This is a genomic window from Nonomuraea sp. H19 (genome assembly GCF_052068215.1).
Taxonomy (GTDB): Bacteria; Actinomycetota; Actinomycetes; order Streptosporangiales; family Streptosporangiaceae; genus Nonomuraea.
Genome location: NZ_JBQHCV010000003.1, coordinates 509,882 through 555,197 on the forward strand (window position 1 = coordinate 509,882; position 45,316 = coordinate 555,197).

Sequence of the window (45,316 nt, forward strand, 5' to 3'; positions counted from 1 at the left end):
AGTCGGGAACATCCGGAGCGTCCCCGGATAGCACTCATCCCCCTCGACCTGATCGAGCCTGAAGATCATCTCGCCATCGGCCCGCCCGAGCCGCCCGGAACAGTGCAGATCCGCTCCCCAGCGCATCCCCCCGCCCTCGGATCCCAGGCGAAGCTCGACCGGGAACACCCGGTTGGCGCTGAGGTGCTCGGCCGACCCCGTCCACGTCCCCTCCAGCCCAGGACTCTGCGCCCCGCGCAGCCAGAACACGAAGCCGGCCACCCCCATGACCAGCCCGAGCACCGCCACCACGACCTGCCACGCCCGCACCCGCCGCCGCTCGGCGGGCGCGGTCCGGGTGACGGTGGGAAAGCTCGTCGTCGGATCGGGGTCCGTGATGACCAGCGCGGAACCCTTGGCAGCGGGCCGTCCGATGGCGGCCATCGCGCCGGACGACAGCACGTCGTCGCCCACCGCGTCCTGCCCCAGCAGCCGGCGCAGCACCTCCTCGGCATCCGGCCGCTCCCCCGGCTCCGGCGCCAGGCACGCCTCCACGATCTCCCGCAGCCGCCCGCTCAGCCCGCCCAGGTCGGGCTTCGCGTACAGGATCCTGGCCAGGACCTCCTGATAGGTGTCCGCCGTGTACGAGTGCCGCCCCGTGGCGGTGTACGCGACCGTCAGCCCCCACGCCCACAGGTCGGCGGGCGGCCCGGCGGTTTCGCCCTTGATGCGCTCGGGTGACAGGTAGGCCGGGGTCCCGACGGGCATCTGGCCGGTGGTGACGGTGGCGGTGTTCACCAGCCGGGACACCCCGAAGTCGATCACTCGTGGCCCGTCGAGCCCGAGCAGCACGTTGCCCGGCTTGAAGTCCCGGTGCACGACCCCGGCCCGGTGGATGGCGCCCAGCGCGGTGGCGGTGCCGATGGCCAGGCGCTCGAGCGAACCGCCCAGCCGCGGCCCCTTGGCGATGACGTGCTCACGCAGCGACGGGCCCTCGACGTACTCGCTCACCAGGTAGGGCCGGTCGCCTTCGAGGTCGGCGTCGAGCAACTGGGCCGTGCAGAACGCCGCGACCCTGCGTACCGCCTCGACCTCTCCTAGGAACCTGCGCCGCACGGCGGGGTCGCTGGACAGGGTGGCGTGCAGGAGCTTGATCGCGACCTGCGCCCCCTGCGGGGAGTGGCCGAGGTAGACGACGCCCTGGCCGCCCGCGCCGAGCCTGCGCGTCACCCGGTAGGCCCCCAACTGGCGCGGGTCATCGACACGTAGCTCGGACATATCCCGGCATTATGCCGTTCCTTAGATCAGCGCGGCGTAATCATCGAGGATCGGCAGCACGACGTCGGCCGGGCCGCTGGGCAGGGTGGCCACCGCCTCCTCGATGCCGAGGCCGCCGAAGTAGTCGAGCTTCTCCCTGGTCGGCCGGGTGCCGAACGGGATGACGCGGGCCATCGGCCGCCCCGCCTTCTCGCACGCCTCGCGCAACGCCGGGAGCGCCGCCTTGATGCCGGCGCCGCCGATCGGCATCCAGCCGTCGGCGTATTCGGCGACGTGGGCGAACAGCTTGGGCCCCGCGGCCCCGCCCATGTACACGGGCAGCGCGTGCCGCGGCTTCGGCCACGACCAGGACGGCTCGAACCCGTCGAAGGCGGCGACCTCGTCCCGCCAGAGCGCCTGCATGGCCAGCACGTTGCGCCGGGCGATGTCGCGGCGGCGGGCGTACGGGACGCCGTGGTTCTCGATCTCCTCGACGTTCCAGCCGAAGCCGACGCCGACCACGACGCGCCCGCCCGAGAGGTGGTCGAGCGTGGCGATGGCCTTGGCCGTCACGATGGGGTCGCGCTGGGCGGCGAGCAGGACGCCGGTGCCGACGCGCAGCCGCCGGGTCGCGGCGGCGGCGAAGGAGAGGGCGACGAGGGGGTCGAGGGTGCGCTTGTACTCCTCGGGCAGTTCCTCCTGCCCGGCCGCGGGCGGCGTACGGCGCGAGATCGGGATGTGGGTGTGTTCCGGCACGTAGAGCGCGTCGAAGCCGCGCTCCTCGGCCGCGACCGCCAGCTCGTGGACGGGCATGGACAGATCCGTGGCGAACATCGTGACGCCCAGCCTCATGCGCCCTCCTCATCGTCAACCAAGCGATTGCTCGGCTAAGATTTCCAGAGTACCTTGCAGAGGAACCGTCCGCGGAAAGAGGTCCCGGTGAAGTTTTCTATCTTCCTGAATCCACAGATTCCAGGCTCTGGATACGCGGCAGAGGAGAACGCCAAGGCCAAACGCCCCATCGGGCGCGACACGGAGTCGTACCAGAATCTGCTGCACGAGGTGCGGGAGATAGCCGTTCACGCCGACCAGCTCGGGTTCGACGCGCTGATGATGACCGAGCACCACTTCCATTCGGAGGGCATGGAGTTCTCGGTCAATCCGCTGATGGTCCTCACCGACCTCGCCGCCCGTACCGAGCGGATCCTGCTCGCCCCGCTCGGCCTGGTGCTGCCCGCCTGGGACCCGATCAGGGCCGCCGAAGACGTGGCGCTGCTCGACCAGTTCTGCAAGGGACGGCTGCGGCTGGGCGTGGCGCGCGGCTACCAGAACCGCTGGATGAACGTCCTGGGCCAGCGCTGGCACGCGGCCGCCGCCCGCTCGGACGGCTCGGCGTCCGACACGCGCAACTTCGACGTCTTCGGCGAAGTACTGAAGATCATGAAGCTGGCGTGGACCCAGGAGACCCTGCGCTACAAGTCCGACGTGCTGGACTACTCCGTGCCCTATCCGTACGACGGGATCGAGGGCTGGCCCGCCCAGGACTGGACGCGGACCTTCGGCGCGCCCGCGGAACTGGACGAGGACGGCAAGGTGGTGTCCGTGTCGGTCTGCCCACGGCCCTACCAGAACCCGCATCCGGAGCTGTGGCAGCCGTTCACGATCTCCGACCGGTCCGTCATCAGGGCCGCGCAGGAGGACATCCTGCCGTGGATGTTCACCCCCAATCCGGATGACCACGCCGCCAAGGCCAAGCTGTACCAGGAGGAGTCCGCCAAGCAGGGCCGGCACTACAAGCTGGGCGAGCACACCGGCATCCTCAAGATCGTCGGGATCGGGGACACCACCGAGCAGGCGATCAACACCTTCGGCCGCAGCATCCCCAAGGACTTCGCCGCCTTCTTCGGCCCGTTCGGGTATCTGGAGGTGCTGCGGAAGAAGGAGGACGAGAAGCACAAGCCCATCTCCCCCGAGAAGGGCGACGCCAAGCGGATGAACGACGTGGAGATGGCGCTGTTCGGCACGCCCGACGACGTCAAGCGCGGCATCCAGCGGATGCTCGACCGGATGCCGGACCTGGAGTGGTTCGGGCTCTACATGCAGGGACAGCAGGGTGTGCTGCCGCTCGACACGGTCAAGCGCAACCTGGAGCTGTTCGCCACCAAGGTCGCCCCGGAGTTCCGGTGAAGATCTGGCTGGCGGCCTCGTTCGTCGACACCGATCAGTTCCTGGAGCTGGCGCGGGCGGCCGAGCGGTGCGGGTTCGAGACGCTGACGCTGTCCGACCATCTCTTCTACGCCGACTTCGCCACGCCGTACCCCTACTCGAAGTCGGGGCGGCCGCGCTGGGACGCGCGTACGCACTGGCCCGACGTGTGGGTGACGATCGCGGCCATGGCGGCGGTCACCACGACGCTGCGCTTCTCCCCGAACGTCTACATCGCGCCCGCCCGCGACCTGTTCACCGTGGCCAAGCAGGTGTCCACGGCGGCGGTGCTGTCGCGGGAGCGGGTGACGTTCGGGGTGGGCGTGGGGTGGTGCAAGGAGGAGTTCACCGGCACGGGACAGGACTTCCACACGCGCGGGCGGCGGCTGGACGCGATGCTGCCGACGCTGCGCTCACTCTGGGCGGGCGAGACGGTCGCCCTGGACGGCCTCCCACCCCTGTCGATCTCGCCGACCCCGTCCGGGCGCATCCCGGTGTACGTGGGCGGCGACAGCGAGGCGGCACTGCGGCGGGCGGCCCGGCTGGGCGACGGCTGGATCGGCAACCGCATCTACACCGAGGAGCAGCTCGACCCGGTCCTGGACACGCTGCGCCGGGAGCTGGACGGCAGAGAGATCGACATCATCGCCCCGCTGGCCGTGCTCCCGGACGCCGACGCCTACCGCCGCTTCGCCACCAAGGGCGTCACCGGTACGCTCGCCGCCCCGTGGTGGCTGGCCACCCCCGAGGAGAAGACCCGGTACGGCGAGGGCACGCTGGAGCTCAAGATCGCCACCATGGAGCGCTTCGCGGAGGAGGTCATCGCGAAGCTGTGAACCCTTGGCCGGACCCGGTAAGAGCCCCGTCCGGTGGCCCGTTGGAAGAGGGCGGTGTGATCGGGCGATAGCCTCGTGTCGTGCTGGATAAGATCGCAGCCACCCGCTATGTGACCCCCCTGCGAGAGGGCGGGTCGCTGCCCGGCGTCGTCGAGGCCGACGATCTGGGCACGTACGTGGTGAAGTTCCGGGAGGCGGGCCAGGGCCGCCGCGTGCTCGTCGCCGAGATCATCGCCGGCGAGCTGGGCCGCCGCCTCGGGCTCAAGACGCCCGAGCTCAAGCTCATCGACGTGGACCCGCAGCTCGGCAACCGCGAACCGGACGAGGAGGTCCAGGACCTGCTCAAGGCCAGCACGGGCCTCAACCTGGCGGTGGACTTCCTGCCCGGAGCGCTGGGGTTCGAGCCGCTGGCCTGGGTGGCCGATCCGGTGTTCGCGGCCAGAGTGGTGTGGTTCGACGGTCTCATCCACAACATCGACCGGAGCTGGCGCAACCCCAACCTGCTGATCTGGCACCGCGACACCTGGCTGATCGACCACGGCGCGGCGCTGTGGTTCCACCACAACTGGCGCACCGCCGACCCCCAGCGCCCGTTCGACGCCGGCGACCACGTGCTCGCACCATACGCGGGCGACGTGGCGGCCGCCGGAGCCGAGCTGGCCGGGAGGATCACCCGCGAGCTGCTGGAGACCGTGACGGCGCTGGTGCCCGACGAGTGGCTGGACGGGGAGGCGGGGTTCGACTCGGTGCGGGCCGTGCGGGAGGCGTACGTCGACCATCTGATGCGGCGGGCGCACGGGCCGCGCGAGTGGCTGGTGCGCGGCGAGCAGCGGGCCGAGCGGTCCGGGCCGGGGTCCGTCGGCGAGTTCTGGCGGGGAGGCGGCCGGTGACCAGGGACGTGTACGAGTACGCGATCATCCGCGTGGTGCCCAGGGTGGAGCGGGGCGAGCAGATCAACGCGGGCGTGCTCCTCTACTGCCAGCCGCGCGGCTACCTGTGCGCGCGGGTGGAGCTCGATCCGGCCCGGCTGCGCGCGCTCGACCCCGGTGCCGACGTCGACGCGGTCCGCCGGGCGCTCAGCGCGTACGAGCTGGCCTGCGGCGACAAGCCGGGACCTCTGGAGTCGGAGCCGCTCGGCGGCAGGTTCCGCTGGCTGACGGCGCCGCGCAGCACGATCGTGCAGGCCGGTCCGGTGCACGCGGGCCTGACCGCCGATCCGGCCACGGAACTGGCCAGGTTGTTCGACAAGCTCGTGCGCGTCTAGCCCGGCCGTCAGAACAGCACGGACATGAAGGTGTCGACCTCGACGAAGCCCACCTTGCGGTAGACGGCGCGCGCCGGGCGGTTGTAGTCGTTGACGTACAACGTGACCATCGGGGCGAAGCACTCCATCGCCGCCTCCACGACGGCGGCCATGCCCGCCGCGGCGTGCCCCCTGCCGCGCGCCTCGGGATCGACCCACACGCCCTGGATCTGGCAGGCCTGCGGCGTGACGGCCCCGATCTCCGCCTTGAACACGACCCGCCCGTCGTCGATGCGCGCGTAGGACCGGCCGATCCTGATCAGCTCGGCGACCCTGGTGCGGTAGAGCGCGCCGCCGTCGCCGAGGTTGGGCGAGACGCCGACTTCCTCGGTGAACATGGCCACGCACGCCGGCAGCAGGATGTCGAACTCCTCCGGGCGCACCCGGCGCACCAGCGGATCGGCGGCCACCTGCGGCTTGCGCGAGGTGGCCATGACCGGCTGCGCCCAGCGGATCGCCCGCGCCCGGCCCCAATGCGGCTCCAGCCGCTCCCACAGCAGGGAGACCGCGTCGGCCGGGCCCACGATGGACGAGCAGCGCCGCCCCTGCTTGCGGGCACGGTCAGCGAACGCGTAGACCGCCTCCGGACCAGCGCTGACCGGCACCATGTTGGCCCCGGCGTAACAGAGTGACACGAGATCACCGCGCGGCCCGAATCCCCACATCTGCCCGCCGAGTCGCGCCGGGTTGAGTCCGACGGCCCGCACTCTGGAGGAAACGAAGACATTCGCGACCGGATCGGTGTCCAGCAGGGCGAGAACCTCGTCCCGGTCGCTGTCGTCAAGCACGCGCGACGCCGATGTACGCAGCATCACATGGTCAGACTACGCGAAGGGCTACCGATTGGCTCATCCCGCGAAGCCGACGGTAACCCTTTCTTGACGTCATCTCCTCCCGATGAGCCCCAGCACCCCCAGAATCCCGAGAAGATGGTGGCCCTCTCGCGCCGCCATGTGCGCCGCCGGACGGGGCTGGGGCAGCGCCGCGCAGGCCACGTCACGCGCCGGCAGAGACCCGTCCATCAGGTACGCCGCCAGCCGCCGGTCCACGCACCGGTTGCCCACCAGCGACACGCCGTGGTTGCCGCCCTCGTCCACCACCATGCGAGCGGCCGGGAAGTGCCTGCGCATCTCCAAAGCCCCCTCGTACGGCGTCGCGGCGTCGCCGCGGGACTGGAGCATGAGGATCGGCGGCAGCTTCGGCGACCCGTGCACCTGGACCGGCGTGCCTCCCTGGACCCGCCAGAACGCGCACGGGGCGTTGTACCAGGCGTTCGACCAGGTCATGAACGGTGCTTGACGATGCATCGTGGTCATGTCGGCCCGCCACCTGTCCCACTGGCGCGGCCACTTCGCGTCGCGGCACTGGACGCCCAGGTAGACGGCGTAGTTGTTCTCGTCATGGGCGTCCTGCTCGGCGTGCTTGTGGTACATGTCGATCAGCCGGTCGGCCTGGCCCGCCCGCACGTACGAGGACCACGCCTGGGCGAACGCGGGCCAGACCCGGTCGCTGTAGCCGGCGACGGTGAAGATGTCATCGAGCTCGCTCGGGCCCACGACGCCGCCGGCCGGCCGGGACCGCAGCCGGTGGCGCATCGCGTAGTAGGCGAACGACGTCTGCTTGGGGGTGGCGCCCAGCTTGTAGACGGAGTTGTGCCGGGCCGTCCAGGCGAGAAAGAGGCGGTGCCGGCGCTCGAAGGAGCCGTCCTGCTTGAGGTTGGACTCGTACCAGACGCCGGTCGGGTCCACTGAGCTGTCCATGACGAGCCGCTTGACCCGCTGCGGGAAGAGCGTGGCGTAGACGGCTCCCAGGTAGGTGCCGTACGAGTAGCCCAGGTAGCTGATCTGCTCCTCGCCGAGTGCCGCGCGGATCGTTTCCATGTCCCTGGCGGAGTTCTCGGTGGTGAGGTGCGGCAGCAGCCACGCCCAGTAGTTGCCGCAGTTGGCGGCGTACTCGGCGGCCCTGCCGAGCAGCACCCTCTCCTCGCCCGCCCCGCGCGGCACGGCGTCCGGGCGCGGCGGCTTGTAGTAGACGCCGGGGTCGACGCAGTGCATCGACGGCTCGCTGCCGCCGACGCCGCGCGGATCGAACCCCACGATGTCGTAGCGCTCACTCACCTTGGCGGGCAGCTGCGCGGCCACGTACTCCGTCAGGTTCCGTCCGGACGCTCCGGGGCCGCCCGGATTGACCAGGAGCGTGCCGAGGTGGTTGGCGTCCCTGGGCACCTTGGCCCTGATCCGGTTGATGGCCACCTTGATCGAATGACCCAAGGGTTCGCGGTAGTCGAGCGGCACGCGTACGGTGGCGCACTCGAGGTTCGCGGACACGGCCTTCCCCTCCACCCGGGGGCAGGCCCCCCAGACCACGGGTTCCCTCGTGGCCGGCATTCCCGTGGCGCCACCCGCCACCGCCACACCGTCCGCACTCGCGACCCCGGCGACGAGCACCGCGATACCGGCGACAACCCCCACTAGCCGCTTCACCCGTTCCCCTTCCATGTCATAGGCCTTGCGATAATGCCGTGAGTGATGGAGTCGTGACGCTGGGTATGGGAAAGGCTTGCCAACTTGTAATGGGGCCATTGCAGCGCGTAGGCCACCGTGGGGACCCCGCCCATAGCGCCGCTGAGCCGGCGAGGTGGCAGCGCCGGAGGAGACTACTTCCATGCGCGCGTCTTCGTTGATCTCCCTCACGCCATGGCTGCCGGTCGTTCTGCTCCTGCTGGTCGCGCTCGGCTCCGTGGTGGCCTGGGCCGGACGGTTAGGCCATGACAAGGCCGTGCTGACCGCCTGTCTCAGGGCGGCCCTGCAGCTCGGTGCCGTGTCCGTGGTGATCGCCTGGGTCGTGGCCTATCCGGCGGCGAGCGCGGGATTCATCCTGCTGATGTACGGCGTCGCCGCCTTCACCGCGGGGCGGCGCATCGCCGTCGGCCGGAACATGTGGTGGGCCGGGGTGCCGATCGCGGCGGGCACCGCGCCGGCGCTGGCCCTCCTCGTGACGAGCGGAGTGGTCTCCACGGACGGTGTCGTCATCATCCCGATCGCCGGGATCCTGCTGGGCGGCTGCCTGACGGCCACGACGCTGGCGGGCAGGCGGGCGCTGGACGAGCTGACCCAGCGCAAGGGGGAAGTGGAGGCGGCCCTGGCCCTGGGGTTCGGCCCGCGGGATGCCGCGCTGGAGATCTGCCGTCCCGCTGCCGCTCAGGCGCTGGTGCCCGCGCTGGACCAGACCAGGACCGTGGGGCTGGTCACTCTGCCGGGGGCGTTCGTGGGCATGCTGCTCGGCGGGGCGAGCCCGATCGAGGCGGGGGTCGTGCAGCTCGTGGTGCTGGTGGGCCTGCTGGCCGCCGAGGCCGTGGCGATCCTCGTGACCGTGGAACTCGCCGCCCGCGGCCGTTTCACCCGCTAGCCCGCGTTCACTCCGAGCCGGGCGGCTGTGCCGAAGCTCTGTGTCATGCCGGCTCCGCGCAGGAGTGAACCGGACCGGCGCGACCGGCGTATCCCCGTACATGCGATGCGGGACGGCGCCGGCAGCGCCCTTCGACCGTGGCGTGCTCGCCGTGGCCTCGACATGAGGGCGCCGGCCTTCGCGGTCGCCGCCGTCGCCGTGGGTGTGGCGGTGCTGGTGGCAGCCCTCCGCTTCGGCGGCGGCATCATCGAAACGGAGATAGCCGGGCTGCCCAGCGCGGGACCGATCACCGACTGGGGGCTGCCGCTTGTCCGATTCTGTCTTGACCTGTGCGCGGTCGCCTGCCTGGGAACGCTGCTGGCCGCCGTGGTCCTCGCACCGCCCCGGTCCCCCGAGGCGGCCGCCTGCACGCGCGCGGCGGGCTGGTGGGCGCTCGGCCTGGCGGCCAGTGCCGCACTGAGCTACCTGCTGACCGTGTCGAGCATCATCCCGATGCCGCTGGTGGACCTGCTCGCCTTTCCCGACATGCTGAGCTTCGGCGCGGCCATCCCGCAGACTCAGGCCCTGCTGTCGGTGCTGGCCCTCGCCACCGCGCTGGTGCTGCTCACGCTGCTGCCCGGCGTGCCCGGCTGGATGCGGCTGGCCACGGCCGCCTTCGCGCTCCTGCCGCCCGCCTACGTGGGCCACGCGGCTTCGGGCGGCGATCACGACATCGCGGTCTCGGCCCTGATCTCCCACCTGCTGGCGGTATCCGCCTGGGTCGGCGGCCTGCTCGCCGTACTCGTCCATTTCCGCCGTTCCGATCACCTGGCGGTGGTGCTGCCCAGGTTCAGCACGATCGCCCTGTGCTGCTTCGCGGCGGTGGCCTTCTCCGGCCTGGCCGGCGCCTGGGTACGGCTCAACACGCCCGCGGAACTCTGGCAGACCTCCTACGGCCTGCTCCTGCTGGCCAAGACCGCCGTGCTGGGAGTGCTCGCCTGGTTCGGCCGGAACCACCGCCGCCGTACGGTCTCGGGAGTCGCCGAGCGGAGCGTGCGCCACACCTTCATCCGGCTGGCGGCGGGCGAGGTGATCGTGATGGTGGCGGCGATGGGCCTGGCCGTCGGTCTGTCGCACACGCCGCCGCCCGTCGGCGGCGGCCACGGGGAAACGGCGCTGGGCTACGAACTCGCCCCGTTCAGCCTCGTCGCCCTGATCGCCGAGTTCCGTCTGGATCCGACGATCCTGCTGCTCCTGGCGCTGCCCGCGATCGGCTATCTGGCCGGCGTGCGCAGGCTCGCCCACTGGCCGGCGGGCCGCACGCTCGCCTGGTACGCAGGCCTGGCACTGACGGCGCTGGTCCTGCTCGGCGGCGTCGGCGGCTACGCCCGCGCGATGCCGTCCGTCCAGGCCCTCCAGCACGTCGTGCTCTCCGTCGTCGCCCCCATCCTGCTGTGCCTGGGCGCCCCCTTCACCCTTGCCCGCAAAGCCACCACCGCCGCCTCCCAGTACGGCGACCTGGGCTCGTGGAGCCCCGCCTGGCGCGTCCTCGCCCATCCCACCTTCCTGCTGGCCGCCTGCACGCTGCCGGGCCTCCTGCTGTACGGGGCGCCCTGGCTGTCCTGGTCCCTGTCCAGCTGGGCCGCCCACCTGGTCACCGAGCTCGTCTTCCTCGGCCTCGGCCTGCTGGTCTTCAGCGTGGTGACGGGCGCGGACCCGCTGCCCCGCCCGTTCGCGCCGGCGGCCCGCGCCTGGCTGCTCGCCGTGGTCACCGTGGTCCAGCTCGGACTGGGCGCCGTCCTGCTGCTCGGGCCGCCTGTCGCGGCCGGCTGGTTCTCTCTGGCGGCTCCGGCGGCCGGCGTGGCCGACGTCCTCGCCGACCAGCGCCTGGCGGGGGCCGTCTTCATGATCCTCCCGCTGCCGCCGCTCGGCCTGCTGGCCGTACGGCTGGCCCGGCTGAGGCAGCCCGCCCCCGCCCGTTTACGAACCGATCCGGCCACTTAGCCGCCGTCCACATCAGGCGCGTTCTGCCGTACTGAAGAGGGTCTTGACGGCGTCGCCGAAGTACGGGCCGTACATGGTGCGCGGGTCGTCGCTGTATTTGAAGCTGCTCAGTGACGTGATCGTGCCCTTGCCCGTGGCCGCGTCGAACGTCGTCATCCAGGGGCCGCCGCTGGAACCCGCCGTCATGTCGCAGCTCAGGCCCTGGTCGCGAGTCTGGCCGTACGGGTCGGCGGTCAGCCGTCCCGCGCAGTAGACCAGGTCACCGCCGTCGTACGGCGGGTCGGCGGGGTAGCCGAAGCCGAACGCCTGGCCGCCGCGCGGGGTGTTGAAGGCGATCTCCTGCGCGCCCACGACGTCGGCGACGTGCCTGCCGCGGGAGGTGGCCAGCGCCACCATGGCCACGTCGTAGTCGTCGTTGCTCTCGCGTGACCACGGTTCGGCGACGAACATGCGGCGGGCGGCGTACCGGCCGTACGGCTCCGCGCCGCCCGTGCCGTAGCCCGGGACGAACGTCCAGTTCGCGGCCCACTCGCCCGCGCCGTCCTTGACGCAGTGTCCCGCGGTGACCACGACATCCCGGTTGGCGCTCCTGATCGTGCTCGCCGAGCAGACGAAGTCGGCGCCGCCCACCGTCAGGAACACCCGCCCGGTGGTCCTGGCCACGGCGCCGCCGCCGGCCCAGCGCGAGCCGACCGTGTTCGTCGCCGGCCGGGCCGCCGCCTGCCGGCGCGGCTCGGGGAGCTTCGATGCGCCCGCCAGGTCAGGCGTGGCACGCAGGCCCACGCGCCCGGTCAGGCCGCTCAGCAGGCCGTCGCCGGTCGTCACGAGGTCGAGCAGGCCGATCGGCAGGGCCCTCGCCATCCGCTCCCGCGTCCAGTAGTCGAGCACGCGCCGCTGCTCGGCGGCGGTGCGGGCGGCCACGTGCTCGACGATCTCGGTGTGCTCGGTCGCGTGGACGGGTGCGGCGGTGGGCCGGTCGGCCTGCAGCGGGCCAGGGGCCGCACCGATGAGGGCGGGGCCCAGCAGCCCCGCCAGAAGCGGAGCGGCCGCAAGCAGGGGGGTGCTCAAGCTCATGCCCCCCGAGTGTGCACCACGAGCTGTGTCCTTGCGGCTACTTTCGGTGAATTACCCAGCCGTCGTACGGCACCGCCGCCGGATAGTCGAATGCGCGGCCCGCCGGGAGCGGGGCGGCGGTGCGGTGCATTATGTACCTCCCGAAACCGGACCCTGGGGGGTGGAAGGTAGCCGCAGCAATATGCAGAATTCTCGAGATTTGCGCACGCCGATATGGCGATATTCCGACGTAAATGGGCTCTCTTATCTCGCGCCACATAAGTGAGAGAATTTTGGTACACCCGCCACCACGTGCCCAGGCGCTCCCCGCAACGGGGACAATGGACGAGTGCATGTAGAGACCCTCCGCTCCGTCGTCGTGCTCGGCTCCACCGGATCGATCGGCACCCAGGCCCTCGATGTCATCGCCGCCAACCCGGGCGGCTTCAAGGTCGCGGCGCTGGCGGCCGGGGGCGGCAGGGTCGACTTGCTGGCCAGGCAGGCGGCCGAGTCCGGGGCCGAGGCGGTGGCGGTGGCCGACGCGGCCGCCGTACCGGCGTTGCGGGAGGCGCTGGCCGCGCACGGCGCCCGGCCGGTCGTGCTCGGCGGCCCCGAAGGGGTCGCGGAAGTGGCGGCGTGGCCGTGCGACACGGTGCTCAACGGCATCACCGGCGCGCTCGGGCTGACCTCCACGCTGGTCGCGCTGGAGGCGGGCAGGACGCTCGCGCTGGCCAACAAGGAGTCTCTGATCATCGGGGGCCCGCTGGTGAAGCGGCTGGCCAAGCCCGGGCAACTGCTGCCGGTCGACTCCGAGCACTCGGCGCTGCAGCAGTGCCTGTGGGCCTCGGGACCGGACGGTTACGACCCCGCCGGCGTCCGGCGGCTCGTGGTGACCGCCAGCGGAGGGCCGTTCAGGGGGATGAAGCGCGAGGAGATGGCCGAGGTCACGCCCGAGATGGCGCTGGCCCACCCCACCTGGTCCATGGGCCCGGTGATCACGATCAACTCGGCGACGCTGGTCAACAAGGGGCTGGAGGTGATCGAGGCGCACCTGCTGTTCGACCTGGACTTCGACCGGATCGAGGTGGTGGTGCACCCGCAGTCGATCATCCACTCCATGGTCGAATACGTCGACGGCTCCACCATCGCCCAGGCCAGCCCGCCCGACATGCGGCTGCCGATCGCGCTGGCGCTCGGCCACCCGCGCCGCATCCCCGGCGCCGCCCAGGCCATCGACTGGACCAAGGCGCACACGTGGACGTTCGAGCCGCTGGACGACGTGGCGTTCCCCGCGGTCGCGCTGGCCCGGCACGTCGGCAGCGAGGGCGGCACCGCGCCGGCCGTCTACAACGCGGCCAACGAAGCCTGCCTGGATGCGTTCATGCGGGGCGAGTTGCCGTTCCTGGCGATCGTCGACACCGTCGCCAAGGTGGTGGAGGAGCACCAGGTCACCCCCGCCGACTCCGTGGAAGAGGTGCTCGCGGCGGACGCGTGGGCCCGCGCCCGTGCGGCCGAGCTCACAACCGGGCAGTCCCGCTAGCTACCTAGACTGGAAACCGTCGTCACAGTAAGGGTTGAAATGTCATCTGTAGCTCTCGGCATCCCGACAGTACGCTCCAAGCCGCTCGCCGAACGCCGGCACTCTCGCCAGATCATGGTCGGCAGCGTGCCCGTGGGCGGCGACGCGCCCGTCTCGGTGCAGTCGATGACGACCACGGTGACCGCCGACATCAACGCCACGTTGCAGCAGATCGCGGAGCTGACGGCGTCGGGTTGCCAGATCGTACGCGTCGCGGTGCCGTCCCAGGACGACGCCGACGCGCTGCCGATCATCGCGAAGAAGTCGCAGATCCCGGTCATCGCGGACATCCACTTCCAGCCGAAATACGTGTTCGCGGCCATCGAGGCGGGGTGCGCGGCCGTCCGCGTCAACCCCGGCAACATCAAGAAGTTCGATGACAAGGTAGGCGAGATCGCCAAGGCGGCCGCCGAGCATGGCGTGCCGATCAGGATCGGTGTCAACGCCGGGTCGCTCGACCCGCGCCTGCTGCAGAAATACGGCAAGGCCACGCCCGAGGCGCTGGTGGAGTCGGCGTTGTGGGAGTGCTCGCTGTTCGAGGAGCACGGGTTCCGCGACATCAAGATCTCCGTCAAGCACAACGACCCCGTCGTGATGATCAACGCGTACCGGCTGCTGGCCGCCAAGTGCGACTACCCCCTGCACCTGGGTGTGACCGAGGCGGGGCCGGCGTTCCAGGGGACGATCAAGTCGGCCGTGGCATTCGGCGCGCTGCTGGCCGAGGGCATCGGCGACACGATCAGGGTCTCGCTGTCGGCGCCTCCCGTGGAGGAGGTCAAGGTCGGCGCCCAGATCCTGGAGTCGCTGGGGTTGCGGGAGCGGGGGCTGGAGATCGTGTCCTGCCCGTCGTGCGGGCGCGCCCAGGTCGACGTCTACACGCTGGCCGAGCAGGTCCAGGCCGGGCTGGAGGGGCTCAAGGTCCCGCTGCGCGTGGCCGTGATGGGCTGCGTCGTCAACGGGCCCGGCGAGGCCCGGGAGGCCGACCTCGGCGTCGCCTCGGGCAACGGCAAGGGGCAGATCTTCGTCAAGGGCGAGGTCATCAAGACCGTGCCCGAGTCCCAGATCGTGGAGACGCTGATCGAGGAGGCGCTGCGGCTGGCCGAGGAGATGGGCGTCGAGGTCGACCTCGACGACGACTCCGGCCCCGTGGTCACGGTGAGCTGAGGGCTTCTGGGCGAGCGTTGATTCTCGCCCAGACCTATCCCCAGATGTCGGAGGCCGGCAGGGCCCATAGCCGGTCGCCGAACGATAGGCGGCGCTCTCCTGTATGCAGAACGATTCCACCGACGAACGAATCACCACACCGATCGAGGCGATCACGCAAGTAGGAGACCACGAAAGTGGCATCCTTGCTCGACAGCCCAGCCGCGACTCCCGTGTCAACCATCTAGAGCTTGGGCCTCTTGACCACCTTGGCGGAGAGGTTCCTGCTCCATGCCGGCAAGCGATGCATCAGGAATGTGGTTTCCAGCCACGGTTGGCAGTTGGACGCGGTCACGCGATCCAACTGCCAACGGTGAGCTCCCTCACCGAGAGCGGCCACAGCGTGAGAAGGTCGACACGGCCGGCCAGCGTCTCTAGCGATGGACGGGACGGTGAGGAAGTTACTGGACCCGGTCAGGAGGAACTGTCCGGGACTGCTGTCGCTGTCCACCACCTCTTTGATCGCCAGAACAAGGGGCTCGCCAACTCGCTGCACCTCGTCGATCACTAGAGGCGCTCCCAGTTCGCTCAGATACGTGCGGGGATCTCGCTGAGCGGCATCGCGGTCTCTCCGCGATCCAGCGTGACGTACGCGGCATCAAGCCACCCCACAAATTCTCCGACACGTACTCGACGTTCTATCCCGGCTCTACTCAACAGTTTCTCCGGCACGTACTCCACATTTTCTCCTAGGGGGTGCAGTTGTATCGGCGTGACGATCTTGTAAGAGTTCCATGTCCGGGCTGAGGTGTTGTCGCTGCCTGTCATCGGTGCCCACGAGGCGAACGGATTACGGATCGCGTCTTCTGCCCGACACGACACGACACAGCGCGGACTCTGGCGGTGGCCGTGTGGTCACGGTCAGCCGACTTCCCGAATCCTGGCCCAGATCCTGTGGCCGACCTCGTCGTCGCCTTCGTACCCGACCTGGTCCGCGATCGCGGCGACGATGGCGAGCCCGCAGCCGCGCCTGGCGCTGGTCCGGCTGGGGAGTTTGAAGCGGGGAACGCCGCCCCCGCCGCAGTCGTAGACCGCGACGGTGATCGTGGTCGTCGTGCGGCTGATCTCGACAACGAGAGTGCCATGCGGGCGGCCGCTGCTGGTGTGCTGGAGGGCGTTCGCGGCGAGCTCGGCGACGATCTGCTCGGCGTCGTTCTGACAAGGAGAGTCGGCCAGGAGATAGCGGGTGAAGTGGCGGGCGTGGGGGATCTGATCGGGTGTGCCGGAGAAGGTGCGCCGCCAGATCAGGCCGCCGGGGTGCAAGTCGATCATCGCGTCTACGAGTTCGCGTCGGACCGCAGGGGATTGTGCGGTCGGCTCCTGCTCGCGCTGCTTGGGAACGAACGGGACGGTGGGCGTGTCGACGAGCTTGGCGTTGTCGAGCATTGGGTTTCTCCGCGGACGTGTGAACGGGGGTTCGGCGGCGGATCGGGCGTGGCGATCCGTCATATGCACGGTGCCTTGGAAGCGTTGTCGTGTGGATCTCCATCTCGGGCTTGGTAGCCACTCCACCCGCTATCGGCGTTGACCTGTGTGAATCCAGGAGGATCGGCGCTCGACCTCTCCTTGAGGCCGAAACCATACGATCAGCTCGTAGTCGAAGATGTACAATGCGTGCGCAATCCCAGGTGAGAGGGGTGCGTGATGTTCGGCGAGGGCTATCAGCTGCTACTTCGGGCCCGTTCGTGGAGCAAGTGCCTTCGCGAGAAGAGCTTCACCTGGGACCAGATCGCCGACGTGCTCGCGCTCACCCGTGGTGCCCGGACATGCGTGGCCGAATTGTTGAGATCAACGACAAGCCCACGCTTCACCAGGCAAGCAGCGCCACCCTAGCCGCCAGGGCAGAGACGCTGGCGGGCAAGGTGCGCGCGCGGGCCGCGAGGCATTGAGCGCGTTCTCATCGTCCTGGTCGGTGCCTGCCAAATATCGGGGCAAGGACACAGGCCGGATCGAAGACCCTAAAAAGGTGCTGAAGGCGGAGGTTTCGGCTAGAAGTTATCGGGAGTCCGACGCACCGCTCATCCTGGAGAAGGCGGTCGAGCTCGGGTTGCTCGGCCGCCCGGCAGGCCAGAATCTTTCGTACGCCCAATTCCGCAGCGGTGTGATGGAGTGCTGCGCGAATCACCTCACGAAGGGAACCAAGGCAAGGCGATGAACCCATCGCATCAAAGCGTCAGCCCTGTCAGCACCATGACCTTCTCGTACGTGAGGTCCTCCATCGCCGAGTGCAGCCCCTCACGCCCGATCCCCGAGTCCTTGACCCCGCCATAAGGCATCTGGTCGGCCCGGTACGACGGCACGTCACCGATGATCACACCACCCACCTCCAGCTCCCGGTTCGCCCGGAAGGCGGCGTCCAGCGAGCGCGTGAACACGCCGGCCTGCAGGCCGTACTGGGAGTCGTTGACCATGGCGTACGCTTCGTCGATCGAGGCGGCGCGCTGAACGATCATGACAGGGCCGAAGACCTCCTCGCTCGCCACCTTGGCGTCGGACGGGACGTCCGTCAGCACGGTCGGGGCGATCGCGGCGCCCTCGCGGGTGCCGCCCGCCAGCACGCGGGCGCCCGCCGCGACGGCCTCCTGGACCCACTGCTCGACCCGGTCCGCGGCGGCCTCCGAGACCAACGGCCCGACCTGCGTCTTCTCGTCGGCCGGGTCGCCGGTGACGAGGCCGGAGACGGCCGGGAGCAGGCGCTCGACGAACGCGTCGTAGACCGGCTGCTCGACGATCACCCGCTGCACCGCGATGCAGCTCTGGCCGGCCTGGTAGTTGGAGTAGAGGGCGATGCGCTGGGCGGCCCAGTCGAGGTCGGCGTCGGCCAGCACGACGGCGGCGGCGTTGCCGCCCAGTTCGAGCGTCACGTGCTTGCGCGGGACCTGGTCGGCGATGGCGTACCCGACCGGCGCGGAACCCGTGAACGACACCACCGGGAGCCGCGGGTCCTGCACCAGTCCGGAGGCGCGCTCGTTCTCGATCGGCAGGACCGAGAACATCCCCGGCGGCAGGTCGGTCTCGGCCAGGAGCTCGCCGAGCAGCAGCGCCGACAGCGGCGTGGCGGGGGCGGGCTTGACGACGACGGGCGCGCCGACGGCGATGGCAGGGGCGACCTTGTGGGCGACCAGGTTCAGTGGGAAGTTGAACGGGGTGATCGCCAGCACGGGGCCGTACGGCACGCGCGACACGTACGCCAGGCGCCCGGTCGCGGCCGGCTCGGTGTCGAGCCGCTGCACGCCGCCCGACCAGCGGCGGGCCTCCTCGGCGGCGAAGCGGAACGTGGCCACGGCGCGGGCGGCCTCGCCGCGCGCCCAGAGGATCGGCTTGCCGTTCTCCGCGGTGATCAGCTGGGCGATCTCGTCGGCCCGCTCCGCGATGCGGCGTGAGACGTGGGCCAGCGCCTCCGCCCGTACGTGCACGGGCAGCGCGGCGGCCTCCCGCGCCACCGCGTGCGCGGCCGCGACGGCCTCCTCGACCTGGGCTTCGGTCGGCACGGAGTGGCGGCCGACCGCGCGGCCGTCGTGGGGATTGGTCACGGTGAGCTCGGTGTCCCCGGTCGCTGGGCGGCCGGCCAGCCAGAAGGTACGCACGTCCATACCTCGACGTTATGCCAAGCGTGGGACCGGGGAATTACACCAGGATGCACAAGAGTCCCGTGAGGGCTCACCCTTAAGTACAAGCCCCCTGGTATACCCATGATGTAACAGAAGTAGACCTAATTCGGGATGTTTACCATGCGGAGTGGTTTGAGGGATCTCCGCCATGGCTAAGTCATCGGGTGCGGGTCTCCAGCGCGGTGGGCCCCCGATCTGAGAAAGGCGTGGGCCCCGTGACCGAACAGCGTGAGGTCACAAGGACGCTTGGTTCCTTGGCCACGAAGGGGGTCTCATGACCTCGGCGCCTCTGGGGCTGCAGGGCGCCTACCTCCTGGGTGAGCGCGCCAGCCACGACGAACTTCGCTCCCGCCTCCTCGACGTGGCGGTGAACCTGCTCCAAACGGACGGTCCGGAGAGCCTGACCATGCGCCGGATCGCCACCGAGGCAGGCTGCACGACGACCGTCATCTACACGATGTTCGGCAACAGGGAAGGTTTGGCGGAGGCGCTCTATCTGGAGGGGTTCGAGCGCTTCCGCCGCTTCCTGGAGGCGGTGCCGCAGCGGCGGAACCCGCTGGAGCACCTCCACGCGCTCGGGCCGGCGTACCGGCAGGCATGCCAGTCCGAGCCGGGCTACTACAGCCTGATGTTCGAGCGGGCCATCCCGGGCTTCGAGCCGAGCGAGCGCGCCAGAACCCTGGCCCGCGCGGCGCTGAACATCCTCGACCGGGTGATCGCCGAATGCATCTCGGCGGGATATCTCATCCCGACCCAGCCCCGCAAGATCGCCGACGCGCTGTGGGCGGCGGCGCAGGGGGCGATCAGCCTGGAACGCGCCGGGCACCTGCGCGACGGGCGCACCTATGAGGCGGTCACGACGGCGATCATCTGTTGCTACCTCGTCGAGAAGAAGTAGGCGGCGGGAGCGACGCACCTCCTCCGGCCCCGTCCCCGGTAAGCTCCTGCCACGGACGGAGGGGGACATCGTGGATCGTGGGCGTACGTATGCCGTGGTGCTCGCCGCATCGGCGCTGGTCGTCGGCATAGGCGCGGCCGGTCCCACCCCGGCGGCGACCCCGGCGCCCACGCCACGGAGCGCCACGCCCGCGCCGACGCCGACGCCCAAGGGCACTCCCACTCCCAGTGCGACGCAGAGCGATGGCACGCTGCAGATCCTCACCTACCGCGGCTACGCCGAGTACGGCGGCATCAGCCCCAAGGTCAACTGGGTGGGCTCGTTCGAGAAGGAGACCGGCTGCCGGATCGCCAAGCTCGACACAGTGCAGACCGCCGAGGCCATGGACACCGCGATCAAGGACCGCGCCTACGACCTCGTCTCCGCCGGGCCCGTGCTGGCCGCCGACCTGATCGCGAACAAGCAGGTGCAGCCCATCGACCCGGCCAAGGTGAGCGACTACGAGGACATCGACGAGCGCTTCCGCGACATGCTCACGGTGTCGGGCAAGGTCTACGGGGTGCCCTACCTGTGGGGATATTACGAGTTCATCTATGACGCCGCCAAGGTCAAGGGCGACCTGAAGGCGGCCTTCGGCTCCGAGCGGACGGCGCTCAAGGACAGCCCGCTGACGATCGCCGACGCCGCGCTGGCCACCGGGTCGGCCAAGAAGCCGTTCGAGCTGAGCAAGGAGGAGCTCGACCAGGCGATGACGGCGCTGGAGGAAGCCAAGGAGCGCACCTACTGGACCAACCCCATCGATCTGATCCAGGGGTTCGCCACCGGGGAGCTCGATTACGCGCAGGCCACTCCGTACTATCGCCTGCTGCTGCAGAAGGCCGGCAAGCAGGTCAAAACCATCCCGGCGCGCGAGACCACCGGCTGGGTCGACTCCTGGATGCTCGGCGCCGGCGTGCCCGACACCACCTGCGCCTACCGGTGGCTCAACTGGATGACCGCGCCGAACGCGCAGCGCGACGCCGCCGCGTGGGTCGGCCTCGCGCCGGCCAACGACAAGGCGTGCAAGGGGCGGGCCGAGCCCATCTGCGAGGCGTACGCGGTCGGCGAGCCCGAGCGGATCGACCAGGTGGCCTTCGCCGTCCGGCCACCCGGGGATTGCCGGCCGCCGGAGGGGGAATGCACTGACTATGCCGTTGCCGGAGCCGATCCGGACACCTGGACCAACCGGTGGGAGGAACTCACCAAGTGAGTCGGCGCCGCCGACCCCCACCTGACCATGCCGCGGCCGCACCCCTCCCCCCGCTGGGTGCGGTCTGCAGAGGCGCCCCGGGCCTTCCCCCCGTCCCGGGGCGTCCCGCTGTCACCCGGTCAACGGGATGGAAAGGCCACGACGGTGGCCATCGGCGCGGGCAGCAGCGCCTCGGCGCAGTCGCCGCAAGCGAGCACCGGCGCGTTGTCGGGCAGCCGCCCCACCCGCACCCGAGGCCTCGGCCACCGCTTGTGACAGACGACGCAGGCGTCGCCGTCGCGCTGGGCCCAGCTCAGACCCTCAGGGTCGAACGTCAACATTTCCCGCGCCGTTCTTGTCGGACCCCAGTTCATCACGTTCCCAGCAGCCCTCGCCCATCCGTATGTCGGATCCGTTATAACCCTGACCGCGGCCGTGATCCTCTAGCTGGGCGTCAAGTAAGGGTGAATTCTCTACCCAAGTGACGGCTGTTACACGCACAAAATCGGGCATCCAGCCGCAAGCCGGATGCCCGATTGGTGGGGGTTTCTTCTAGAGATCGGCGATCGCCTTCTCCAGGATGCCGAGGCCCTCCTCGAGCAGGTGCTCAGGGATGACCAGCGGGGGAAGGAAGCGCAGCACGTTGCCGTACGTGCCCGCCGTCAGCACCAACAGCCCTTCGGCGTGGCAGCGCTTGACGATCTCCTGTACGGCGGTCGGGTTCGGCTCCTTGGTGCCCGGCTCGACGAGCTCGATCGCGATCATCGCGCCCCGGCCGCGTACGTCGCCGATCACGTCGAAGCGCTCCTGGAGCGCCTTGAGCCGGGGCAGCATGATCTCGCCGATCCGGCGGGCCCTGGCGACCAGATCCTCCTCTTCGATGGTCTCCAGCACGCCGAGTGCGGCCTCGCAGGCCAGAGGGTTGCCGCCGTACGTGCCGCCGAGCCCGCCCACGTGCACCTTGTCCATGATCTCCGCGCGGCCGGTCACGGCGGCCAGCGGCAGGCCGCCCGCGATGCCCTTGGCGGTGGTGATGATGTCCGGCACCACGCCCTCGTCCTCGCAGGCGAACAGGTCACCGGTACGCGCGAAGCCGGTCTGCACCTCGTCGGCCACGAACACGATGCCGTTATCCCGGCAGAACTCCGCGATCCGCGGCAGGAAGCCCCTGGCCGGCACGATGAAGCCGCCCTCGCCGGCGATCGGCTCGATCACGACGGCGGCCACGTTCCCGGGGCCGATCTGCTTGGTGATCAGGTCGATGGCCTGCTCCGCCGCCTCCTCCGCGCAGTTGTCCGGCCCGGTCGGCCAGCGGTACGGGTACGCCAGCGGCACCCGGTACACCTCGGGCGCGAACGGCCCGAAGCCCTGCTTGTACGGCATGTTCTTGGCCGTCAGTGTCATGGTGAGCAGCGTGCGGCCGTGGTATCCGTGGTCGAACACCACGACGCCCTGTCTGCCGGTGGCCAGCCTGGCGATCTTGACGGCGTTCTCCACGGCCTCGGCACCCGAGTTCACCAGGAACGTCCGCTTCTCGTGGTCGCCCGGGGTCAGCTCATTGAGCCGCTCGCACACCCGGACGTACGACTCGTACGGAGTGACCATGAAACAGGTGTGGGTGAAGTCGGCGACCTGCTTCTGGACCCGCTCGACGACCTTGGGCGCGGCGTTGCCGACGTTCGTCACCGCGATGCCCGAGCCGAAGTCGATCAGCGAGTTCCCGTCGGCGTCCTGCACCACGCCGCCGCCGGCTCGGGTGACGAAGACCGGAAGGGTGGTGCCGATGCCGGGCGGGACGGCGGCCTGCTTGCGGGCCAGCAGCTCCTGGGACTTGGGGCCTGGGATCGCGGTCACGACGCGCCGCTCCTGGGGAATGCTCATGGGTTCGACGCTACGGCGGCCCCCGACCTGCTCCGATACGCCGATATGTCACACTGTGGGTGCTCGCCTTTGCCAGAATGGACAATCTCGCATGCCGCCTACGCTGCAGACCGTGGTGCGCCGCATGGGGCTGCGGCCCCTGGCCGGTCCCGCGTCGCTGACCGGGGTCGTGCGCTGGGTCGCGGTGAGCGAGCTCGCCGATCCTACGCCGTACCTGGAGGGCGACGAACTGCTGCTCACCACGGGGATGCGGCTGCAGGCCGACCAGCCACGACCGGCCGCCTCCGAACAGGCCGTCGCGGAGTACGTCGCCCGCCTGGTGACGCGGGGCGTCGCCGGGCTCGGTTTCGGCGTCGGCGTCTCGCACGAGGAGGTCCCCGCCGCGCTGATCAAGGCCGCCGGTGAGGCCGGGCTGCCGCTGCTGGAGGTGCCGCGCGAGACGCCGTTCATCGCGATCGGCAAGGCGGTCAGCGAGCTGCTGGCCGCCGAGCAGTACGAGGAGGTCACCCGTGCCTTCGCCGCCCAGGGCCGGCTGACGCGGGCGGCGCTCCGGCCGGAGGGCGTGCACGCGGTCATCGACCGGCTGGCCCAGGAGGTCGGCGGGTGGGCCGCGCTGCTGGACGAGACGGGCGAGGTACGCCACGCCACCCGCGGCGCCAGAACGGCGCCCGTCACCGCCGAACTCACCCGCCTCCGCACCGGCCGCCTCCCGGAGCCCGGCTCCGCCGGAAGACACCGTCCTGCCAAGGGCAGTCCGCCCGCCCTGTCCGAGAGCAGCACCCGTCCGGGCACCACGCCCGGCGGCCGGACCGGAGCTCAGGAGCCTGGCAGCGCCGAAGGCGGCGGGCTGGGCGACATTTCGGGCGGCGCGGCCGGACGAGGCGGTCTTCGGGTGCCTGCGAGCCTGGCGCTGTCCGGGCCCGGCGAGCACATCGTCGTGCAGCCCCTGGGCGGCGGGGCGCGGCCGCGCGGCTTCTTCGCCGTCGGAGCCGAGCAGGCGTTCTCGCCCGTCACCCACACTGTGATCAACGCCGCCGGATCCCTGCTCACGCTGGCCATGGAGCAGGGCAGGGCCCACCTGGAGGCCGCGCGGCGGGTCCGGGCGGCGGCGCTGGAGCTGCTGCTGGCCGGGGCGAAGGAGCAGGCGCACACGGTGCTCGGGCCGCTCGGCGGACGCCTGCCGAATGAGCCGCTGGTGGTGCTCGCGACCCGAGCCGACGCGCTCGACGCGCTGGAGGCACACGGCTTCGCAGCCCTCCCCGACACCGTGGGGGACTCGGCACCGCAGCAGACCGGAGGGCGGGAGGCGGGATCGATGGCCGTCGCCCTGGCGGCCGAGGCCGCAGCGGACGAGGTGGCGCTGGAGTCCGGCGCGCCGGTGGGCCTCAGCCTGCCGTGCGGGTACGACCCGGCAGCGCTACGCGGCGCCATCGACCAGGCCAGGCGGGCGTTGGAGGCCGCCGAACGGGCCGTGGCCCGACGGGCCGCCGGGAGTCCCGGCGGCCATGGAGCTGAAGCGAGCGCCGGGACCCGAGGGGCCGGCAAGGGCAGGCGCCGCGTGGTGAGGTTCGCGGAACTGGCCGGTCAAGGCCTGCTCCGGCTGCTCGACCAGCCCGCCGCCGAGGCGTTCTCGGCCGCGCTCCTGGCCCCGCTCAACGCGTACGGCACCCGCGTGGACCTCGTCGAGTCGCTCCGCGCTTACCTGGACAGCAACGGCCACTGGGACGCGGCCGCCCAGCGTCTGGGCGTGCACCGGCACACGCTGCGCTACCGCATGAAACGCGTCGCCGAGCTGCTCGATCGCGACCTCGACGACCCCGGCGTGCGGGCCGAGCTGTGGCTCGCCCTCCAGGCGGCCCGCCGCCGCTGAGATCCGGATCAGGTGTTGGTGGGGAAGCCCAGGCTCACGCCGCCGTGTGAGGGGTCGAGCCAGCGGGAGGTGACGACCTTGCCCCGGGTGTAGAAGTGCACACCCTCGGTTCCGTGCACGTGCGTGTCGCCGAAGAGGGAGGACTTCCAGCCGCCGAAGCTGTAGAAGGCCATCGGCACCGGGATGGGCACGTTGATGCCGACCATGCCGACCTCGACCTCGTTCTGGAAGCGCCGGGCCGCACCGCCGTCGTTGGTGAAGACGGCGGTGCCGTTGCCGTACTGGCCGCCGTTGATCAGCTCCAGCCCTTCCTCGTACGAGCCGACGCGCACGATCGACAGCACCGGGCCGAAGATCTCGTCGGTGTGCGTACGCGAGCCGGCCGGAACCTGGTCGAGCACCGTCGGCCCGAGCCAGAAGCCGGGTGTCTCGGCCGCCCTGCCACCGCCCAGCACGGCCGTCTCACGGCCGTCCACCACCAGCTTGGCGCCCTCCTCGACGCCGAGATCCAGGTAGGAGGCCACCTTGTCGCGGTGCGCCGCGGTGACGAGCGGCCCCATCTCGGACTTCGGGTCGTCGCCGGGGCCGACCACGAGCTTGTCGACCCGCTCGACGATCTTCTGGACGAGCTCGTCGCCGATCGGGTCCACGGCCAGCACGACGGAGATCGCCATGCACCGCTCCCCCGCCGAGCCGAACCCGGCCGACACCGCCGAGTCCGCCACCAGGTCGAGGTCGGCGTCGGGGAGCACGAGCATGTGGTTCTTGGCCCCGCCGAGCGCCTGCACGCGCTTGCCGTGCGCGGTGCCGGTCTCGTAGACGTACTTGGCGATCGGGGTGGAGCCGACGAACGACACGCCGCGCACGTCGGGGTGCTCCAGCAACCGGTCGACGGCGGCCTTGTCGCCCTGCACGACGCTGAACACGCCGTCGGGCAGCCCCGCCTGCTGCCAGAGCCGGGCCATGAGCAGCGACGCCGACGGGTCCTTCTCCGACGGCTTGAGCACGAAGGCGTTCCCGCACGCGATCGCGATCGGGAACATCCACATCGGCACCATGGCCGGGAAGTTGAACGGGGTGATCCCGGCCACCACGCCCAGCGGCTGGCGGATCGAGTAGGAGTCGACCCGGGTCGAGACGCCTTCGGAGAAGCCGCCCTTGAGCAGGTGCGGGATGCCACAGGCGAACTCGACGACCTCGAGGCCGCGCGCCACCTCGCCGAGCGCGTCGGAGTGCACCTTGCCGTGCTCGGCGGAGATCAGGGCGGCCAGCTCGTCGCGGTGGGCGTACATGAGCTCGCGGAAGCGGAACAGCACCTGCGACCGCTTGACCAGTGACGCGTCCCGCCAGGCGGGGAAGGCCGCGACGGCGGCCGCCACGGCCGCGTCCACGTCGGCCGCCGAGGCGAGCGCGACGTGCCCGCTGACCTCGCCGGTGGCCGGGTTGAAGAGCTCGGCGGTGCGGCCTGGGTCGCCGTCCGCGAGGGCGCCGTTGATCCAGTGCTTGACCGTCTTCACTGTGCCGCTGCCTCTGTGTTGATGACTTCGAGTGCGTTGACGATGATCCCGAGGCCCTCGGTCGCCTCGTCCACCGTGAGGGTGAGGGGCGGGGCCATGCGGATGGCGGTGCCGTACAGGCCGCCCTTGCCCGCCAGCAGGCCGGCCTTCTTGGTCTCCTCCATGAAGCGGGCCGCCTGAGCCGGGGTCTCCAGCTCGATGGCGAACATCAGGCCCTTGCCGCGCACGTCCTTGATGACGGGAAGGCGCTCGGCGGCCTGGCGAAGCCCCCGGATGATGATCTCGCCGGTGCGTGCCGCGTTGGCCTGCAGGTTGTGGTCGAGCACGTAGTCGAGGGTGGCGTTGGCCGCGGCCATGGAGATCGGGTTGCCGCCGAACGTGGACAGGCCCACGGCGTGCGGCGCGTCCATCAGGTCGCCGCGCGCCACGATGCCGCCCACGGCGAACCCGTTGCCCAGCCCCTTGGCAAAGGTGATCATGTCAGGGGTCACGCCGTGGTTCTGGATGCCGAAGAACGCGCTGCCGGTGCGGCCCCAGCCGGTCTGCACCTCATCGGAGATGAACAGGATGCCCTGCTCGTCCAGCACCTCCTTGTAGGCGGCGAACAGCCCGTCGGGCGCCATAGTGAAGCCGCCCACGCCCTGGATCGGCTCGGCGATCAGCGCGGCCACGTCGTTGGAGACCGCGGTGGTCAGCACGTGGCGCAGGTCGTCCACGCACGCGGCGATGTAGTCGGCGTCCGACAGCCCCTTGAACTGGACCAGGTGCCGGTCGGCGCCGTGCAGGAAGTGCACGTTGAGCGGGGAGAGCGAGTTGTTCTTCCACGACCGGTTGGAGGTGACGCTGATCGCGCCGAAGCTGCGCCCGTGGTAGCTCTGCCGCATGGCGAGCACCTGGTCGCTCTTGCGCGCGTACGTCGCCAGCAGCAGCGCGGTCTCGTTGGCCTCGGTGCCGGAGTTGGTGAAGAAGACCTTGGCGTCGGGGATGCCGGAGAGCCGGGCGATCTTCTCGGCCAGCTCGATCTGGCCGCGCAACAGGTAGACGGTGCTGGTGTGGACCACGCCCGTGGCGAGCTGGCGCTCGACGGCCCCGCGCACTTCGGGCACGTCGTAGCCGATCATGTTGGTCAGGATTCCGGCGAAGAAGTCCAGGTAGCTCTTGCCGTCGGCGTCGATGACGCGGTTGCCCTTGCCGCTGACGATCTCGATGGGGTCGTTGAAGTTGAGTGCCAACCAGTTGGGCATGACCGCCCGATGGCGCGCGAGAAGCTCCGACATGCTCACGAGTATCCCGTTCCGATCCAGCTCGCCCCGTCTACAGCCTGTCGTCATGACAGCGGAATGCCTTACATCTTGCAAACTACCGCGCCCCATCCCCTAGGGGATGTCCCGTCCGCCTGGCGATGTATCTGAAGTCCAGCCGCTACGCCGCCGGAGGCACCTCGAATGACCTCTTGCGGACGACGCCCCGGAGCACCCCTCTGGACGACGATCGAGGCATCCGAACCGAAGGGGAGATCGAGATGACCATCACCATCGACCGCCGCCCGGAGACGCCGTCCGGTCCGCCCAAGCTCGACCGCAACGAGCTCCGCCGGGCCCAGCAGGACACGCTGGACACCCCACGCATGGACTACAGCCTGCTGGCCAAGATGATGTTCAAGCCGGTGGACCTCATCTACGGGAAAAAGGGCTCCTATACGAAGTTCGCCATGCTGGAGATCATCGCCCGCGTGCCGTACCAGGCATGGGAGCGGATGGGCTACTTGGCCGTGCACCGGCACGCGGGCCGCTCGGCGCTGGCCAGGAGGATCTTCGAGCGGATCGTGGAGGCCCGCGCCGACCAGGACAACGAGCAGTGGCACCTGCTGATCATGCAGGACCTGGTGCAGCGCACCGGGCAGAAGCAGAACTGGCTGCTGCACAAGGCGGCGCCCTGGCTGATCGCCTTCTTCTACTACCACGTGTCCTGGGTGCTGTTCCTGATCCGGCCGGACTGGAGCTACCGGCTGAACGCGGAGTTCGAGGACCACGCCGAACACGAGTACATGACGTTCGTGGCGGAGAACCCGGACCTGGAGTTCGTGCCCGACCCCGGCACGTACGCCGCCGAGTACGGCCGCTACCGCTCGGTGGCCGACCTGCTCCGGCAGATCGGCCACGACGAGCGCACGCACAAGCTCGACAGCCTGGAGAGCATGCGTGAGCCCCGTGTCCGCTAGACGTTGCTGTTCTCCGGCGCCGGCTCCGGGGCCGCGACGGGCTTGGCCGGGCGCAGCACGCTGACGGCGAGCAGCGCGGCGGCCACGCAGAACGCGGCCCCCACCCACGAGCCGAGGTGCATGGCGGAGGTGAAGGCCTCGTTGGCGACCTCGGCGTAGCCCATCGGGTGCGCGGCGCCGATCGACTCCCTGGCCGCGGCGGGCAGGTGGGCAGGCATCTCGGAGGTGTACTGCCCGGCCAGCACGCTGCCCAGGATGGCGATGCTCAGCGCCATGCCGACCTGCTGGACGGTGTCGTTGAGCGCGGAGCCGACGCCGGCGTGGTCCATCGGGATGGCACCCATGAGCGAGGCGTAGGCGGACGGACCGGCCAGGCCGCCGCCGATGCCCATGAGCACCAGGCCGGTGAGCAGCGGCAGGTATCCCGTGGTCAGGGCCATGACGACGAAGCCGCCGGCCATCAGCAGCAGCCCGGCGCCGATCAGCACCCGGTTGCTGACCTTCTGCCCCAGCCCGGCGCCGACGCCGTTGAAGATCGCGGCGGCCACGGCGTAGGGCAGCATGGCGAGGCCCGCCTGCATCTCCCCGTAGCCCAGTACGAACTGCAGGTACTGGGTGAGCATCAGCATCACGGCGCCCGCACCGAACGCCATCAGCAGGATCGAGAACGACGCGCCGCTGAAGTTACGGTTGGCGAACAGGTGGAGCAGCAGCATCGGCTGCTCCTGCCGGCGCTCCCAGACCACGAAGGCGCCCAGGGCGAGGACCGCCAGCGCGATGACGGGGATGTTCCACTCACGCTCGATGATCACGTAGACGGCCGCGGTGAGGCCCACGATGGACAGCACCACGCCCACCGGGTCGATCTTCCGGCCGGCGCTGCGGGTTTCGGGCATGAGGACGACGGCGGCCACGATGGCGACCGCCGCGATCGGGACGTTCAGCAGGAAGACCGAGCCCCACCAGTAGTTCTCCAGCATGAGGCCGCCCAGCGTCGGGCCCGCCACCATGCCGACCAGGGCCACGGCGCTCCAGGCGGCCATGGCCTTGCGCCGCTCCTCCTCGTCGAACACGGTCATCAGGATCGACAGTGTGGAGGGCATCATGATGGAGCCGCCGATGCCCATCAGTGCCCGCGCGGCGATGAGCTGCCAGGGCTCGGTGACGAGCACGGCGAGCAGTGACGCGCCGCCGAAGAACGCCAAGCCGATGATCAGGAACCGGCGGCGGCCGTACTTGTCGGACAGGCTGCCCGCGGTGAGCAGCAAGCCGGCGAAGGCCAGCACGTAGGCGTCGATGATCCACTGGATGTCCGACGGGGTGGCGCCCATCTCCTCGTTGAGCGACGGGATGGCGAGGTTGAGCACGGTGTTGTCGACGACCAGCACCAAGAGCGCCAAGCACAGGACGACGAGGATCCACCACCGGCGGGGGTCTCGTACAGTGTTCGAGTTCACTCGCACACTGTACGACAACTCTCGCACACTGTGCGAGTGGATTTATCCTTGTCCCATGACCAGCAAGCAGTTCACCTCCGTCTGGCTCCGCGAGCCGCGCAAGGCCACGAGTCCGGGCCGCAGCCGCGCAGAGATCGTCAAGGCGGCCATAGAGCTGCTGGACGAGGAAGGGCGCGACGGGCTGAGCATGCGCAAGCTCGGCGCGAAGCTCAGCGCGGGCGCCACCAGCCTCTACTGGTACGTCGCCAACAAGGACGAGCTGCTGGAGCTGGCCTACGACGAGATCTGGGGCGAGATGAGGCTGCCCGACCACGAGGAGGTGGGGTGGCGCGAGGCCGCCTCGGTGCTGGCCTACAGCATGCGCCACACGATGCTGCGCCACCCGTGGACGGCCGATCTCATCGGCCGCCTGCCCGCGCTCGGCCCCAACGCGCTTCAGATGTCCGACCAGATGCGGAAGATGTTCGAGAAGGCCGGCTTCACCGGGCTGGACGTCGACTTCGCCAACGCCGCGCTCACCGCCTACGTGTTCGGCATGACGATCCCCGAGATCGCCTGGAACACCTCGGCGTCCGGCCAGGAATACGACGCCGACAAGATGCGCGAGGCGGTCGCCAAGGCCGCCGCCCAGTTCCCCGACCTGCTGGCGCGCATGGACATGCAGCGCTACGAGGATCCGCAGACGCTGCGCGCGATGGCCTTCGACTTCGGGCTCGTGTCGATGCTCGACGGCCTTGAGCGGCGGCTGGCGACGTAGCAGGATCCGGGCATGAGTGATTTCCGTGCCGCCCGCGACTTCCTCCTCAACGCCGACCCCGCCACCGCGCGCCGCGACTTCCGCTGGCCGGAGCTCGCCGAGTTCAACTGGGCGCTCGACTGGTTCGACGGGGTTCTGGCCGCCGAGACCCCCGACGCCGTCGCTCTCAAGATCGTGGGGTCGAGCCCGGCCGTCTACACCTTCGCCGAGCTGTCGGCCCGCTCCAACCAGGTCGCGAACTGGCTGCACGAGCAGGGGGTGCGCCGAGGGGATCGGATCCTGCTCATGCTGGGCAACCAGGCCGAGCTGTGGGAGGCGATGCTGGCCGCGATGAAGCTGGGCGCGGTCATCATCCCGGCCACGACGCTGCTGACCGCCAAGGACATCGTGGAGCGGATCGAGCGCGGCGGCGTCGCGCACGTGATCGCCAACGCCGCCGACGCGGGCCGGTTCGGGGCCGGCGAATACACCAAGATCGCCGTCGGCGACGCGTACAACTGGCTGCCGTACCACGAGGCGTACGAGGCGCACGAGAGCTTCACCCCGGACGGGCCGACGCGGGCCGGCGACACGCTGCTGCTCTACTTCACCTCCGGTACGACCTCGCAGCCCAAGCTGGTCGAGCACACACACGCGTCCTATCCGGCCGGGCACCTGTCGACCATGTTCTGGATCGGCGTGCGGCCGGGCGACGTGCATCTCAACGTGTCGTCTCCGGGATGGGCCAAGCACGCGTGGAGCAACGTGTTCGCGCCGTGGAACGCGGGGGCCACCGTGCTGATCCACAACTACCCGCGCTTCGCCGCCCCGGCGCTGCTCGAAGTGCTGCGGGACGAGCGGGTCACCACGTTCTGCGCGCCGCCGACCGTGTGGCGGATGCTCATCCAGGAGGATCTGACGGCCTGGAAGCTGCCCCTGCGTACGGCCGTCGCCGCCGGCGAGCCGCTCAATCCCGAGATCATCGACCAGGTCGCCAAGGCGTGGGGCATCACGATCCGGGACGGCTACGGCCAGACCGAGACCACCGCGCAGATCGGCAACGCTCCGGACGAGCCGGTCAAGCCCGGCTCCATGGGGCGCCCGCTGCCGGGCTACGAGGTGGTGCTCGTCGACCCCGTCAGCGGCGAGCCCGGGGACGACGGCGAGATCTGCCTGCCGCTGGACGAGCGCCGCCCGCTCGGCCTCATGGCGGGTTACGTCGGCGGCACCGGCGAGGCGACGCGCGGCGGCTTCTACCACACCGGCGACGTCGCCACCCGCGACCAGGACGGCTACATCACCTACGTGGGCCGCACCGACGACGTCTTCAAGGCCTCCGACTACCGCATCTCGCCGTTCGAGCTGGAGAGCGTGCTGCTGGAGCACGCGGCCGTGGCGGAGGCGGCCGTGGTGCCCGCCCCCGATCCGGTACGGCTGGCCGTGCCGAAGGCGTACGTGACGCTCGCGCCCGGATTCGAGGCCGGCGAGGAGACCGCACGGTCGATCTTCCAGCACTGCCGCCGGGAACTGGCCCCGTACAAGCGGGTGCGCCGGCTGGAGTTCGGCGAGCTGCCCAAGACGATCTCCGGCAAGATCCGCAGGGTCGAGTTGCGGGTGCGGGAGCCCCAGCGGGAATTCCGCGAGGAAGACCTCAACCCGTGACGTGAGGGGCACTCAATCCCTGACAAAGCGTAAATGGCTGCATGGCCGTTTTTACATATTGATCGGCTAGGCTCTGCCCCGTGCTGCCCACCATCGCCGACGTCCTCGCCCTGGAGACCGTACGCCGGGGTGGCCCGCGCGTGGTGGCGGGCGCCGACCGGCTCGACACGAAGGTGCGGTGGGTGCACGTCGGAGAGATCGCCGACATCGCGCACCTGCTGCGCGGCGGTGAGCTGGTGCTCACCACGGGCGTCGCGCTCCCGGAGGACCCGGCGAAACTCGCCGACTACATCGGTGACCTCTCCGCCGTGGGCGCCTCCGGGCTGATCGTGGAGCTGGGCCGCAGGTTCGTCGGAGAGCTGCCGCGGGCCGTGGTCAAGTCGGCCGAGGAACTCGGGTTCCCGGTCGTCGTGCTGACCCGCGAGACGCCGTTCGTGCAGATCACCGAGTCCGTGCACGCCCGGATCATCGACATCCAGCTGGAGGAGCTGCGGGCCTCGGAGCAGCTCCACGAGGTCTTCACCGAGCTGTCGGTCGAGGGCGCCTCCCCGGCCGAGGTGCTCGCCCAGGTGGCCCGGCTGTCCAGCCGGCCGGTGCTGCTGGAGAACCTCGCGCACCAGGTGCTGGCCTGCGAGTCCGCCGGGCGCGACGCGGGCACCCTGCTGGCCGGGTGGGAGACCAGGTCGCGGGCGGTGGCCCCGGCCGAGCGCACCGCGTACGACCTGGCCTCGGGGTGGCTGGTCACCACGGTCGGGGCGCGCGGGCAGGACTGGGGCCGGCTGATCCTGATCTGCGACGCGCCGCCGTCGCCGCGCGACATGGTGCTGGCCGAGCGGGCCGCCACCACGCTCGCCCTGGGCCGGCTGCTGGAGCGCCACCAGGAGTCGCTCGAACGCCAGGCCCACGGCACGATCATCACGGGCATCCTGACCCACGCCTACTCCGACCCCGACGAGGCCGCCGCCCGCGCCCGCGCCGTCGGCGTGCCGCTGACGGGACGCAAGCTCGTCAGCGTGGTCATCCGCCCGACCGACCCCGTCGACCAGGCGCTGGACGGCCAGGCGCAGCTCGGCGAGCTGGCCGAGGCCACCGCGGGGGCCTGCCGCGACGCCCGCCTGCCCGCCTTGGTGGGCGCGCTCGACCAGGAGCGGGTCGGCGTCCTGCTGCCGCTGCCGCCGCGCACCCAGGCAGAGCCGGCGCTGACCGCGCTGAGCGAGCGGCTGCGCGTGCTGTGGCGCCCCGGGTCGGCATTCGTGCTGGCGGCGGGCTCGGTGGTGGAGTCCATCAGGGACGTACGCCGCAGCTTCCTCGAAGCCGAGCAGGTGGCCGACGTGGCGGTCCGGCAGCCGGACGGCCGGGCCTTCTACCGGCTGCCCGACCTGCGCCTGCGCGGCCTGTTGCATCTGCTGCGCGACGACGCGCGGCTGCAGACGTTCGCCGAGCGAGAGCTGAGCCCGCTGCTGGCCCACGACGCGCAGCGGGGCGGCGACCTGACCCGGATCCTGCGCATCTACTTGGACGCCGGCCGCAACAAGGCGGTCGCGGCGCAGAAAGCGCACCTGTCCAGGCCCGCCTTCTACGACCGCCTGCGCCGCCTCGAACGCATCCTCGACACCGACCTCGACGACGTCGAGTCGTGCCTGTCGCTCCACGTGGCGCTGCTGGCACTGGAATCCTTCCGGAGAGAAAGCCGTTAAGCGGGCCCATGTGCTGGAATGAGCGATATGTCTGATGTATTGATGCCCGACCTGGCCGATCTCGGCCGCATGCTCGCGACCGCCGGCGCCTTCGCCGTGCCCGTCCACGACGTACAGCTGAGCCCCGACGAGCTCGCCCCCGAGCAGATCGTCGCCGGCGACCCGGCCACGTCGTCGCTGGAGCTCGGCGACGGCCGGGGCATCTGGGAGATCACGCCGGGGATCGTCACGGACGTGGAGCGGAACGAGATCTTCGTCGTGCTGTCAGGCCGGGCCACGATCGCCGTAGCGGGGGGCACCACGATCGAGGTCGGCCCTGGTGACGTGTGCCTGCTGGCCGAGGGCGCCAGGACCACGTGGATCGTCCACGAGACGCTCCGCAAGGTGTATCAGACCCGCCAATCCGCGTAGCGCTCCGGCTCCCTTGGCCTTGCACGCGCTCCAAGCGGCGGCCACGCTCTTGCGGCGGCTGGATCGCCGCGGGCGGCAGCCTGCCCGCTAAAAGCCCATCGCGGTCCGCACCTCCTGAAGCGTTTTGATCGCCTGCTCGCGGGCTCGCTCGTTGCCCTCTGCCAGGATCCGCCTGGCATCGGACTCGGTGAGCTCGGCCCGCCGGGCCCTGATCGGGCGCAGGAAGTCGTTGACGGCCTCGGTGACCAGGCTCTTGAGTGCGGCCGCGCCGCCGTACCCGATCTCCTCGGCGAGGTCCCGCGGCTCGCGGCCGAGACAGAGGCCCGCCAGCGTGAGCAGGTTCGCCACCTCCGGGCGGCGCGTCTCGTCGTAGGTGATCAGCCGGTCGGCGTCGGTGCGCGCCTTGCGGATGAGGGCGGCCGTCTCGGCTTCGCCGGCCGACAGGGCGATCGCGTTGCCGCGGCTCTTGCTCATCTTGCCGCCGTCGAGGCCCCTGAGCAGCGGCCGCTCCCCCATCATGGCCTCCGGCAGCGGGAACACCTCCCCGTAGCGCTCGTTGAAGCGGCGCGCCACCAGCCGCGTCACCTCCACGTGCGGGAGCTGGTCCTTGCCGACGGGCACCAGCGTGCCCTTGCAGAACAGGATGTCCGCCGCCTGATGCACCGGATAGGTGAACATCAGGCCGCTGACCGCCTGCTGTGAGCTGTGCGCGATCTCGTCCTTCACCGTGGGGTTGCGGCCCAGCTCGGCCACCGACACCAGGCTCAGAAACGGCACCAGCAACTGGTTCAGCTCCGGAATCGCGCTGTGCTGGAAGATCGTCGCCTTGTCCGGGTCGATCCCGACCGCCAGGTAGTCGAGGAGCAGGCCGGTGATGTTGCGCTGGATCTCACCGGGCAGGTCGCGGTCGGTAATCACCTGGTAATCGGCGACCAGCACATACATCGGATGCTCGTCCTGCAGTTTTACCCGGTTGGCGAGCGAGCCGAAATAATGGCCCAGGTGCAACGGTCCAGTGGGGCGGTCGCCGGTGAGCACGACGTCGTTCATTTGGTCTTCTCCTTCGGGTCATTGCCGTCCCGGAGAGGACCCCGCACACGAAAAGGGACCGTCCGGAGACGGCCCACGCATAGGTAATCAGCGGCCGTCTGCCGGCCGCCACCACATGCCGTTGCGTGTCATAGCTGAATTGTATCCGAATGGGATGTCAATTTCGTAACCTCTTTAGTTGATTCGCGTGTTCGCCCGCGTGAGAGACCTTGATCTCGCCAGTATGGTGCGGTCCCTTTTCTGCCCTCTGGAGAGTTCATGTCTCGACGCACCCTCGCTTGCGGCCTGGCCATGGCCGCGGCGCTCACTCTCACCACCCTGCCTGCCGCGTCGGTCGCGGCGGAGCAGGCGTCGGTGAGATTCCCGTCGGCCAAGTTCCCGCTGGGCACCCGGCCCGTCCCGACCAAGACGATGACCGCCGTGACGCAGGGCATCGACCTGTACGACGTGAAAGCGGGCACGTCGACCGACGGCTACACGGTGACCGTCCTGATGCCGAGCGGCCGCGACTACGGTACGCGCCCGACCGCGGAGGCCAAGGTCGCCGAGGTGGAGGCCGCCGGGGAGACCCCGAGCCTGCAGGAAGTGGTCCGGCCGGGCGTGGCCGACGCCCCCTCCCAGACCGTGTACATGGTCCGCGTCGGCCTGTGGTCCTTCAAGGACAAGGCGAAGGCCGACGAGACGGCCAAGAAGCTCAAGGACGCGGACCTGAAGGTCAAGGTCGACTACCTGGGCGACGACGGGCTCAAGACCACGGGCCCGTGGAACGTCAAGGTCGTCATGATCGACGCCGCCACGTTCCGCGGCTCGTACGCCGCCTCGCTCGGCACCAGCGTCGCCAAGCGCGAGACGGTCTCGTCGATGGCCAAGGCCGCCGGCGCCGTGGTCGGCCTGAACGGCGGCTTCTTCAACATCCACACCGCCAAGAACCTGCGCGGCGAGCCCGTCGGCGCGTCGGTGGTGGCCGGCAAGCTGCTCAGCGAGGCCGTGCCGGGCCGCTCGGCCGTCGTGCTCCAGGGCCGCACCGCCAAGATCACCGAGCTGAGGACGACCGTCACCGCGGTCTCTCAGGACGGCCAGAAGACCGAGGTCAACGGCGTCAACAGGGCCGCCACGACGGACGAGCTGGTGCTGTACACGGAGGAGTACGGAGCCAAGACCCCGACCGGAGGGACCGACGCGGTCATCGACGCCAACGGCAAGGTCCTCGGCCTGCGGGCCTCGGGTGCCGCGGTGGCCAAGGGCACGCGGGTGCTGCACGGCAACGGCCTGTCCGGCGACTGGCTCAACGAGCACGCCTGGCAGGAGTGGACGGTCAAGATCGACACCAAGGTCGTCGACCTGCGTACCGACAAGGCGCTCAAGCTGACCCCGGACCTGAACGTGATCGCGGGCGGCGTCGGGCTCGTCAGGAACGGCAAGGTGCAGATCACCGCCAAGCGCGACGGCCACGACTCCATGAACATGATCCTGCGCCGCCACCCGCGCACCCTCCTCGGCGTCACCAGGAACGGCAGCCTGATCCTGGCCACCATCGACGGCCGCCAGCCCGGCGTGACCGTGGGCGCGAACTTCGTGGAGGCCGCCCAGTTCATGCGCTGGCTGGGGGCGCGCCAGGCCATCAACCTGGACGGCGGCGGCTCGACGACGATGGTCGTCGGCGGGAAGCTGGTCAACCGCCCCTCGGACGGGGCGGAGCGCGGCGTGGGCGACGCCCTGCTGGTCCTGCCCAAGTAATGGAGTGAGAACGGGGGCCCGCGCGTGTGCGTGCGGGCCCTCTTTTTGTGGTCTTATGCGGTAGCCGCCGGCTTCGAGTTCGGGGCTCCGGGCCGGGCCGCCACCAGGCCGTCCACCACGGCTCTGAGCAGTTGGAGCGCCGCGTCGAGGTCGCCGGTGTCGCGCCCGGCGGCCGCCGAGACCTCTGCGGCCCATTCCTGCCGGACGATGGCGTAGTTGGCTTTGCCGCGCTCGGTCAAGTGGACCGTCACCCCTCGGCGATCGTCCGGGCAGACATGTCGCTCGATGAGACCCTTGGATTCGAGCCCGCGCAGGACGGCGGAGAGGTTGGTGCGCTGCAGCCCGGTGGCGGCGGCGATCCGGCTGGGCGGGGCAGCGGGGTCACCTTGCAGGTGGCGCATCACCATGCCTTCCGACGGCGACAGCTGGACGGCCCGCTCGTCGGTGTAGCCGCGGAACTGGATCTCCCGGGCAATGATCAGCGCCAGGTCCGCCAGGTCGGCCCACCGCGGGTCCGTGTCTGAGCCGAGGTCTTCGTCCGGCTGCGGCGATTGGTCGTACATCACACCTCCAAGGGTAAACCGTTGCCCAAAAATAGTTATACCTTCATAGTAGTCATGGCTCCATAACTATCTGGATGGAGGCGTCATGGAGACCACTCTTTCCGCTCGGCACACGGGTGTCGCGCAGGGATCTCCGCGCGCTATGGCGCAGGCCGGCGGGTTGCACCCCTTCGGGGTGTTCATCCTGCTGGCAGGCGCGTTCTTGCCGATCATGGACTTCTTCATCACGAACGTCGCCCTGCCCAGCATCGACGCCTCGTTGCACGCCACGTCGTCGTCGCTGGAGCTGGTGATCGCCGGGTACGGCGTGGCCTACGCGGCCCTGCTGGTGCTGGGCGGCCGGTTGGGCGACCGCTACGGCCGGCACCGGATCTTCCTCGGCGCGCTGGTGGGCTTCATCGTCGCCTCCTTGTCATGCGGTATCGCTCCCACCGTGGAGGTCCTGATCGCGGCCCGCATCGTGCAGGGCGCCACCGCCGCGCTGCTGATCCCACAGGTGCTGGCAACGTTCCACCACACCTTGGAAGGGGAGCGCAAAGCCCGCGCGGTGGCCATGTACGGGGCGACCTCCGGCATCGCCGCCGTGGTCGGGCAGCTGGTGGGCGGCCTGCTGGTCTCCGCCGACATCGCCGGGACGTCGTGGCGGCCGATCTTCCTGGTGAACGTGCCCATCGGCGTGATCGTGCTGCTGGTGGCGGCGCGGATCATGCCCGATACCCGCTCGAACCACCCCGTCGGTATCGACCTGCCCGGCACGGTGCTGTTCGCCGCGACCCTCACCGCCCTCCTCGTCCCCCTGACCGAGGGACACTCCCTGGGCTGGCCGTGGTGGACCTGGGCGATGATCGCCCTGGCGGTCGTGCTGGGCGCCGCCACCTTCGTGGTGGAGAAGCGCGCCGAGCAACGCGGTGAGATCCCGCTGCTGCCGCCGTCGCTGCTGCGCCTGCCGTCGATGTCGCGGGGCCTGGCGATGGTGCTGGCCTTCAGCATCGGCTTCGGCGCGTTCATGTTCGTCTTCGCGCTGACCGTGCAGAACGGACTGCACGAGGACGCGCTGCACGGCGGTCTGGCGATTCTGCCGATGGCCCTGCTGTTCTTCGCCGGCTCCCTGCTGGCGCCGCGCCTGATCAACCGCTTCGGCCGGGCCGCGCTGTCCACCGGCGCCGCGGTGCAGTTCGCCGGCCTGGCCCTGCTGGTGATGGTGGTCGTCCAGAAGTGGCCGCACGTCAGCCTGTGGGCCATGGCCGTACCCCTGGCCCTGGCCGGCGCCGGGCAGTCGATGCTGTTCGCCGGGCTGTTCCGCAGCGTGCTGGCCGACGTCCCCACCCACCTCGGCGGCGTCGGCAGCGGCGTGCTGATCACCCTGCAGCAAAGCGGCCTCGCCCTCGGCGTGGCCGCCCTCGGCACCGTCTACCTCGCGCTGGAACCGCACAACGTGCCCCACGCCTTCGCCGCAGTCGAGTACGTGCACATGGGCATCGTCGCCCTGCTCGCCATCGGCGCCGCCGCCCTGCCGCGCTTCACCCGGGCCCCGGCCGAAGGCTGACGTCGACTCGATCCGCCTTTCCAGCAGTGCCCGGTAGGGGCACGTCGCGTCCCGGACGGCCCCCTACCGGGCGACGGGCCGATGCTCGCAAAGGAGCAGCCATGAGTCTCTTGGACCTGTCCCGATGGCAGTTCGCCATCACTGTCATGTTCCACATGACCTTCCCGGCGATCACCGTCGGACTCTCCATCTTCCTGGCGGTCGTCTACGACATGTACTGGCGTACCGGCAAGCCGGTATATCTGCAGATGTTCCGGTTCTGGCGGCGTATCTTCGCTGTGGGCTTCGCGATCGGCGTGGTCGCCGGAGCCGTCATCACGTTCCAGATGGGCCTGAACTGGGGCGTGTACGGCGCCAAGACCGGACCGATCATCGGGCCGATCCTCGGCATGGAAGTCGTCACCGCCTTCTTCGTCGAGGCCGGGTTCATCGGCGTCCTGCTCTACGGGGAAGGCCGCGTCCGCAAGGCCACCATGTTCGTGTCCACCGTCATGGTGGCGCTGGGCACCCTCCTGTCGTCCACGTGGATCATCGTGGCCAACTCGTGGATGCAGACGCCGACCGGATACAAGATCATTGACGGCCGGTTCGAGCCTGCCGACTGGATGCGGGTCATCTTCAACCCGTCGTTCGGCTGGCGCTGGCCGCACATGGTGGCCGCCGTACTGATCTCGGCCGGCTTCTTCATGGCCGGGATCTCGGCCTGGTATCTCGTCAAGGGGCGCGCGAAAGGCTTCGCGCGCCGCTCGATGTCGATCGCCCTCGGCGTGGCCGCGGTGTTGATGCCCGTACAGCTCTACCTTGGTGACGGCGTCGCCGGCCACGAGCTGCCCGGCCAGCTCGCCAAGCTCGAGGCGATCGAAGGCAACTGGGACAACGGCAACACCGGCTTCGTCCTGTTCGCCATCCCGGACCAGCTGGCCGCCCGGAACATCGCCGAACTCGACATTCCCTGCCTCGGCAGCGCCATCTCCGCCAAGGATCTCACCTGTGGCACCGCCATGCCGGGCCTGAAGCTCACCCCGGCAGCAGACCGGCCGGACATGGCGGCGACCTTCTGGGGCTTTCGCATCATGTTCCTCGCGGCCGTGCTGATGTTCGGCACCGCGTTCGCCGCGACCATCCTGCGCATGCGCAACCGCCTGTGGACCGCGCGGCGCTTCCACAAATTCGTCCTCTGGACGACTCCGGCGGGCATCCTCGCCATCCTCGGCGGCTGGGTCACCGCCGAGGCAGGGCGGCAGCCGTGGATCGTTTTCGGCCGGCTGCGCACCGCGGACGCGGTATCGAAGCTGGCGCCCGGCGAGGTCGTGTTCTCGGTGATCGGATTCTCGATGCTCTACCTGATCATGCTCGTCGCCTACCTCGCCTACATCGTCCGTACGGTGCGCCGCGGCCCCGATCGTGACGATCCTCGACGCGAGTCCCGGCCTGACACACCGGACACGACGTCGGCCCCGCTCTCCGCCCGCCCTGCCCTGCTCGGCCCGCGAGAGGTGGCCGCCCGATGATCACCACGACTCTGTGGCTTGCCGCCGTGCTGCTCTGCCTGCTGATGTACGTCGTGCTGGACGGCTACGACCTGGGCGTCGGCGTGGCCACCCTCTTCGAACGCGATGCCACCCACCGGCGGCACCTGCTGGAGTCGGTCGCGGTGGGCTGGGACGGCAACGAGACGTGGCTCGTCCTGCTCGGCGTGGCCCTGTGGGCCGGATTCCCGCTGGCGTTCGGCACGATCCTCCCGCACGCCTACCTCCCCATAACCGTCATGCTGTTCTCCCTCATCGTGCGCGGCGTCAGCGTCGAATTGGCGTCCCAGTCGCCTCCCGCGCGTGGCTGGACCATCGCCTTCGGCGTGGCATCGTCGCTGGCCGCGTTCGCGCAAGGCTTCACTCTGGGCACGTTGACGTCCCCCCTGCTCCTGCGCGACGGCGCCTTCGCCGGGACGGCTTTCGGCGCCTTCAGCTGGTTCGCGGTGCTGACCGGCGCCACCGTCACGGCCGCGTACACCGCACTGGGGTACGCCTACACCAAGCAGAAGTCGTCCGGGCGGCTGCGCGCGTCGGCGGCGCGCAGGGGCCTGGTCACCACGGCGTTGACCGCCGGGTTGTTGACGGCTGTGCTGTTCGCCATCGACACCACCGCGGCACCGCTGAACCTGACCAGTCCGGGACGCGCCTTCGCCTTCGGCGGCCTCCTGCTGTTCGCCGCCGCGGGAGCCGTCACCTCGCTGGTCACCTTCCCGTGGAAGCAGCAGACCGGCGCAGCCGACACCCTGCCCATCGGCGGGCTCATCGTCACGGTCGTGTCGGTGTTCCTCGCCCTCGGCGTGGCGCGCTATCCGGTCCTGATGCCGCCCGATCTCACTGTCGACCGCGCGGTCGGCCCGCACAACACCATGGTCTTCGTCCTGATCGGCATCGGGCTGAACATGCCGCTGGTGCTGGCCTACAACGTGTTCGCGCACCGGGCCTTCACCGGCAAGCTCGACGCCGAATCGCCGACCGGCGAACCGCCCGCCGCGGACAGCCCCGTACTCGCAGGAGCGCACTCATGACCACCCACAGCGCCACCCACAGCGCCGGCCACGGCGCCGGCCACGGCGGCGCCCACCGCGCATCCGTCCTGCCGTCACCGGTCGGCGTCGTGCTGCGCCTGCTCGCCGCCATGGCCTGGACTGTGCTCGGACTGTTCGCCTACTGCGTCTGCCAAGGGATGTTCGGCGGCTACCCGCAGGTCCACTCCGGGCTACTGACCACCCTCGGCATGATCGCCATCGCCCTGACCGGGGGTATCGCCTGGATCGTCGACGAGCGGCGTCCTCATGACGACGAATGAGCTCGACGCCCCGGCCGGACGGCGGGCTGATGCCTGGCTCGCCGCGTGCGCCACGCCCGCACGGCGCTGGTTCGGCCTGTCAGCCGCACTGATGACGCTCGAAACGGTCTTCGCCATCGTCCGCTGGGGCGCCCTGGCGTGGGTCGCTCAGGCTGTGCTGCGTCGCAGCACCGGAGAGGACTTGCCGGGCGTGGCAGTCTTCGCCGCCGCCGGCGCGCTCGCGCTGGCGGCCGGCTGGGCGGCCGGCGAATTCCGCCGGCGCGGCGCCCGAGAGACAGCCGCCCACCTGCGGCAACAGCTGGCCGACGCGCTGCTGCCGGCCACCCGGCGCACCCGCGACACCGGACCTGCCGAGGCCGCGCTGGCGATGGTCGACCTCGTTGACGACATCGCCGACTATCACGCTCAGATCGCGCCGCTGCGCCGGTCGGCCACGCTCTCCATGCTCGCCGTCCTCGCGACCACCGCCGTGCTGCACTGGCCGGCGGCGATCGTGCTCGTCCTGACCAGCGCCCTCATCCCGCTCAACATGCGGTTGGCCGGGTTGTTCGCCCAGCACGGCGCCGAGCGGCAGTGGGCCGCGACTCAGCGACTCAACGCCATCGTCCTCGACAGCTTCCGCGGCCTGCGAACCCTGCGTGAACTCGGCGCGGCCGGTCGCCGCGGCCGGAGTCTGACCACGGCGGCCGAACGGCTCAACACGGCGACGATGAGCGTGCTACGGCGCGCGTTCCTGTCCGGGGCGATCATGGATGTCGTCATCACGTTCTCCATCGCGGTGAACGCGACCTACATCGGCCTGTCGCTGCTCGGGTACGTCCATGTGCCCCACGCCCCCGGACTCAGCCTGTTCACCGGGCTGCTGGTGCTGCTGGTGTGCCCGATGTACTTTGCCCCGATGCGGGCACTGGCCTCGGTGTTTCACCAGCGTGAGCGCGCCGCCATCGCAGCCGGCGTCATCAGCGGCATCGTCGAGGACATGCCCGCCGAGACGACCCGGGCGGTGCGTCCGCGACTGGGCGAACCGGTCGGGGTGTCCCTCAACGCGGTCCGGTTCCGCTACGCGGGCGCCGAACACGACGCCATCGCCGCAGACGTCGACATCGCACCCGGGACCTGGACCGCGATCACCGGCGCGTCCGGCGCCGGCAAGAGCACTTTGCTGTCGCTGGTCGCCGGCCTGCGACTGCCGTCCGCCGGAGAGGTCCGGTGGGAGACCGCCTCGGGGCGGCAGGCACCGGCGCTTGGCGCATCCGCGTGGGTCGGACAGCAGACCGTGCTGCTCGACGCGACGGTCCGCGACAACATCCGCCTCGGCCGGCGGAACGCCACCGGCCAACAGATCCAGCAGGCAGTCGACGCCACCGGGCTGCGCCCCGTGATCGAGCGTCTCCCCGGCGGCCTCGACACCCGGCTCGGCGAGGCCGGCTGGGGCGTGTCGACGGGAGAAGCCCGCCGGATCGCCATCGCCCGCGCCTTCCTGAGAGGAGCCCGGCTCTGGGTGCTCGACGAGCCGACGGCCCACCTCGACGCGGACAGCGAACGCGACGTCGTCGAGGCCCTGCGGCGAGCCACCCACGGTTGCACGGTCATCATCGCCACCCACTCCTTCGCGCTGGCCGCCGCAGCCGACACCGTGCTCGCCATCAACGACGGCCGCCTTCACCACGAAAGCCTGGTGAGCGCACAATGAGCAGCGCGCGCCCCCTCTCCGGCGGCGGTCATCACCATCCGGCACGTGCACTGGCGAGCGCCGGTCTCGTGCTCACCGTCATCGCCGAACTGTCCTCCGCGGGCCTGCTCGGCCTATCGGGCTGGTTCATCAGCGCGTGCGCCGTCGCCGGCGCGGCCACCTTCAGCTCCTTCTCCTACCTCGCCCCCAGCGGCGGTGTGCGGGCCTTCGCCCTGGCCCGCATCACCGGGAACTACAGCAAGCGCCTGACGCTGCACGCGGCCGCCCTGCGGCGCGTCGCCACCGCCCGGGCCGAACTCTTCCACCGGGCCGCGGCCGCCGACCGGGGCCACCTGGACGGTATGTGGTCCGGTGACCTGCTCGATCGCAGCATGGCCGACGCCGACACCGTCGGGATGGCGCTGATCCAGTGCACCGCACCCGCCGCCGTTGCCGCCGCGATGGCTGTCACCGGCGTCCTCGCCATCGCGCTGGCCACGTCCATCGCACCGGCGGCAGTGCTCGCGGCCGGGCTCGGGATCATCGCGCTGGTGGCGTACCGCACGTCCAGCGCCGCGCACCCGGCCGAGCAGCACACACGCAAGGCGCTTCGGGCGGAAACGGTGACGACCACCGACGCATGGGCGGAGATGGCCTCGCTCGGCGCCGCCGAGCAGCTCGCAGCACGTACGACGGCGAAGTTCTCGCAACTGGACGCCGCCCGTGACGCGGCCGGCCGACGCCAGTTGTGCAAAGCCCTGCTCACCGGGCTGGTGGGCGTGGCGACCGTGGCGGCCACGATCGTCTGTGAGATCGGCACCGACCCCGCCACGTTCGTGTTCGTTGCCCTGATGGCGGTAGGTGTAGTGGCACAGGCCGAACAACTGGGAGTCGCCGCCGAAGCCCGAACCGCGGCTGCAGCCGCACACCAGCGCCTCATGGTGAACGCGCCATCGCACACCCCGGACGACATGACGGTGCCGGCGATGCGCTCATGGGCGGCCGAGCAGGTCATCGGCTTCGACGGCTATCTCTTGCCTCCGACGGCCCTGCGGCCGGGGCGCGTCATAGGGGCCCAAGTCACTCGCAACGGCATTCTGGTTGTCACAGGCCGCTCCGGCAGCGGCAAGAGCACACTGTTGCGCGCCCTCGCCTCGTCCATGCGGCAGTCGTTCGCCCCCGACGACAACCGGCCCGCCGTCACCGCGATCGCCGCCGACGACTACCTCTTCAGCGGAACGCTCGGGTCGAACTGGCGGCTCGCCGACCCGGGGATGACCGACGAGGACGTCGATGCACGCCTCACCCAGTTATGGCTGGATCGCAGCGGGCTGACTGCCAGGACCCCTGTAGGTCCCGGCGGCAGAGACCTCTCAGGCGGTGAACTCCGCCGGGTTTACCTGGGCCGGGCCCTGGTCACCCGACCTCACGTGCTGATCGTCGATGAACCGGCGACCGGCCTGGACGACCAGACCGCGCAGCACATACTCGGCATCCTTGCGAATTTGCCCGACACCGCCGTCGTCATCGCCACGCACGAACTGCCGGCGTCGCTCCGGTCACTCGATCACGTATCGACGCTGCTGCTCGACTAGAGCGCCGGTCACGCAAAAAGAAAAGGCCCCAACCGTCTGGTTGGGGCCCTTTTCTTAAGTTTTGTGCGGCGGTGACCTACTCTCCCACACCCTCCCGAGTGCAGTACCATCGGCGCTGGGAAGCTTAACTTCCGGGTTCGGAATGTAACCGGGTGTTTCCTTCCCGCCATAACCGCCGCAACCCTATGAAACAGACAAGCATACCGCTTGTTGTCTCAGAATTGCGTAGTGGACGCGAGCAAGATGCTTTGTGGTCAAGTCCTCGGCCTATTAGTACCGGTCAGCTCCACACGTTACCGTGCTTCCACCTCCGGCCTATC

38 protein-coding genes, 1 rRNA gene and 2 pseudogenes (1 of these 41 only partly in view) are annotated in these 45,316 nt (G+C 70.1%); 25 read left to right on the forward strand and 16 right to left on the reverse strand.

All coding sequences use genetic code 11. The features are described 5' to 3' along the window. A protein-coding gene (locus ACTMTI_RS09065) for a serine/threonine-protein kinase (protein ID WP_441119467.1) crosses the window boundary here: on the reverse strand, nt 1-1,257 show its 5' portion. The gene continues 87 nt to the left of window position 1, outside the view; 1,257 of the gene's 1,344 nt are visible here — the first part of the coding sequence; the start codon lies at nt 1,255-1,257; its stop codon lies beyond the left edge, outside the window. 21 nt (nt 1,258-1,278) lie between these two features. Beyond that, nucleotides 1,279-2,088, reverse strand: a complete 810-nt coding sequence (locus ACTMTI_RS09070; protein WP_441119468.1) for a TIGR03619 family F420-dependent LLM class oxidoreductase — start codon at nt 2,086-2,088, stop codon at nt 1,279-1,281. A gap of 87 nt (nt 2,089-2,175) precedes the next feature. Here ACTMTI_RS09070 and ACTMTI_RS09075 point away from each other — a divergent pair, with 87 nt between their 5' ends. The 4 genes from ACTMTI_RS09075 to ACTMTI_RS09090 all read left to right on the forward strand — a co-directional run bounded on the left by ACTMTI_RS09075 (nt 2,176) and on the right by ACTMTI_RS09090 (nt 5,541). Further along, a complete protein-coding gene (locus ACTMTI_RS09075) occupies nt 2,176-3,423 on the forward strand; it encodes an LLM class flavin-dependent oxidoreductase (protein WP_441119470.1) in 1,248 nt (415 codons plus the stop codon). Continuing rightward, nucleotides 3,420-4,277: a TIGR03619 family F420-dependent LLM class oxidoreductase gene (locus tag ACTMTI_RS09080; RefSeq protein WP_441119472.1), complete on the forward strand. Its 858-nt coding sequence runs from the start codon at nt 3,420-3,422 to the stop codon at nt 4,275-4,277. Before ACTMTI_RS09075 ends, ACTMTI_RS09080 begins: the two co-directional genes overlap by 4 nt. Nucleotides 4,278-4,357: 80 nt before the next feature. Continuing rightward, a complete protein-coding gene (locus ACTMTI_RS09085; protein ID WP_441119473.1) occupies nt 4,358-5,167 on the forward strand; it encodes a HipA family kinase in 810 nt (269 codons plus the stop codon). After that, the gene (locus ACTMTI_RS09090; RefSeq protein WP_441119474.1) at nt 5,164-5,541 is read left to right on the forward strand and encodes a DUF3037 domain-containing protein; all 378 of its coding nucleotides are present in this window, start codon (nt 5,164-5,166) and stop codon (nt 5,539-5,541) included. Before ACTMTI_RS09085 ends, ACTMTI_RS09090 begins: the two co-directional genes overlap by 4 nt. Before the next feature lie 8 nt (nt 5,542-5,549). On the opposite strand, the gene ACTMTI_RS09095 is transcribed toward ACTMTI_RS09090, so the two are convergent. Beyond that, nucleotides 5,550-6,392, reverse strand: coding sequence for a GNAT family N-acetyltransferase (locus ACTMTI_RS09095; RefSeq protein WP_441119553.1), 843 nt, complete (start codon nt 6,390-6,392; stop codon nt 5,550-5,552). Nucleotides 6,393-6,464: 72 nt separating this feature from the next. Continuing rightward, a complete protein-coding gene (locus tag ACTMTI_RS09100) occupies nt 6,465-8,063 on the reverse strand; it encodes an alpha/beta hydrolase (protein ID WP_441119476.1) in 1,599 nt (532 codons plus the stop codon). A 181-nt stretch (nt 8,064-8,244) separates the two neighbouring features. Between ACTMTI_RS09100 and ACTMTI_RS09105 the strand changes: the two genes are divergently transcribed. Together ACTMTI_RS09105 and ACTMTI_RS09110 are read left to right on the forward strand one after the other, a co-directional pair. After that, complete coding sequence (locus tag ACTMTI_RS09105) at nt 8,245-8,988, forward strand: ABC transporter permease (protein WP_441119478.1); 744 nt, start codon at nt 8,245-8,247, stop codon at nt 8,986-8,988. A 162-nt stretch (nt 8,989-9,150) separates the two neighbouring features. After that, nucleotides 9,151-10,971, forward strand: a complete 1,821-nt coding sequence (locus tag ACTMTI_RS09110; protein WP_441119479.1) for a cytochrome c oxidase assembly protein — start codon at nt 9,151-9,153, stop codon at nt 10,969-10,971. Nucleotides 10,972-10,983: 12 nt separating this feature from the next. Here the strand turns inward: ACTMTI_RS09110 and ACTMTI_RS09115 are convergent, their stop codons facing one another. Beyond that, nucleotides 10,984-12,045, reverse strand: coding sequence for a trypsin-like serine peptidase (locus tag ACTMTI_RS09115; RefSeq protein ID WP_441119481.1), 1,062 nt, complete (start codon nt 12,043-12,045; stop codon nt 10,984-10,986). A 328-nt stretch (nt 12,046-12,373) separates the two neighbouring features. Between ACTMTI_RS09115 and dxr the strand changes: the two genes are divergently transcribed. Both dxr and ispG read left to right on the forward strand, forming a co-directional pair. Then, nucleotides 12,374-13,564 carry a 1-deoxy-D-xylulose-5-phosphate reductoisomerase gene (gene dxr, locus ACTMTI_RS09120; RefSeq protein WP_441119482.1) on the forward strand — a complete coding sequence of 397 codons (1,191 nt, stop codon included), beginning with the start codon at nt 12,374-12,376 and terminating at the stop codon, nt 13,562-13,564. Nucleotides 13,565-13,603: 39 nt separating this feature from the next. Beyond that, entirely contained in the window at nt 13,604-14,767 is a 1,164-nt protein-coding gene (gene ispG / locus ACTMTI_RS09125; RefSeq protein WP_441119483.1) for a flavodoxin-dependent (E)-4-hydroxy-3-methylbut-2-enyl-diphosphate synthase, read from the forward strand. Nucleotides 14,768-14,990: 223 nt separating this feature from the next. Here ispG and ACTMTI_RS09130 read toward each other — a convergent pair whose 3' ends face one another. Both ACTMTI_RS09130 and ACTMTI_RS09135 read right to left on the reverse strand, forming a co-directional pair. Further along, nucleotides 14,991-15,338, reverse strand: coding sequence for a hypothetical protein (locus ACTMTI_RS09130; RefSeq protein ID WP_441119555.1), 348 nt, complete (start codon nt 15,336-15,338; stop codon nt 14,991-14,993). A gap of 329 nt (nt 15,339-15,667) precedes the next feature. After that, on the reverse strand, nt 15,668-16,192 hold the full coding sequence (locus ACTMTI_RS09135; protein ID WP_441119485.1) for an ATP-binding protein: 525 nt from the start codon (nt 16,190-16,192) through the stop codon (nt 15,668-15,670). A 526-nt stretch (nt 16,193-16,718) separates the two neighbouring features. On the opposite strand from ACTMTI_RS09135, the gene ACTMTI_RS09140 reads away from it, so the two are divergent. Then, nucleotides 16,719-16,961 carry a hypothetical protein gene (locus tag ACTMTI_RS09140; protein ID WP_441119486.1) on the forward strand — a complete coding sequence of 81 codons (243 nt, stop codon included), beginning with the start codon at nt 16,719-16,721 and terminating at the stop codon, nt 16,959-16,961. Between the two features lie 10 nt (nt 16,962-16,971). Here ACTMTI_RS09140 and ACTMTI_RS09145 read toward each other — a convergent pair whose 3' ends face one another. After that, nucleotides 16,972-18,399, reverse strand: coding sequence for an aldehyde dehydrogenase family protein (locus ACTMTI_RS09145; protein WP_441119487.1), 1,428 nt, complete (start codon nt 18,397-18,399; stop codon nt 16,972-16,974). A 292-nt stretch (nt 18,400-18,691) separates the two neighbouring features. On the opposite strand from ACTMTI_RS09145, the gene ACTMTI_RS09150 reads away from it, so the two are divergent. Together ACTMTI_RS09150 and ACTMTI_RS09155 are read left to right on the forward strand one after the other, a co-directional pair. Then, entirely contained in the window at nt 18,692-19,315 is a 624-nt protein-coding gene (locus ACTMTI_RS09150; RefSeq protein ID WP_441119489.1) for a TetR/AcrR family transcriptional regulator, read from the forward strand. A 70-nt stretch (nt 19,316-19,385) separates the two neighbouring features. Beyond that, nucleotides 19,386-20,564 carry an extracellular solute-binding protein gene (locus ACTMTI_RS09155; RefSeq protein WP_441119491.1) on the forward strand — a complete coding sequence of 393 codons (1,179 nt, stop codon included), beginning with the start codon at nt 19,386-19,388 and terminating at the stop codon, nt 20,562-20,564. Between the two features lie 119 nt (nt 20,565-20,683). Here the strand turns inward: ACTMTI_RS09155 and ACTMTI_RS09160 are convergent, their stop codons facing one another. Beyond that, on the reverse strand, nt 20,684-20,884 hold the full coding sequence (locus tag ACTMTI_RS09160; protein WP_441119493.1) for a hypothetical protein: 201 nt from the start codon (nt 20,882-20,884) through the stop codon (nt 20,684-20,686). Nucleotides 20,885-21,095: 211 nt separating this feature from the next. Next, entirely contained in the window at nt 21,096-22,424 is a 1,329-nt protein-coding gene (gene gabT / locus ACTMTI_RS09165) for a 4-aminobutyrate--2-oxoglutarate transaminase (RefSeq protein WP_441119494.1), read from the reverse strand. A gap of 91 nt (nt 22,425-22,515) precedes the next feature. On the opposite strand from gabT, the gene ACTMTI_RS09170 reads away from it, so the two are divergent. Then, nucleotides 22,516-24,294: a PucR family transcriptional regulator gene (locus ACTMTI_RS09170; RefSeq protein ID WP_441119496.1), complete on the forward strand. Its 1,779-nt coding sequence runs from the start codon at nt 22,516-22,518 to the stop codon at nt 24,292-24,294. Nucleotides 24,295-24,302: 8 nt separating this feature from the next. Here ACTMTI_RS09170 and ACTMTI_RS09175 read toward each other — a convergent pair whose 3' ends face one another. Beyond that, on the reverse strand, nt 24,303-25,811 hold the full coding sequence (locus tag ACTMTI_RS09175; protein WP_441119497.1) for a CoA-acylating methylmalonate-semialdehyde dehydrogenase: 1,509 nt from the start codon (nt 25,809-25,811) through the stop codon (nt 24,303-24,305). Further along, on the reverse strand, nt 25,808-27,088 hold the full coding sequence (locus ACTMTI_RS09180) for an aspartate aminotransferase family protein (RefSeq protein ID WP_441119499.1): 1,281 nt from the start codon (nt 27,086-27,088) through the stop codon (nt 25,808-25,810). Before ACTMTI_RS09180 ends, ACTMTI_RS09175 begins: the two co-directional genes overlap by 4 nt. Nucleotides 27,089-27,333: 245 nt before the next feature. Here ACTMTI_RS09180 and ACTMTI_RS09185 point away from each other — a divergent pair, with 245 nt between their 5' ends. Next, on the forward strand, nt 27,334-28,032 hold the full coding sequence (locus ACTMTI_RS09185; protein WP_441119500.1) for an alternative oxidase: 699 nt from the start codon (nt 27,334-27,336) through the stop codon (nt 28,030-28,032). Here the strand turns inward: ACTMTI_RS09185 and ACTMTI_RS09190 are convergent. Beyond that, nucleotides 28,029-29,489 carry an MFS transporter gene (locus tag ACTMTI_RS09190; protein ID WP_441119502.1) on the reverse strand — a complete coding sequence of 487 codons (1,461 nt, stop codon included), beginning with the start codon at nt 29,487-29,489 and terminating at the stop codon, nt 28,029-28,031. The two genes, ACTMTI_RS09185 and ACTMTI_RS09190, sit on opposite strands and share 4 nt — an antisense overlap. 55 nt (nt 29,490-29,544) lie before the next feature. Between ACTMTI_RS09190 and ACTMTI_RS09195 the strand changes: the two genes are divergently transcribed. The 4 genes from ACTMTI_RS09195 (at nt 29,545) to ACTMTI_RS09210 (ending at nt 33,995) form a co-directional block, all read left to right on the forward strand. Continuing rightward, nucleotides 29,545-30,246: a TetR/AcrR family transcriptional regulator C-terminal domain-containing protein gene (locus tag ACTMTI_RS09195; protein WP_441119504.1), complete on the forward strand. Its 702-nt coding sequence runs from the start codon at nt 29,545-29,547 to the stop codon at nt 30,244-30,246. A gap of 12 nt (nt 30,247-30,258) precedes the next feature. Then, nucleotides 30,259-31,887 (forward strand): AMP-binding protein, encoded by a 1,629-nt coding sequence (locus ACTMTI_RS09200; RefSeq protein WP_441119506.1) that lies wholly within the window; start codon nt 30,259-30,261, stop codon nt 31,885-31,887. 80 nt (nt 31,888-31,967) lie between these two features. After that, nucleotides 31,968-33,584 (forward strand): PucR family transcriptional regulator, encoded by a 1,617-nt coding sequence (locus ACTMTI_RS09205; RefSeq protein ID WP_441119508.1) that lies wholly within the window; start codon nt 31,968-31,970, stop codon nt 33,582-33,584. Between the two features lie 27 nt (nt 33,585-33,611). Further along, nucleotides 33,612-33,995, forward strand: coding sequence for a cupin domain-containing protein (locus ACTMTI_RS09210; RefSeq protein ID WP_441119510.1), 384 nt, complete (start codon nt 33,612-33,614; stop codon nt 33,993-33,995). Nucleotides 33,996-34,082: 87 nt separating this feature from the next. Here the strand turns inward: ACTMTI_RS09210 and trpS are convergent, their stop codons facing one another. Beyond that, nucleotides 34,083-35,045, reverse strand: a complete 963-nt coding sequence (gene trpS, locus ACTMTI_RS09215) for a tryptophan--tRNA ligase (RefSeq protein ID WP_441119511.1) — start codon at nt 35,043-35,045, stop codon at nt 34,083-34,085. Nucleotides 35,046-35,303: 258 nt separating this feature from the next. On the opposite strand from trpS, the gene ACTMTI_RS09220 reads away from it, so the two are divergent. After that, nucleotides 35,304-36,782, forward strand: coding sequence for a phosphodiester glycosidase family protein (locus ACTMTI_RS09220; RefSeq protein WP_441119513.1), 1,479 nt, complete (start codon nt 35,304-35,306; stop codon nt 36,780-36,782). Between the two features lie 53 nt (nt 36,783-36,835). On the opposite strand, the gene ACTMTI_RS09225 is transcribed toward ACTMTI_RS09220, so the two are convergent. Beyond that, nucleotides 36,836-37,345, reverse strand: coding sequence for a MarR family winged helix-turn-helix transcriptional regulator (locus tag ACTMTI_RS09225; RefSeq protein WP_441119557.1), 510 nt, complete (start codon nt 37,343-37,345; stop codon nt 36,836-36,838). 85 nt (nt 37,346-37,430) lie between these two features. Here ACTMTI_RS09225 and ACTMTI_RS09230 point away from each other — a divergent pair, with 85 nt between their 5' ends. From ACTMTI_RS09230 to ACTMTI_RS09260, 7 genes and pseudogenes are all read left to right on the forward strand, one after another. Then, nucleotides 37,431-38,891, forward strand: coding sequence for an MFS transporter (locus ACTMTI_RS09230; protein ID WP_441119514.1), 1,461 nt, complete (start codon nt 37,431-37,433; stop codon nt 38,889-38,891). Nucleotides 38,892-38,992: 101 nt separating this feature from the next. After that, on the forward strand, nt 38,993-40,402 hold the full coding sequence (locus tag ACTMTI_RS09235; protein WP_441119515.1) for a cytochrome ubiquinol oxidase subunit I: 1,410 nt from the start codon (nt 38,993-38,995) through the stop codon (nt 40,400-40,402). Beyond that, a complete protein-coding gene (locus ACTMTI_RS09240; RefSeq protein WP_441119516.1) occupies nt 40,399-41,448 on the forward strand; it encodes a cytochrome d ubiquinol oxidase subunit II in 1,050 nt (349 codons plus the stop codon). The genes ACTMTI_RS09235 and ACTMTI_RS09240 overlap by 4 nt, the downstream gene beginning before the upstream one ends. Next, nucleotides 41,445-41,729: a hypothetical protein gene (locus ACTMTI_RS09245; protein ID WP_441119518.1), complete on the forward strand. Its 285-nt coding sequence runs from the start codon at nt 41,445-41,447 to the stop codon at nt 41,727-41,729. Before ACTMTI_RS09240 ends, ACTMTI_RS09245 begins: the two co-directional genes overlap by 4 nt. Before the next feature lie 91 nt (nt 41,730-41,820). Then, a pseudogene (locus ACTMTI_RS09250) lies at nt 41,821-42,531 on the forward strand (ABC transporter transmembrane domain-containing protein); the annotation flags it as partial. Nucleotides 42,532-42,840: 309 nt separating this feature from the next. Further along, nucleotides 42,841-43,422: pseudogene (locus ACTMTI_RS09255) on the forward strand (ATP-binding cassette domain-containing protein); the annotation flags it as partial. Beyond that, complete coding sequence (locus ACTMTI_RS09260; protein ID WP_441119520.1) at nt 43,419-44,996, forward strand: ATP-binding cassette domain-containing protein; 1,578 nt, start codon at nt 43,419-43,421, stop codon at nt 44,994-44,996. The pseudogene ACTMTI_RS09255 and the gene ACTMTI_RS09260, both read left to right, overlap by 4 nt. Nucleotides 44,997-45,059: 63 nt before the next feature. On the opposite strand, the gene rrf is transcribed toward ACTMTI_RS09260, so the two are convergent. Further along, nucleotides 45,060-45,176: ribosomal RNA gene (gene rrf / locus ACTMTI_RS09265) — 5S ribosomal RNA — on the reverse strand. Nucleotides 45,177-45,316: the final 140 nt, after the last annotated feature.

Bases quoted from the DNA above. Each gene is read 5' to 3' on its own strand.
- gabT (WP_441119494.1), bottom strand. From the start codon at position 22,424: ATGAGCATTCCCCAGGAGCGGCGCGTCGTGACCGCGATCCCAGGCCCC.
- ACTMTI_RS09220 (WP_441119513.1), top strand. From the start codon at position 35,304: ATGTCTCGACGCACCCTCGCTTGCGGCCTGGCCATGGCCGCGGCGCTC.
- ACTMTI_RS09210 (WP_441119510.1), top strand. From the start codon at position 33,612: ATGTCTGATGTATTGATGCCCGACCTGGCCGATCTCGGCCGCATGCTC.
- ACTMTI_RS09225 (WP_441119557.1), bottom strand. From the start codon at position 37,345: ATGTACGACCAATCGCCGCAGCCGGACGAAGACCTCGGCTCAGACACG.
- ACTMTI_RS09200 (WP_441119506.1), top strand. From the start codon at position 30,259: ATGAGTGATTTCCGTGCCGCCCGCGACTTCCTCCTCAACGCCGACCCC.
- ACTMTI_RS09145 (WP_441119487.1), bottom strand. From the start codon at position 18,399: ATGGACGTGCGTACCTTCTGGCTGGCCGGCCGCCCAGCGACCGGGGAC.
- ACTMTI_RS09260 (WP_441119520.1), top strand. From the start codon at position 43,419: ATGAGCAGCGCGCGCCCCCTCTCCGGCGGCGGTCATCACCATCCGGCA.
- ACTMTI_RS09235 (WP_441119515.1), top strand. From the start codon at position 38,993: ATGAGTCTCTTGGACCTGTCCCGATGGCAGTTCGCCATCACTGTCATG.
- trpS (WP_441119511.1), bottom strand. From the start codon at position 35,045: ATGAACGACGTCGTGCTCACCGGCGACCGCCCCACTGGACCGTTGCAC.
- ACTMTI_RS09180 (WP_441119499.1), bottom strand. From the start codon at position 27,088: ATGTCGGAGCTTCTCGCGCGCCATCGGGCGGTCATGCCCAACTGGTTG.
- ACTMTI_RS09105 (WP_441119478.1), top strand. From the start codon at position 8,245: ATGCGCGCGTCTTCGTTGATCTCCCTCACGCCATGGCTGCCGGTCGTT.
- ACTMTI_RS09150 (WP_441119489.1), top strand. From the start codon at position 18,692: ATGACCTCGGCGCCTCTGGGGCTGCAGGGCGCCTACCTCCTGGGTGAG.
- ACTMTI_RS09240 (WP_441119516.1), top strand. From the start codon at position 40,399: ATGATCACCACGACTCTGTGGCTTGCCGCCGTGCTGCTCTGCCTGCTG.
- ispG (WP_441119483.1), top strand. From the start codon at position 13,604: ATGTCATCTGTAGCTCTCGGCATCCCGACAGTACGCTCCAAGCCGCTC.
- ACTMTI_RS09070 (WP_441119468.1), bottom strand. From the start codon at position 2,088: ATGAGGCTGGGCGTCACGATGTTCGCCACGGATCTGTCCATGCCCGTC.
- ACTMTI_RS09110 (WP_441119479.1), top strand. From the start codon at position 9,151: ATGAGGGCGCCGGCCTTCGCGGTCGCCGCCGTCGCCGTGGGTGTGGCG.
- ACTMTI_RS09160 (WP_441119493.1), bottom strand. From the start codon at position 20,884: ATGTTGACGTTCGACCCTGAGGGTCTGAGCTGGGCCCAGCGCGACGGC.
- ACTMTI_RS09115 (WP_441119481.1), bottom strand. From the start codon at position 12,045: ATGAGCTTGAGCACCCCCCTGCTTGCGGCCGCTCCGCTTCTGGCGGGG.
- ACTMTI_RS09135 (WP_441119485.1), bottom strand. From the start codon at position 16,192: ATGCTCGACAACGCCAAGCTCGTCGACACGCCCACCGTCCCGTTCGTT.
- ACTMTI_RS09095 (WP_441119553.1), bottom strand. From the start codon at position 6,392: ATGCTGCGTACATCGGCGTCGCGCGTGCTTGACGACAGCGACCGGGAC.
- ACTMTI_RS09195 (WP_441119504.1), top strand. From the start codon at position 29,545: ATGACCAGCAAGCAGTTCACCTCCGTCTGGCTCCGCGAGCCGCGCAAG.
- ACTMTI_RS09170 (WP_441119496.1), top strand. From the start codon at position 22,516: ATGCCGCCTACGCTGCAGACCGTGGTGCGCCGCATGGGGCTGCGGCCC.
- ACTMTI_RS09230 (WP_441119514.1), top strand. From the start codon at position 37,431: ATGGAGACCACTCTTTCCGCTCGGCACACGGGTGTCGCGCAGGGATCT.
- ACTMTI_RS09185 (WP_441119500.1), top strand. From the start codon at position 27,334: ATGACCATCACCATCGACCGCCGCCCGGAGACGCCGTCCGGTCCGCCC.
- ACTMTI_RS09245 (WP_441119518.1), top strand. From the start codon at position 41,445: ATGACCACCCACAGCGCCACCCACAGCGCCGGCCACGGCGCCGGCCAC.